This is a genomic window from Synergistetes bacterium HGW-Synergistetes-1, assembly GCA_002839185.1.
GTDB lineage: Bacteria > Synergistota > Synergistia > Synergistales > Synergistaceae > Caenicola.
In genome coordinates this window covers 173,014-230,684 of record PGXO01000004.1, presented here as the reverse complement: position 1 = coordinate 230,684, position 57,671 = coordinate 173,014, and the positions used below count along the sequence as shown (strand labels likewise).

Genomic DNA, 57,671 nt, shown 5'->3' with positions numbered 1-57,671 from the left:
ATATCAAGGACGAAAAGTTCTCCCCCGCTTCCCATTGTTCCGGCCTGGAGCACAAGGCTTACTGCCTCAGGGATAAGCATGAAGTAGCGCTTCATATCTTTGTGCGTTACGGTGACAGGGCCTCCCCTTTCGATTTGCTGCTCAAACTTTGGGATGACACTGCCCCGGCTTCCTAGGACGTTGCCAAAGCGTACTGCCATATAGGATGTATCAGGATATCTCTTCTGGACATAGAAGAGCATCCGCTCGGCTATCCTTTTTGTTGCTCCCATTATACTAGAGGGGTGGACCGCCTTGTCCGTTGATATCATTACCATTCTCTCCACCTGGTATTTGCCTGCCATTTCCGCAAGTGTCCTTGTCCCGAAAGAATTGACGCGAAGGGCCTCCCTTGGGTTATCTTCCATCAGCGGTACATGCTTGTGGGCAGCGGCGTGGAAGACAAGGTGCGGCATGTGTTTTTTGAATATCGATTCAAGGGTGACCTTATCCGCTATGTCAGCGATTATCGGTACAATAGGCACTTTGTTGCCGGACTGGCTGAATGATTCAAGCAGGTTATAGATGGACTGCTCTCCGTGACCAAGAACAAGCAGTTCGGAAGGCCCTTTTGCAGCTACCTGCCTGCAAATCTCGGATCCGATCGAGCCGCCGGCGCCTGTAACAAGGACGCGTTTGCCCCTGATAAGGTTTTCTATCTCCGGGTTGTCCAGTTTGACTGGCTCCCTGCGCAGGAGGTCTTCAAGTTTAACAGAACGGAGTAGTTTGACGCTTACGTTTCCGTCTGCAATATCCAGAAGGCTGGGCAGTATCCTGACTTCAATATTTAGGCCATCCATTGTTCCGATAAATTCCTTTATCTTATGGCCCGGCGCGGAGGGAATAGCTATTAATGCTACCGTAACATTCTCGGCTATTACTATCTTGCGGATATCTTCTGTAGTTCCAAGCACCTTAAGTGATGCCAGCAACATGTTATTCAATTCGGGTTTATCGTCGACAAAGCCGATCGGTTTAAGATCCGTGTCGTTTCTGATAAGGTCCCTTGCAAGCATCGTGGCCGCCTCTCCTGCACCGATAATAAGTGCCCGCTTTTGTTCGCATGTTCTTAAGGAGCGTGTCACGAATGCAAGCTTCCAGAAAGCTCGAGTCGTTGTAAGAAAGAAGAGACCGAGGATAATAAGTATAGAGAGGGAAGATCTGGGGATCCTCAATTCATCGCTTATCTTGAAGAGGACCAGGAAGATGGCTGTGCCTACAACATACCATCTTAGCAGGATCGTATATTCTTCTACGCTCGCTCTGGGCCACACGACTTTGTAAACCCCACCCCAAATGAGGGGGATAAGAATACAGGCGGAGAAGATGAAAATAGTCTGAACAAGTTCTCCGGCGTAGCCCATTTCAATAAAGAAAGTAAGCCTGAGGGCGTATCCGAAGTAGACCGCGAGGGCAAGTGAAATAAAGTCAAGGAAGAGCACATATCTCCTCCTTGACGCAACTTTAAGATAAATAGACAAAAGACTTTTCAGAAAACAATGTTCTTTTATCAAAATAAAGCCAGTCCTTTGCAATAAACATATAATAGAGAACTATTTAAAAATAACTTTGTGAAATATCTGAATAAAGTCATAATACTACTAGTTTTAAGAATACCTTAGAGTAGGGTAATTCTAGCACAAAATTATACTTTAGTCTTTATGTCAAATGCAACATTTGATATCAGCTTTGTAAGTCAGCTTTGTAAGCATAAACAATTAAGACAAGATGTATTATATTCTCGAATAAGAAATATGGTGTTAAATTCTAGAAATTTTTACGCGCGATTAAATTTCTTGCATCATCCGGGATCTCACTCATGCTGTTTGAGTAAATAGGATATCACAGACATGCACATCCGGTCTTTCTTCCCGGACAATTTTTGATATCTTTAAATTTGGCTCTTACATAGTATAATTATCAAGCTGATTTGACGGTCAAATCGGTAAGCAAAAATCTATAATGATAATTAAGATTTTATTACTCATGGAGGATATCATGGAAAACAATCAAAAAGACCCTTGCCAACCCGATCAGGAAAAAAGACTTTATATGAACTATAACGAAGAGTATGACGGAGCTGAGATAGACATTGTCGACATACTTATGATCTTTTGGTCAAAGAAGTTTTTGATCGCCGCCTTCGTTATCATATTTGCGCTGTGCGGTTTTGGCTACACAACACTTATGAAACCATACTATGAAAGCAGGACGACATTGCTTTTCATGCCCCCTGTTCCGGCTGAGATGAGCGCTGAGATGAGAAAGGACAAAGACTCCTCACAAGGAAATTCAAGCCCTCTCTTTCCTCCTGATGTATATTTGTCTCTCGCGACAGCAGATGACCTGCTCTATGACACGATAAAAGCCGTTTATAACCCAAAGAACGAAGAGAACGTTTCAGTCCCTACTCCCGAAAGTCTTCGGCTCAATATGAAAGTCGAGCTGAACAAGTCATCTGAAAACACCGGGGCAAATTCCGAAAAACTGACATTGACTGTGAAGATGAAAGACGTAGAACCCGAAAGATCTGTTGAGTTGCTGAATGTGTGGGGCAAACTCTTTATCGACAGAAACTCCGCTCTGTTTATGGACAGGGCCGGAACTTCTTTCACATACATTAAAGACTCTATGCTCTCTGTAAAAAATGACCTCGATAAAACACAAAGTACATTGCTTGAATACCAAAAAAAGAATCCACTAAAAATACTTTCTTCGAAACTTGAGACTACAAGTGTAATATACGGTAAAGCAATGGAACAGTACAACGAAGAGATGTTAAAAATCGCTCCTTTGGAGTCAAGGATAAAAGCGACCAGAAAACTCCTCTCCCTTGAACCTGAGAAATTATCCCTTAGTAAGGGAATGAGCACTGAAGCTGTCTGGAATTTCCTCGCAAGAGAACTTACCCCCGAAGAACTAAAACAACTTAAAAACATGAACATCGATGACGAGATATTGAACGCACAAAACTCAACGTTAAAAGCAAAACTATATTCTGATGAACTTGAACTTGCAACGTTAAAAGCCTCTACTGCAGAATTAAGAAAACGCATTGATTCCTTGAGAAAAGACAGTGAAATGACAGAAGCAAGGATAGCTGAGATATCAAATCAGATCCACAAAATGGCAACAGAGAGGGACATATTAACAAAATCATATCTTCTCCTTGCTGACGAATATCAGGTCTCTAAGGTTGCAAACGTAGAGGCTAACGACACTGTAAGGATAATCGAAAAACCCGTGCTCGCGACTGAGCCGGCTTCGCAGGGCAAGCTAAAGATATTGCTGCTTGCATCCCTGCTCGGTCTTTTCATGGGCGTGACTGTCGCATTTTTGGTCCATGCCGTTCAGAGCAAAAAAGAAAAAACAGCTGCCGAATAGAAGTATTTTCAGTTTATACATTAGCAACAGTAAAAAATTACCCTGATCTGCCAATTGCCCGCGTCTGTTGACAAGGTGTTGCAACGTGATAAAATTACCTGCGTGCGTTACGAGTGGGGCTGTAGCTCAGCGGGAGAGCACTTCCCTCGCACGGAAGGGGTCGGGCGTTCAAATCGCCTCAGCTCCACCATTCATATCGCCGAATCATCGGGCCTCCAAACGGAGGCCCGATTTTTTTTAGGGCATGCGGCGATTAAGCCAGGCAAGCGATGGCAATCGGTTGGCAAGCATCGGCATGCGGTTGTAAGTGCAGGAAGAGAGAGGATCCGCCGGAAGTCAATCGCAAATCTATTGGTAATCAGTTGCAAATCAGTTGGTTAAAACCTAAGAACATATTCATTTCGTCTTCCCGGTATGCACCCGAGCAGGGATGATGTAAGGAGGCAATTGGGATTTAGAGCAATCGACGACGAAGTTAATTCAATAGATGCTTTTCGCAATTGGGGCATATAACGGATGATAACGACGCAGGAATCTGCCGGAAAAACATCCGGCGGGAGTCAGTAGGGAATCGATTGGAAATCAGTTGGTCCTTGGCTCTTCACAACCGCTTCCCAACCGCTTCGCGGCGATAAAATCGCCACTCGCGCGGCATCAACATGCCGCACTTCGCCAAAGTATTAAACATACGTCGAAGCGAGGGTTCGCAAGCCTTGCTAAGTTAGCGCCGCGAGTGTTTTCCATACTTTTCGCAATTGGGGCAGATCGCGGATGATGACGAAGCAACACGAAAAATTCAAGCTAAGGCGTATTGGGCATACGTCGAAGCGAAGGATTTTGAGTGTTGTAAAGTCAGCGCCGCGAGATGCCCCAATTGCTAGCCGCATATCTTGCGGCATTCTACGTAGAATCGCTTCTCATCGGCATGCCCTATTGAGAAGGTCTTTCTGGGCAGTACTCCGCCGGCGGCTATGCCGGGAAAGAGGCTGCTTTTGTCTATCGACTTGAGCAGGATGCCTGTCGCTTTTTTCTTTTTTAAGAGGTCCATTACATGGTTCTCGCCGTGGATGTAATCAAGCTTATCCGGGTCGTTCTTCGTAAGTTCATCGAGGAAGCGCTGGAGGACATCGACAGGAAGTCTTCCGTTTAGTCCATCAAGAGCAAAACCTACTTTATTTTCACTGGGATCAACGAAGGTTATTTCATCACCCTCGCGTCCAGTCAGCCCGTTGTCTTCGATATATTTATTGAAATGTTTAAGAATCGTCGCACAGTCATAGTCGTCGACGACACGGTGGATGGGTTCAAAGTTAAGTGAATCGTCATGAAGGTTGATGACCTCCACCATGGAGAATCTGGCGGGATGGTTGGCCCTTTCTTCTTCGCTCAGGTTTACTTTTATTTTCTCCCAGCATGTCTTTGCCGTTGCAAGTGAATGGTTGCCGTCGCCGGCCGCCAGGAAAAAGTTGTTGCTCTCTGCCTGCATCTGGGAAATAAGCTTAGTCAGAGACTCTGCCCTCTCCCCTTCGACCGCATAGCCCCTTACGTTGCCACCGTCAAGCATGAGGTCAAAGTCGTAGAGTTTTCTCAGGTTTTCTTTTTTAGCCGCCAGGGGTTCGATAAGCTGCCTCTCAGGATCATCGATCAAGAGCATGACATGGGGGCATTCGAGTACGGCGTTCTCCCTTATCCTTACCCTCGGGGGGATCCTGGAGAGGACTGTTCCCTCTGTTGCCCTTATAAGCTTTTCCGAGCCCGGGGTGAAGTCATACTCTTCAAGGTCTATGACTCCGATGAGGCCCGTCCTTGTTCCGTGACCGACCTGGCGTTCGACGAGGATATAGCCGTTGGATACAGCCTGGGTCACGGTACCGTTTTTAAGATATTCCTTCATGGAGGCGCATATATTCTCGATCCTGCCGTCTTCTTTTCCAAGATAGACTTCAGGAAACACGAGGTTAAGCGCGGATTCGGATGACCCAACAAATTCCCTGACCTTCTCCCAGTATTCAGGCTGACTAGTGTACTGGTCACAGGCGATAACGGCCCACTTTTCCATTTCTATTTTTTCATTCGGCAGCAGTATGTCCGCAGGCATAAAACATGGCTTCATATGAATTTCCCCTTTGCTGTGATGTTTATTTGGCACAGAGTATTATACTACAGCGGCATGGGCCCGTGCCGCGGGAGTCGGTTGGGAATCTGTTGCAAATCAGTTGGAAAAGGCTGCGGCGTGGATCGTGCCGCGGGAATCGATTGCTGATTGGTCGGGAATCTATTGCAAATCAGTTTTTAAGAACGGTGAACCTGCTCTTCTTCGTCATCCCGCTATGCACCCTCCACGTCATCCCAGTATGCACCTGAGCCGGCTTTACAACACAATTATTATTTAATTTCCCTTCTTTTCTCAATTACTTCCGGCAATTCCTTTATTTTTTCTGCTTCCATTAACACTTGAAGCTGATATTGTGCGATTTTGTATAGAGTATCAAAACGATCAGCCTTATCCATTCCTTCTTTTAGCAGCTCAGCATTGTGGGTTTCCAAGTTTGATAATACCGTCAGTTCAAGAATAGAAGCGTAGTCTCTGATATTATAATTCTTTGGAATATCCGGTTCGCATCACGCCACGCTTTGGCTGTGCATCCGAACAGCGCTACATTCAGCAGATCAGCTTCGTCAGCATACGCAAGCCATTCCATACTTTTTGCAAAATTCTTTTGCGGTAAAACATAATTCTTTACTGCATCTGTATGGATCAGGTAATTGTTCTTAGACAAAAAACGCTTTGCGGTCCACTCAAGCTTTAAACGGTCATTTTCGTCGTCTTTAAGTCGTTGGTATTCTTTGAGCAGGTACAGTTTAAAGATGGGACTGATCGCTGACCCGAATTCAAACGCAATATCTTTATGTGCATATGTACCACCATACCTCCCGACCTGAACATACATTCCAATTGCGTTTGTTTTTTCTATCCATTCTTTTGCGCTCAGCGTGAAAGTATGGAGACCGGCTCCGCTTTTAAAGTGGTCGAATTCGACCACTTTAAAAGCGGGGTTATATAAAATTTCCCAAGTACCCAAAAACTCCAGAGTAGATCGGGTGCGCAGCCAATTTTTGATAATATCCGCTGCTCGTGGTGCGTCCGCCCGAGCTTTCACCATATCTGTCAGGCAGATGTAGTCATTTTGATTGACATTCATGATCGTTACAGGAATATTCTGTACAGTAATTAAGGAAGTTTTTTTCAAATTACTCATGACTCTGTCCCTCCAAGCAATAAGAAATTGGTATTCCAAGTCGAGAAACCGATATTGTCAATATTTTTACAACCACTCAACAATATCAAGGGCCAATTCCCCGGCGGATGAAGCCTCCGCCAAATTCTCCAGCGACAAGTGTCGCGAATTCTCCGAAGCCGGAGGCCACAAACTCACCGCGGCATGATCCTCGCCGCCTTCTCTCACAACCGTTTGACTACTGTTTGACGATCGTCCGTTTGACCGCCCCTACAACTGCTTCCCGACTGCTTCACGGCGATGAAATCGCCACTTATCGCGGCATCTTCACGCCGCACTTTGCCATTGTGCCTGCATACGTTGAAGGCGAAGGAGCACAAATGTTGCTAAGCTAGCGCTTCAAGATGCTTTAATTCCCCGGCAGCAATGCTTTTAAAATTCCTATACGTCACATTGGCCTCTCCGCCCTTGATAGGGATAACGTACTTTCTGAGGGTATAATCTACCCTCTGTCCGGGGTTATCGCCGTTCCTGCTGTATTTAGCGGCAAGGGAGGCACAGAACTTGATGGCCTTATCCTTTTCTTCTTCGGTTGGGGCTGAAGTGAATCGCAATATGACATGGGCTCCGGGTACGCCCTGCGCATGAAACCAAATATCATCAGCATTGGCAAGCTTGAATGTAACGTATCTGTTGCCCTTGGAAGAGAATCCGACAAAAACAAGTGCATATTCAAGATCGAATCTCTTATGCGGAGGCAGGGGGGCGGCGGTCTTCTTTTTAACGTTTCGCTGCTTCACATTTTTGATGCCAAGTTCCTCTTCAACAAGAGCAAGCGACTCTGTGTCATCCATTGATTGTATGATCGCCATCTGCTCCCTGAGATCCTCCAGCTCTTCTTTAACTTTTATCAGAACTTTGGCTGCCCTTTCCTGTGCCGAAATTATCTTCTTGTATTTCGCAAAATAACGTGCTGAATTTTTTGCCGCGGAGAGCCTGGGATCAAGAGGCACCGTTTCCCTGACCTCATTGCCCTCACTGTCCCAGTAGGTCACACAGGCCTTTTCGGCTCCGGGAGTTATCTGCCATGAATTCGCAACAAGAGCATCACCATATTTTTTATATTTTTCCGCATCCTCTTCGTGAAGAAGCTTTTCAATGTCTCCTATCTGCCTTTCTCGCCTCACTGTTTCGCGTTCTATATGATCAGTGATAACCCTACGTCTTCTGTTCAGGGATACATCAGCGATCGGACTTAAAACAACTGTCCGTCCTGTATCGGCAACTGTTGTATCCTGTACGGCCGACGCTCCTTCCAACAACCCGGGTAATGCGGTGAGATATTTTTTTACAAGCTGCGGAATATAGGAGGAAATGTCAGTTTCATTTTTGTAAAATCCATTCAGGTATCGGGCTGCTCTTTCGACTTCCATTTCGGCAAATCTCTCAAGAAGTTTTTTTCCAAATCCTGCAACAGATCTTAGAGTTTCGGATGAGGGGTGTTCGAGCCATTCCTCCAACGCAATGCCCTTAAATTCCGGGGGCATGGAGTAAGGCTGGCCGGGCAGAACGGAGCGGAACCTGTTGTCTGCAGGATGTATATGCTTGGCTGTTTCAAGGACCATGTCGTTTTCATCTAAGAGAATGAGGTTGCTGTAGCGCTCCATCGTCTCAAGGATCAGATGCCTTGTATTAGAGAATCCGGCGCCTATAGTCTTTGTAAAGGTAAGTCTGATGATCCTGTCCCTGTTAAGCTGGCAGACATCAGTAAGCTCCGCTCCGGAAATGTTGCTTTTGAGGGCGTTTACTATCGGCGGAGTCTGCTTGGCACTTGAAATGAGATCTTTTTTTTCTTTATCTGAGATAACTGCTATTCCGCAGTTCTGTGCCCCCCATGAAAGCAACAGCACAGTGCTCCCCGAAATAGAAACTGCCACCCAGCTGTCCCCGCCCTCAAGCTTCTGTACTCTTTTGCCAATATGTTTTTTTAGCTCCCTGTTCCAGATCCAGACAAGTTCAGGCCCGAAAGAGATGGATAGGACCCCCTTCACAATTATTTGGAATTAATGCATCTTGGAGCGCTGGCTTAACAGCATTCTTGGTCCTTCGCTTCAGAGTATTATTATACGCTTTAGCTCGAACCACTTCATACTGCGTCGCTATCATCTCCAATCTGCAATAATTCCGGGATGTGACACAAAATAATACATTTAATTATTCTCATCCCCGTATGACGGGGGGAAGGTCATATGGGGATGACGAGAAGAAAGAGCAAACCTGGATTCCTGATCTCGGAACGCACTCGAAATAGTTCGAATGCTGTGGATTATTTAATTGTTTCCATAGTAGAAAACGGCATTCTCCTGATCAAGTGCATACGGGAATGACCGAGGTGTGGCATAAGGGAACGACGGGGCGGGAGAACCATATGGAAAAGAGGAGAGCTTTATGCAAAAATCACAAAAAGAGAACTTGCGCTGCAATCAAATGGAATGATCAGATCGAAATCATGTAGAACAGTAAGGCCAACATCGTTATATATCCAGGTCTTCCCAATTAGGATTTACTTTTTCGATCATGTCGATTTTCCATTGCCTTTCCCATCTTTTGATCTTTTTCTCTGTTTCAATTGCTGAGATCATAGTCTCATGATATTCGTACCAGACAAGGATATAGGTGTGATATTTATTTGAAAAACCGGGAACCTGATCTTCCCTGTGTTGAGTTATTCTCTGTGAAAGATTTGAAGTTACTCCTACATATAGTGTTCCGTTTGGTTTGCTTGCAAGGATATAAACAGTCGGTTGAAACATGCCTTTGTTCCTTCTTTCGTGGTTTATCATATATTTTTCGTATTTCAATATTTTATTAGTAATCCAGAATGCTGCCCGTATCCATCCTTGCCCTATGTCTAATTCTCCGTCATCCACGTATGACCTTCCCCTACGTCATCCCCGTATGACACTGAGCGGGGATCCAGGTCTAACGATTTTGAATTTGTATATAATTTCAGATTCAACATTCTTGTTTATTGTCAAACCTTAAATTTACAAAGGAATGTGATCACTCCAAAAAAGTCAAAAACCAAGTGCAGACCTGGGTTCCCGCTCAGAGGCATACGGGAACGACGGGAGGGTGGGACATACGGGAACGACGGAGGGTTGGGCATATGGAGACGACGGTTCTTTTGAACCTCCGCGGCCTATGGCCGCAATTCTCCGCGATGCGTAGCGAGCAAATTCTCCAGCGACGAATGTCGCGAATTCACCGCGGTATGACCCACGCCGCAATTCCCCGACCCTGCCCATTGACTCGCCACCGATTCCCCATCGATTACCAATAGATTCGCGCGGCATATTATCGCCGCACTTCGCCTATTTCTGCCAGCAGTGCAGACAGCTCTGGCGCCAACGGCGCGCGAAAAGCCATTTTCTGCTTCGAGCGGGGATGTTCGAAACTTAGCTTCCATGAATGCAGAAAGACCCTGTCCTCTTCGAAGGGCGATGGCCTTGAGGGGGCGTAGGTCCTGTCGCCAACCAGGGGGCATTTTATAGCGGCCAGGTGGACTCTTATCTGGTGGGTCCGGCCGGTGTGGAGGCGGCATTTTATCAGGGTGTATCCGTTTCTGCTCCAGATGGTCCCGTAGTCCGTCCAGGCGTCCCTGCCGTCTTCCGTTACGGCCATTCTCAGCTTGTTGTATGGGTCGCGGCCTATGGGATAGCGGATCTCGCCTTTTGGTGAGGCTGGCGTTCCCCAACAAAGCGCGAGGTATTCCTTTTCTACCCTTCTGGCTTTGAAGTCCCTGAAGAGCCCTTCCTGTGCAAGGCCGTTCCTTGCTACAACCATAAGGCCGGATGTTGTGGCGTCGAGCCTGTGGACTATGCCGGGGCGCTTTACTCCGTTGAGGCAGCCGATGTCCGGGTATCTGTAAAGAAGTCCGTGGACCAGGGTCCCTGTCCAGTGGCCGGGAGCGGGATGGACTACCAGGCCTGCGGGCTTGTTTATCACTATTATGTCGGTGTCTGAGTATACTTCTTCGAACGGCACGTCCTCAGGTTCGAGGTCGAGGGTCACTTCCGGGGGGACCGAGACCGATATTTCATCACCCGTATCAACTTTTATAGAGGACTTGATGCGCCTTTCGGGGAGGAGCGATGTCCTTCCCTCTTTTATGAGCTTTTGCGAAAAACCCCTGCTGAGGCCAAGCTGCCTTGAGATGACAAAGTCAAGCCTGTGACCGGACATCTCTTCTGATACTGTGAATGTTTCAGTTACAGCGATACTCTCCTGAGAATCTTCACCCTCATAGAAAAAGAGGGAAGAGGCTTCCCTCTCCCCCGCTTTTATATTTATATCTTCTCTTTTAGTCTCCGATGACATCTTTGCAGCGGCTGCAGAGGCCTTTTTCTGCAACTTCGGGCCTTCTCTTCCAGCAGCGCGGACATTTTTCGTCTTTGGACTTGTCAACACCTATCACTAGTCCCGTGGTTTCGTCTTCGTATACGACTTCTGAGCCCCTGACCTCATCAACTATCTCACATGAAGATACGATTAGGACAAACTCCCATGTCTCGTCGCTGACCTTGCCCGCAAGTCCTTTGTAGTAGTCGCTGAGCTTTATCTGGACATGTGCGTCGAGTGAGTGACCGATGACTCCTTTGCTTCTTGCTGCTTCGAGTCCTCGGAGGACTCCCTGTCTGGCATTCATGATGCTGTCCCAAAGTGCCTCAACAGAGGTATCTAATCCTTCACCAAGCGGTTCCGGCCAGTCTGTGAGGAATACGCTCTTCGGCAGTGAGGGATCCATCTCGCGCATTTTCTGCCATATCTCTTCCGCTGTGTAGGAGAGGACCGGGGACATCATCTGCGTTATGGTCCTGAGCACTTTCCACATTACGGTGCGGATCGAGCGGCGGCTGTCATCATGTTCGCCGTCTGCGTAGAGCTTGTCCTTGCTCACGTCTATGTAGAATGAACTGAGCTCGTTGTCACAGAACTGGTGTATAAGCGTCATGGGCTGATGGAACTCATACTCGTCAAATCCGTTCGTGCATCTTGAACGAAGCTTTTCGAGCTTGATCAGTATGTACTGGTCTATCTGCGAAAGCTTATCATTGGGCATGCTGTCTTTTTCCGGATCAAATCCCTTGAGGTTGGCCAGCAGGAACCGCGCCGTGTTCCTGATGCGGCGGTATGATTCTATAAGGTTCTCGAATATCTCCTGCGAAATGCGGACATCGCCGCGGTAATCGGAGGAGGCTACCCAGATGCGGAGGATGTCCGCGCCGTTTTTGTCTATTATGTTTTCAGGAGTCATGGCGTTTCCAAGGGACTTGGACATCTTGCGTCCGTCTCCGGCCATGATAAATCCATGGGTCAGCACTATCTTGTATGGAGCAGTTCCGCGGGTCGCAACGCTGTTGAGGAGCGATGTCTGGAACCATCCGCGATGCTGGTCGCTTCCCTCAAGGTATAAGTCTGCCGGCCAGCGGAGGTCTTCCCAGTTGTCAAGAACTGCCGAATGGCTGGAGCCTGAATCGAACCATACGTCCATGATGTCTTCGTCCTTGCGGAGGTGTTTGCTGCCGCATTTGGGACATACGGCCAGATCGCCGATCAGCTCTTCCGGGCTTAGGCTCCACCAGCAGTTGCTGCCGAGTTCCCTGACCTTGTCGGCTACCCTGAGTACCCTGTCTCCTGTAAGGATGACCTCTCCGCAGTCTTCGCAGTAGAAGGCCGGGATAGGAACTCCCCATGTCCTCTGTCTGCTTATGCACCAGTCTGAACGGTCCCTGACCATGTTCGTGATGCGTTCCTTGCCCCAGTCGGGTATCCATCTGACTTCGTCTATGGATTTAAGCGCTTCGTCCCTGAAGTCTGCAACTGAGACGAACCACTGCTCGGTCGCCCTGAATATTACGGGTTTCTTGCAGCGCCAGCAGTGCGGGTAAGAGTGGGAGAGCTTCTCACGTCCGAGGAGTTTTTTTGATTCCGTCAGTATTTCGAAGATCTTCTTCTCAGCTTCTGAGAGCGACATTCCTGCGAAAAGCGGCGTGTCGGAGTAGTAATGTCCTGTCTCATCAACTGGATTGTATATTTCAATGCCATAGCGCACGCCGGTCTCGTAGTCATCGTTGCCATGTCCGGGTGCTGTGTGAACGCAGCCTGTTCCTGTCTCAAGATCTACATACTCAGCAAGTACTACCAGGACTTCCTTATCGTAGAAGGGATGCAGCGCCTTTGAATTTTCAAGTTCAGCGCCCTTGCATGAGATGATCGGCTCTTTTAGGTCAAGGCCTGTGGCCTTTATTACTTTGTCCTTCAGTCCCTGCGCGATGAGGTATACCTTGTCCCCGACTTCATAGAATCCATAGTCGAACCTGGGGTGGACAGCGACGGCCATTGAAGCCGGAAGTGTCCACGGAGTGGTCGTCCAGATGATTATGTCAACATCTTTTCCTTCAAGCTGCGGGAAAACTTTTGCAGCGTCTTTGTATGTGTAGGCTACGAATATCGAGGGCGATACTTCGTCTGAGTACTCTATTTCCGCAGCCGCAAGGGCAGTTTCGCAGTCGATGCACCAATGGATCGCCTTGCGTCCCTTATATACAAGGTTTTTATCGACCATCTTGGCAAATCCTTCAAGCTGTGTGGCCTCGTATGCTGGAACAAGCGTCATGTAGGGGTGATCCCAGTCTCCGATCACACCAAGGCGCTTGAACTGTTCCGTCTGGACTCCTGCAAACTTTTTGGCATATTCCGTACATCTTTCACGAAGTTCTACCGGGCTGATGTTATCACGGTTAATGCCCATTTCCTTGAGGACCTTAAGTTCTATAGGAAGGCCATGTGTGTCGTATCCCGGCACGTATGGCGCAAAATAGCCGCGCAGCCATTTGTACTTGACTATGAAGTCCTTGAGGATCTTGTTGGTCGCTGTACCGATGTGTATGCTCGCATTGGCGTATGGAGGCCCATCGTGGAGAATGAATGAGGGTTTGCCCTTGTTCTTTTTTTTCAGTTCTTCGTAGAGGTCGATGTCGTACCAGAATTTGAGATACTCCGGTTCCCTCTGTGAAAGGTTGGCCCGCATCGGAAAATCCGTCTGCGGGAGAAACAGTGTGTCTTTATAATCATTTGCCATTGATGTTACCTCCTATAAGCTCGGTCCGCCATGTCGTCCGGCATAGGCAGAATATATCGCCGTATTGTACAACCTGTACATTATAAATGTGATGTGGGTATGATACAAGAGGACTTTACAATTGTGAAGCTGCCGGGAAACCACCGGCGTGAAGCTGCGACAAGTGCGGTCGCGTGAAGCCGTGGTGAAGCAATTGTAATAAATCTGGGCGAGTAATTGGCAAGCATCGGCAAGCAGTTGGTAGAGGCGGAGGGGCAAGTCCGGGGAATTTGCGGTGATGCCACCGCGGCGAATTCGCGAGTGCATTCCTCGCAAATTCTCCGGCGGGCGAATTCGCCGCCAGCCTTCCTAAGTCAGGGCCGCAAGGCGACAGACACTACTGCTGCAATTGGGGCAGATCGGAGATGATAGCGACGCAACATGCTGTGGTTCAAGCAAAGGCGTATATCAATACGTCGATGCGAAGGACCGCAAATGTTGCTAAGCTAGCGCTCCGAGATGCCCCAATTGCTTTGCGGAGTATCTCAGTCGCAAAGATATCCTTTTCTGCGCAGCTCACTTTCTATAATATTCAGATCTTCTTCGGTCTCAGCCTCAACCAGGTGGCAGTGTCTGTTCTGCGTCAGGTTTTTGAGAGGGCGGCTCCTGCCCGATGAAATGCTTTCCATGAGTTTTTCCGCATCTTTGCGGGATCTCACATTGAGCATTGCAGCAAAATTTCCGTATGCCGGATGTTGGATCTGGACGTCAATTATGTGACCGCCCAGATCTACTATTGTGAAAAGTTCGTCCAGGATGCTCTCGTCATCGTGAACTACGTAAAAAAGTCTCTGGGGTCTTGAAGGTATTTTCAGAATGTAGCCGGAGTTTGTTGAGAGGATATCATGTTTCTGTGCCCTGAGAAGGGCGATATCCTGGACTATTACCTGTCGGCTCACGCCGTAGGCATCAGCCAGTAATGACCCCGAAAGGGGAATGCTGGTCTGTTTGAGATTTTCCAGAATATTATATCTTCTCTTTTCTCCGTCCATTATTTCATTTTATCCTTTCCAGTTCTTTCAGCGACAGGTCCAGTATTGAAGAATTGTATGTAATGGCACCTGATGATATGTAATCTATACCTGTCTCCCTTATCATGGGGATGTTTTCTATTGTGACATTTCCTGAACATTCTGTCTCAGCCCTGCCAGCTATAAATTCCACAGCTTTTTTCATTTCTTCAACATTCATGTTATCAAGCATTATTATATCCGCTTTAGCCTCCACTGCCTCTTTGACCATTTCCAGATCTTCAACTTCTACCTCAATTTTATGGACAAAGGGGGCATATTCCCTTGCTGAAGCAACGGCCTGCTTCACTCCCCCAGCTGCGGCTATATGATTGTCTTTGAGCATTATGCCGCCGGAAAGGTTAAACCGATGGTTGTGTCCCCCGCCTACCCTGACCGCATATTTTTCAAATATCCTGTTGTTAGGGGTTGTTTTTCTGGTATCCAACAGTTTTATACCACTGCCTTCGAGCAGTTTCACTATCTTTCTTGTGTGTGTAGCAATTCCGCTCATCCTCTGTATGAAATTCAGCGCGGTACGTTCGCCTGAGAGTATTGCCCGGATGTCTCCCTCAACGAGAGCTGCAGTGTCATTTTCCTTAACGGTATCTCCATCATGGAAATAATGATCAATCTTAATTTTATTGTCGAGAAGCAGGAAGACGCGCTCGAAGACTTTGAGTCCTGCTATGACCCCATCTTCTTTGCAAATGAGTTTAGCCCTGCCTTTTGAGTACTCCTTTATCACCGCATTTGTCGTTATGTCTTCGTGTGATATATCCTCTTGCAAGGCCGAAATGATCAGCCTGTCAATGTTTTCCTGCATTACTCTCTCCCTTTCTTATCTCACTCATGATCAAGTCTTTATCTTCAAGGATACGCTCTTCACAGGAAAACTCAGACGGTTCAGGGAAGGTAGGATGCTCTACCGAATGCCGGTTCCTGTTTATGTCCTGCGCTGCCCTCTTGCTGAACACCAGGCTCTCCAGCAGGGAGTTGCTTGCGAGGCGGTTTTTGCCGTGGACTCCGTTGCAGCTCGTTTCTCCTACCGCATAGAGGGAGTCCATGTCCGTCCTGCCGTTGAGATCTGTCTCAATGCCGCCCATGAAGTAGTGCTGGGCGGGCGTGACCGGAATGGGCTCTTTTGTTATGTCGTATCCCTGCTTCAGACAATGCTCATAGATCATGGGGAACCTTTTCGCAATATCGCCCTTCACATATCCTTTGAGACAGAGGCGTACATAGGGCATTTGATCCTTCTCCATCTGTTGATATATCTTTTGAGTCACAATATCGCGGGGCTGAAGTTCATCCGTGAAGCGCTTTCCATCTTTGTCTATGAGTACGGCACCTTCTCCGCGAACTGATTCAGATATGAGAAAGGCCCTGCCCGGTTCCTCCGTATAGAGCGAGGTAGGATGGATCTGGATATAGCTGATATCACGGATCCTGATCTTGTTTTTCAAAGCTATTGCAAGGGCGTCTCCTGTAAGATGGGAGTAGTTTGTGGACCGCTTAAAAAGTCCCCCTATTCCGCCTGTCGCCAATATAGTTGCCTGGGCGCAGTAATTTTCATATTTTCCGCTGATGTCCCTTACTGTCACACCGTGACAGCGGCCATTCTCTGAAAGTATGTCTGTAACAGTGATCTTTTCCATTACAGTAACGTTGCTGAGCTCCTGCACCTTTTTAAGCAATCTGCTGTTTATCTCTCTGCCAGTGCTGTCTTTACAATGCAGTATCCTCGGCCTTGAGTGTGCAGCCTCTTTGGTGTACGAAAAGCCTGAATTGTCTCTGTCGAACTCGACACCCGCCTGAAGAAGGTCCTCTATTATCTCCCTGGACTGGTTTATCATCACAGCGACAGCTTCCCTGTTGTTTTCATAGTGGCCCGCACTCAGCGTATCCTCCATGAAACTTTCGAAATCTTCATCATCAGCCTGCACACATATACCGCCCTGCGCCAGAAAAGAGTCTGTTTCATTCAGGGCTGCTTTGGTCAGCACTGCTATCTGTCTGTCGTTATGCAGATTAAGCGCGGCGAAGAGTCCCGAGACTCCGGTACCTACTATGATCACATCGAACTTTTTCATTCTATCTATTCGCTTTTTGCATACTTGAGCATGTTTTGAAGAGGTTGAAGGGCTTTTGCTGCCATTTCCTCATCGACATGGATCTCATGGCCAGGTTCCTCCAGAGCTCTTAGGACATTTTCGAGCGTGTTCTTTTTCATATCCATACAGACAGTACATTTGGAGGGGGTATAAAAGCATTTCCCTGATGTCCTCTTATTGAGCTCATGGAAGATGCCTCTCTCCGTGCAGACAATAAATTCTTCAGAGTAGCATTTTTCAACATAATCGATAATACTAGAGGTGCTGCCAATGTGATCCGAAAGCCCGGTTATCTCTTCCCTGCATTCGGGGTGAGTGACGACCTTTGCCTCAGGATGTTCCTTTTTCAGGTCAAGGACATCTTTTGCCCTGATCCCTGCGTGCACGCAGCAGAAACCATCGTTGAAAATAAAGTTTTTTTCGGGTATTGTCAGAGATATGTATCTTCCAAGGTTTTTGTCCGGAATGAAAAAGATGTTTTTTTGAGGCAGGGATCTGATAACTTTGAGTGCATTCGAGGAAGTGACACATACATCAGAGTGGGCTTTTGTCTCTGCAGTGGAATTTATATAGCAGACAACGGCAAGGTCTTCGTATTTGTCCCGCATACTTTCGATCTCATACGTTGCAGCCATGTGAGCCATCGGACAATCCGCTCCCGGGTCCGGCATCAAAACAGTTTTGTCCGGGTTCATAATCTTCACACTCTCAGCCATGAAGTAAACTCCGCAGAATAGGATCACCTTCTCCTTTATCTGAGAAGCTATCACGCTCAAATAGTACGAATCGCCCATATGATCAGCGATCTCCTGCACTTCGTCCGGGACATAGTAATGTGCAAGGATCGCAGCATTCCTTTTCTTTTTAAGCTCGATTATTCTTTCTTTGACATTTGTCATCCGTGCCACCCTCAACTTTTGAAAAAATCAACGGCACGAACGATAGCACCTGACAAGACAGGTGTCAAGACTAACCAAAAGAGAATGAATTAACGAACTGAGGAAGAAAATAAAAAAGCACAGCGGATCTTTGCGCGGTCCGCTGTGCTCTGTTTGTTTGAGATAATTCCAACAGGATCTAGAAGAGCCCTACTATGCGTCCTTCGTTGTCTACGTCGATCTTTTCGGCGGCAGGGACCTTCGGGAGTCCCGGCATTGTCATCATAGCGCCGCAAATAGCAACGATGAATCCTGCTCCTGCGGACAGACGGACTTCACGCACTGTGACTTTGAAGTTTTTAGGTCTGCCTTTTACAGACGCGTCATCGGAAAGGGACATCTGGGTCTTTGCCATGCAGACAGGCAGGTTTCCGTATCCAAGATCTTCGAGCTCCCGGAGCATCTTGGAAGCCTTGTCTTCGTACACCACGTCATCGGCTCCGTAGACCTTTGTAGCTACGGTATGGATCTTGTTCCGTAGGGGCATTTTAAGCTCATAGAGCGGCTGGTAGTCGTTCTTTTCGTTTTCTATCATGTCCAGTACCTGTTCGGCCAGGTCAAGCGCACCTTCTCCACCTTTTGCCCAGACTTCAGTCAGGGATATCCTTGCGCCAAGGTTATGAGCTGCATCCTGGACAAGCTTGAGTTCGGCATCTGTGTCATCAACGAAACGGTTAAGGGCTACAACAACAGGAACGCCAAACTGCTTCATATTCTGGATGTGGGCTTCGAGGTTGGGGATGCCCTTTTTCAGCGCCTCGATATTCTCGAATTTCAGCTGGTCCTTCGCTGCGCCTCCGTGAAGCTTAAGGGCACGGACGGTTGTAACTATGACAACTGCGTCCGGATGGAAACCGGCGTAACGCGAAACTATGTCCATAAATTTTTCAGCGCCCAGGTCGGAGGCAAATCCGGCTTCTGTAACCACGTAATCTGAAAGCTTGAGGGCCATCCTTGTTGCCGTGACTGAGTTAGTTCCGTGCGCTATGTTCGCAAAGGGTCCGCCGTGTACAAATGCAGGAACCCCCTCTATCGTCTGTACAAGGTTGGGGTTGATGGCATCACGAAGCAGTGCGGTCATTGCACCCTCTGCCTTGATGTCACGAGCAGTTACAGGCTTGCCGTCATAAGTGTACGCTACAACGATCCTGGCAAGGCGTGCCTTGAGATTTTCAAGGCTGTCTGCCAGACAGAAGATCGCCATTACCTCTGATGCTACTGTAATGTCAAATCCTGTTTCACGTGGAACGCCATGTGCCGTACCGCCAAGTCCGATCACGATGTTACGGAGCGCACGGTCATTCATGTCCATTACCCTGCGCCATACTATCCTGCGCGGGTCAATGTTGAGTATGTTGCCCTGCTGGATGTGGTTGTCTATCATTGCAGAGAGGAGGTTATGTGCTGTTCCTATCGCATGGATGTCTCCGGTAAAGTGCAGGTTGATCGATTCCATAGGAAGTACCTGTGAATAACCGCCGCCTGCAGCCCCGCCCTTAACTCCAAAGCAGGGGCCAAGGGAGGGTTCCCTCAGACAGGTCATGGCCTTTTTGCCGAGTTTGACAAGCCCCTGAGTAAGGCCTATCGTGACCGTGGTCTTTCCTTCTCCTGCTGCGGTTGGTGTCGTGGCAGTCACAAGGATAAGTTTGCCGTTGGGTTTTCCTTCAAGTGTTTTTACGAAATCAAGGGATATCTTCGCCTTATCTCTTCCGTATGGGATCACATATTCCTCAGGGATACCCGCCTTATCTGCGATCTCCTGGATCGGTCTGAGCTTTGCCTGCTGTGCTATTTCAATATCTGAGAACATAATATCCTCCTCCTGATATATAATTACTACTGGGGTTGAAGTTACTATATATACCATAAATGGCCCAAAATGTTAATGTTAAATACTAATTTTATTTTCGTGATGTATGGTGATAAAGTATGAAACAGTGGAAGAGCGGCAACCTGATCAACAAGACTATGTTTTCCCTGAATGGCATTTACTCTGCTTTTGTTTCCGAAAACGCAGTAAGACGCGAGTTTGGCGCACTTGCGTTTCTTTTGGTTCTGGCGATATGGATGGACAAGGATATCAAAGCTATCCTAGCTGTCTTTCTGGCAGGGCTCTTTCCGATAGTTATCGAACTTATAAATACTGCCGCTGAAACGATAATAGATCTGCTGCTCGGCTCTATCTACAGGGAAGATGTCAAGCGTGCAAAGGATATGCTGTCCGCAGCTGTCATGCTCAGCCTGCTCCTGGGCTATGGAGCAGCTTTCCTGTTAATATTTGGCAATTGGGATTTATAGCGGCGCTGACTTAGCAACACTCAAAATCCTTCACTTCGACGTATTCATATACGCCTTAGTTTGAATTTTTCGTGTTGCGTCGTCATCACTCGCTCTAAATCCCAATTGCCAAATATTTATTTATCGAAAAACCTAAAAGCGGAGCGCTAACTTAGCAAGGCTCAAGGTCCTTCGCTTCGACGTATGTTTAATACTTTGGCGAAGTGCGGCAAGGAGCGTACCGCGCGAAGTGGCGATTTTATCGCCGCGAAGCAATTGGGAAGCGGTTGTTAAGAGCCAAGTACCAACTGATTTCCAATCGATTCCCTACTGACTCCCGCCGGATGTTTTTCCGGCAGATTCTTGCGTCGTTATCACTCGCTCTAAATCCCAATTGCCTCCACCCCGTCATCCCGGTATGCACTTGATGTAACTACCAGCCGATTCGCACAACTCGCAACTCGTTGGCTCTCTGGCCGTGAGCCGGGATCCAGTGTCTCGTCCCCGTCATCCCCGTATGCCACTGAGCGGGGATCCAGTTTCTTTAGATCTTTGCTATTACAGGCTTTTTAAGATCCAAACCGAAGCCGCTGGATCCCCGATTTAAGCACTCGGGGAAGACGAAGAGGGTCCGGTTCCTAAGGTCCTACAATCGCTCAGCTATTGCTCAGCAACCGCTCAGCGATTGCTCAGCCGCTTTTCACAACCGTTTCACCATTGCTTCACTATTGCTTCACGGCGATTAAATCGCCGCTTCACGGAAATAGATCCTTCCGTTTCCGGAGGAGCTTCTTCGACTTCACCGCCTGCCGCTTCCAGCGCTTCGGCCTGAGCCCTCATTGTGGTTTCTTCTTCAGGAGTAGGGCCTGCTTCTTCTTTGCCGTCTGATCTTTTTATTTTTATCATTTTACGGAGCAGGCCTTCTACATAGTAATTCGTGTCTACTATGACCATTGCGCCCTTTTTGATGCGTTCTGCCCGGATCTCACTCTGCAGGCGGTCGTCAAGGAGGTCTTCAATGCTTGGCTTTTCCTTGCTCTCTTTATCTCTGGCCTCAGGACCGTCTATCTCCGCAACGATCTGATTGTTGGTTTCCTTTATGCTCAGTTCTTTCAGAAGGTCGTCAAGGCTCGATATCGCGCGCAGACCCGTTGCAAGCGATTCCTGCTCCGGTTCCATGATGCCGCCGCCCCTGACAAGGATCTCGCAGAAACCTACAGCATTTTGCGGAACAGTTATCGGGATCCTCTTTATCATCGATCTTTTGCGCCAGGGCCTCAGCGTTATCTCAAGTTCTATCTTCTCACCCGGGGCATAAGAGTCTTTTTTGTCAACGATTTCAAGTTTTTCAATGAAAACAACACGGGCGTCCCTCGTTATTTCAACGTCAAGCTCTACGCCAAACGGCCTGATCTCCTGGAACTGGTTGAGCGAAAAGAGCTCCGCAAGGTTATCGAATTCCGTCAGCAACGAGCCCATAAGGTCCTGTTCTGAAAAGAAGATATTTCTCCTCTCCCATCCTTTTGGAAGGTTCCCTCCGTAGAATTTATATTTGAGAATGGCAGTGCCCTCTCCCCTTCGTGCCCATAGATCGTCAATTATCCCAAGCATTCCCATGCTTCCGATCACCGGACCGGTGAAAGAATCCGCAACAGTCTGGAATCTTTTTACAGTATCTTTTTTGCTGTCAACGTCGTTGAACCTTACCCTGTAACTTATCGCGGGCGCCAGCTGCCCGATGTAGCCGCCAATGGCTTCAGGCCTGTCCTGGGTTATTATTCCGATTATCGGACCCTGATACCCAAGTTTGAATGAGCTCTCCATGCCGGGTATGACCTGAAGTATCGTAGCCTCTGTCAATGGGTATGCGACTGCACCCTGACCGGCCATTGGGTGACCGAAGCCAAGGAAGCGTCCTTCTTTTGAAAGCGCTGTAAGTGTCCCTATCCCGCCGATCTGTATGTCACCCCATGCAAGAGAGGCCCCTATCGCTGATCCGGGTTCCGGTTTTGTGTTGAGTTTGGCGGCAGTGCCTTCTGACGATGCTCCGCCCAGAGGTATCAGAGGCAATCCGAGCCTTTTTTTCAACTCCTCTGTGACCCTGTTGCTGATGCCGTCGACAAGTATCGGCATCCCAAGGGGTACAAGTTCGGCATCATAAAGCTTTGCGATGTCTTCTGATGTTGGTTCGGTCTTGATATCATCGGAAACCGTTTCGTCGTTCGGCTCTTCTGTTTCTTCCGTTCCTTTATCAGTTGCAGGATCTTCTTCAGGACACTGGTCTCCTGATGTTACGTCCGCTGATGTGATCCCTTCTATTGCAAAATCACAGGAGGCCGGTTCTTCTTTGACATCGTCTGAAACCGGCTCTTCTGTTTTTTTCTCTTTAGCATCAGGTTTAATGTCCGCACTGATCGGCTCTTTCGGTATCTTAACCGATACTCCGAAAGGCGGAATTTTGTCCGGCCAGTTGAAGGCTTTGACCATTTCCTCGATCGGTGTGACAAGGCCAAGGTTGTTGTCGCTGAACTGCCATCCGTAACCTATAGCGCCGACGAGTTTCCCTCCGACATATACAGGAGAACCGCTCATTCCTGCTGCGATGCCTCCATTTGCCCTCACATAAGGGTCGTCTACCCTTATAAGGACAAGGTTTTTCGGGCTTGTCTTCCTTGGAACTATGCCAAGCAAAGTAGCAGGAAACCTGGATATCTTAGTTCCACGCAGTACTGTTCTTATTTCAGCCTTCATTCCCGGTTTTATCTGCGACAGAGGCAAGACAGGGTCAGCCGGGACGAATGGCATATTTTCAGCCGCACAGGATGACACCGGCAGCAATACACTCCCAAAAAAGAGTAATATGGCCGCGATTACTGTTAATTTGAGCAAAAAACTGCCCTGTTCCCGGACTTGCGGGGCGATCTGCTCAATTTTTAGCGGTTTCAAGCGATGCAGAGAATTTATATTCATCTTCAATTGTCACTCCCGTTTTGGAGTTTCCCGGTTTTCATATACCTTAAATAACTCATTATAAGCTCATCGAGGTCACCGTCCAGTACTGCCTGGACATTTCCAATTTCACATCCTGAACGGTGGTCCTTGATCAGCTGGAAGGGCTGAAGCGTATAGGACCGTATCTGACTTCCCCACGCAACAGTTCTTTTTTCGCCCTGTATGTTGTCGAGCTGCGCCTGCCTCTCCCTGAGCGTCTTCTCAAAGAGCTTTGAACGAAGTACCTGCATCGCGGTCGCCCTGTTCATGTGCTGAGATCGTTCTGTCTGACAGCTTACGACTATTCCGGACGGCATATGGGTTATCCTTATCGCAGAGTCCGTCATGTTGACATACTGACCGCCGGCTCCGCTTGAACGGAACGTGTCCACTTTCAGATCCTCGGGTCTGATCTCCACCTCGACACTGTCAGGAAGGACAGGCATAACTTCAATTGAGGCGAAACTTGTGTGACGCCGTTTCGCTGAATCGAAGGGAGATATCCTTACAAGTCTGTGTACTCCCTGCTCGCCTTTCAAATATCCATATGCGTAATCTCCGTTAATAGATATAGTTACGCTTTTTATCCCTGCTTCTTGATCGGGCAGTTCATCTATAAGCTTTACGGTGAATTTATTTGATTCTGCCCAGCGCATGTACATACGGTAGAGCATTTCTGCCCAGTCCTGTGAGTCCAGGCCACCGGCCCCGGCATGAATGGTCATTATCGCATCGCCGGAGTCATATTCTCCGTCAAGCAGCACTAGTATCTGGTATGCTTCGATGCTTTTTGCCATTGCGGATGATCTGGCATAGAACTCTGAGTTCAGCTCAGGATCATCAACTTCACTCAGCAGCTCAGCGATAGCTTCGAGCTCAAGAAGCTCATTTTGTGATGATTCGATTTTGTCAAGTCTGGACTGAAGAAGTGATATCTCCCTGTTTACCTCATGGGCATTATCCGAGGACCAGAAGTCGGGTTCAACTGTAAGTTTTTGAAGTTCTTCTATCCTTGTTTTCAGTGTAGACGGGTCAAAGACTTTCACGCAACTCGTCAAAAGACGAGCGCAGATCGGTCATGACAGTAGATATTGGCAATACTACCATGTGTACCTCTCCCTTTTATTACAAATAGTGCTTTGTTGTGCGAGCTTTATTATATCAAAAGTACGCGTACAATTGGGATATATAACAGCGCTGACTTAGCAGGGCTTGCGGACCACCCGTCGGTGAAGATAGACGATCGGGCCACCCATCCTTCAGGCAGCCCGATCGAAGGTCTTTTATTGTTCCCAGCGACTCCGGTCATACTTGATTAAGAGAAGCGGGATGAGAAGCAATGCCAGGAGCGAAGCAAAACCGGTCGAACATCCTCCTGAGCTTGACTCATTCAGGTGCATGACAAATGTTTCGCTAGTTCCTTCCACAGGATCTCCGTGACTGTCGAACGCCGAGAGTTTTACGGTCAGAGGGCTGTCGAAGTCATCGGGAATGGGGATGTCGTGACGGAATTCGTATATTGACGCTTTATCTCCGTTGATTCCGTAGCGAATCAGCTTAACGAGCTTCGCGTCGAAGGAAAGGACTTCTGTCGTTCCGTCAAGCACGGAGTAATGTACTGTCGCGATGCGGTTGTTCACGCTGTAGGTCCCGTCATCATTTGCAACAACATCCTCGGGGTCTGGCTGGATCGGGGTGACCGCACCGAAAATGCTGAGAAGCTGCTTCGGCTTCACGAAGACACCGTTTGATACGTTCCAGTCGACCTGCTTGTCCGCTAAGTCGGGCGAGCATACGTAATCGGCCTCAGGAACTTCTGTCACGCCGTCTCCTCGGATCTCGGCGCGCGTGAGCACCAGACGGTCGTCAGCATCGAACGCGACAATGCTGCCCTTTTTCTCTGCGGTGCTCCCGTTGCCTGTATCGTATTTTACGGTAGTGTCGCCGATGTCGTAGTAATACCAAAGCATCGAATCACTATCGAGCAGAAGGGCACTGGCCATGCCGCCGATCTCTACCGCCTGCGTAGCGCTTGTCTCATGGACACAGTAGATGATACCGCGAACCGTGCCGTTCAGGTATTCGAGTGTATCGCTGACGCGCCAGCGTTTCACGATCTCATAGAAGAGTGTCGAGGGCTCTGTCCCGTGGGGCAGCGTTTTCGCATCCCAGTAGCCGGGAAAAAGGTCCAGGTACATGTGCGAGTCATTTGCTTCAGCAAAGGCCGTAACGTTAGTCATGTGTTCTGCCGGGCTGAAACGGGAGAGGATCTTGTCCGGAACGGATCCGAAGGTAAGGTCAATACTTTCTGTGTCAAGAACCAGGCCGTCATCCTTGCCGACGGCCGTGATGGTGAGCGTGTAACTGCCATCCTCAAGATCCTGGGAATATTTACTGTCATAGTCTGTGTCGAAATCCTTGGTGCAGCCGCCCTGTATAAGCGCCGCAGCGTAGTATTCCATAACGACAGCCTTTTTTTCAGGGTCTAATTTCGAACTCGGTTGGGCAGGATCGAATACAAGGTCCGGAAGCGGCGAAGCAACTATGTCAGCCGAGGTCGCGGGAGTCCAGCCGTTCGCGTAGTCTGTCTCGATCGCGGTTGCCGGGGTCAGGCCGTTGTCATCCACAGCGCTCGTGATGGTTCGGAGAGGCGTTGGATTTCCGTTAAGGGAGAGTTCGAAGCGCACGTTGAAAGGCTTTCCCTCTGGGGTCTGCCCCTCACGGTCAAGCGATGCGATCACGTAAAAGTCGCGCTTCGGGGCAAGTATCCGGCTCCCCTCAGACGGTGCGACTATCTCGATACTGAGGGCCTCGGCGCCCGTGATCCCGATACAGAGACACAGGATCAGGAGCAAGCATGCTGCAACTTTTTTCATAACAGTTACACATCCTTTCACAGTAAAGTGGTGTAATATCAGTTTACAACAAAACTGCTTTATACGGCATTTTTTGCCGCAGCTTCACGCCGGATTGATGTCCGACAGTTTCACCATTGTTACTGCATAAGGATATGACTGATATTTATTTCTTTTTGGGGATTATAGATCTGCCAACGTTTAGTGGTTAACCTGGCTTCTGACATTTCAAGAACGCAAAAGTCAGTTATAATCTAATTTCAGAGACACTGGATCCCCGATTCAAGCATTCGGGGACGACGGTTCTATTAGGATTTTAAAATTGTTCAGCGACCGCTCAGCAATTGCTTAGCTATGTTTTAAAACTACTGCTTCGCGGCGATAAAATCGCCACTTCTCACAAACTGAATTTTCCTTAGATTTTTTTACGATAATTTTATTGTCTTAATTGGGGCAGATCGGATATGATAACGACACAGGAATTTGCCGGAAAACATCCGGCGGAAGTCAGTAGGGAATCGATTGGAAATCAGTTGGTACTTGGCTCTTAACAACCGCTTCCCAACTGCTTCGCGGCGATAAAATCGCCACTTCGCGCGGCATCACCATGCCGCACTTCGCCAAAGCATTAAACATACGTCGAAGTGAGGGGCCGCAAGCCTTGCTAAGTCAGCGCCGCTAGATGCCCCAATTGCGTTAAACCAGTTTAATCAAATTATCCCCCTCAACAAACTTACCTATCCTTACCGACCAATTAAATCCACCGGCATGGAGCTGCTTGATCAGCTCCTCTTCGAGCTCCGATGGAATGGCTATAAGAAGACCTCCTGAGGTCTGGGGGTCAAATATTAGATCTTCTGCAAAGATGCCCATTCTTGACTCGTTTATGACTTTTGATCCTGAATGTTCCTTATTCCTGTATGCTCCGGCAGGAATGAGTCCCATGTCCGCCATTTCTCCTATGCCTGGAAGGAGCGGGAGGCTTTCCATTTCGATCTCCAGGGAGGCGCCGTCAGAGAGCAGGTCGAGCGCATGGCCCGCCAGCCCGAATCCCGTTACATCGGTACAGGCTGTAACTGCTCTGCAAATGTCCTCTGAAAGGACCTTAGGGATTGAATTAAGCTTCGCCATGCTTTGCACGGCTGCATCTATGTTTTCATCTGAAAATAGTCCGGCCTTGATCGCCGTCACAGCTATCCCGGTCCCTATCGGTTTTGTCAGGATCAGGACGTCGCCCGGTTTTGCCGTCCCGACTGTCCACATCCTGTCTTTTTTGACTTCGCCGAAGACAACTAGCCCGTATTTTGGTTCTTCATCCTGGACGCTGTGTCCGCCCGCAAGCATAGCGCCTGCCTCAATGGCCTTCTGTGCACCGCCGTTCAGTATTTCTTTAAGGACATCGAGGGGCTCGCAGTCGGTTGGAAAGCATACGACATTAAGAGCTATGAGGGGTTTGCCGCCCATGGCATAGACGTCACTCAGGGAATTTGCTGCAGCTATTTTGCCGAAATACTCGGGGGAATCTACAACGGGGGTTATAAAATCCACCGTCAGGATCCCTACCCTTTCTTCGTCTATCTTCCACAGCGCAGCGTCCTCGCCCCTGTTCCACGAGGCAATAAGGCTTTCATCCCTAAATACAGGAAGGTCTTTCAGTAAACTGTCCAGCTCCGCCGGACCGATTTTTGCCGCTCAGCCACTTGTACGGGCACGTTCTGAAAGCCTCATACAGATCCCTTCCTTTCTATTTCATGCGAAGATGCGTGACATCTGCCGCGGCAAAAATTTTTTCTTTATCTCCGACCTTTACGACAAGGGCTCCCTGCTCCGTTATCCCCTGAGCAGTGCCTGTAAACTTCTCTTCGTCCTGCATAACGCTGATCTCTCTGCCTATAGTATCGCACTCTTTTCTGTAGGAGAAAAGGAGTTTTTCTTTTCCGTCAGATTTTTTCAGTTCCAGGACGTATGACGACAGGCTGTGAAGGATGCGCGAAAGGAGAAGGGGCCTGGGAACTGTGTGACCTTTCTCAATATTGATCGAGGTTGCTATATTTTTGACCTCTTCACTCATATCTTCCTCTGTGAAATTCACGTTGAGGCCTATGCCTGTAACTGCATAGTATATCCGGTCCGGTTCACCCGCTGCCTCGCTGAGGATGCCGCATATCTTGCGTCCGTTCACCAGGATATCGTTGGGCCATTTGAGTTTTGCATCGACCTGGTATTGGTCTTTGAGTACTGATCTGACCGCGATCCCTGCAGCAAGGTTAAGAAGCTGTACATCGCCAGGCCTGAGCTCAGGCCTGAGCAAGACGGAAAAGAGCAGGTTTTTCGAAGAGGGAGCATGCCAGGAGCGTCCCCTTCTCCCTCTTCCTTCTGTCTGTTCATCAGCCATAGCAACTATACCCTCAGGTGCATCCTGCTGGGCAAGCTTTTTTATGGCATGTTGTGTAGAAGTTATGGTTGGAAAATAAATTGATTTGCTGAACAAAGGATCATCCCTTAAAAGGAAATCCATCAGTGTCTGGCTCATGGAATCTGTTTCGCTGATGTTTTTTATCATATATCCCTTTTGAGGCACAGATTTTATATCAAGACCCTCTTCACGAAGCGCACAGATATGCTTGAACAGAGCCTGCCTTGAAAAGTCCAACCTTTCCGCGAGGACAGAACCTGGAACAAACTCTCCCTCGGATGCTGCAAGATATTCCAAAAGCCTGTAGCGGCTGGTAGATCTATCAATGCTGTCAGGCAAAAGATCACCCAAGCCTGTTCGCTCTAAGCGTCAGCCCGCCACCTATGATGAGGAAGACTATATTGGCTATCCATGCGGCAAATACCGGATGCAGATAACCGGCATCTCCTAAAGACTGTGTGAAAGATAGGATGACATAATAGACAAAAACTATGATAACGCTCAAGCCAAGCCCCATACCGGAACTTGACCTTTGAGGCCGGCTCCCCACTGCCGCTCCAACTATAGCCAGCACCAGACATGCCCAGGGGACTGAAAAACGTAGGTTGAGTATCATCAATATCTTAGATACATCCATGCCTTTCTGCTTCATCATTTTGATCTCACGTAAGAGTTCATTTAATGTCATTTCGTCCGGAGTCCTGGCTGTTCTTGCTGCCTCTTCAGGGTTGAGGTCAAGCTGGAGTGCCTGTTTGTCGAACGTGAAGAGGAGCGATACATCGCTATCTTTAGTTATCTCGAAGACTTTGCCCTCTTCAAGCCACCAGCTTCCGTCTATCCATTCGCCTTTTTTAGCGGAGACCAGCCTGCTGAGAAGCCCTTTTTCAAATTCCTGGACTACTACATCACTCATCTTGCCATCTTTAACATCTATCCTGTTTACGTATATAACACGCTTAAGTTCCCCACCTGATTCCTCTTTAAGGAATACTTTATCCCTGAATACAGGCGGAGATTGTTTGAAAACTTCGTAAGCCATCACGTTTGCTGCAGCCCTTTCACTTATAGGGACAAGCGTTTCATTTATAAAGAAAGCTCCCATCGAGACAAAAAAGGCCATGATAATTACAGGTTTGATTATCCGGGTAAAGGATATACCGGATGACTTGAGCGCTACCAGCTCAGAATTAGTCGATAGCTTGTTGAAACCAAGCAACGCAGCAAGCAGACAGCTCATGGGTATAGCTGTTGCCGCCATCTTAGGCAGATAATAGAGGAAAAGCCGAACTACTATGCCTAATGGAACTCCATTCTTTATGATGAGATCTGCTATCCTGAAAAGGAGTCCTCCGGCGACCATGATTATAGTGAAAGCCATCAGTCCGAAGAAAAAAGGACCAATAAGCTCACCGAAGATAAACCTGTCAAGCGCTTTGAATTTTAGATATTTATCAAAAAGATTATTATTCACTTTCGCCCTCGTTGATTTCAATTATTTTCTCAGCGCACTCACGGATCGCTCCATTGCCGCCGGGGCTCTCTGTCTTCCAGTCAGCTGCCTTGACAGCCTCCGGGACAGCGTTTGCCACAGCTATCCCCAAGCCTGCCCATTTAATGCATTCTACATCAGGAATGTCGTCGCCCGCAAAAGCAATCTCTGCACGTGTTATACGGTTATTTTCTGCAAGCGCTTTAAGTACACCGAGCTTGTCTCTTGTTCCATTTATGCATCCTGTGATACCTAAGTCATCAGCTCTCTGCTGAGTAGCAGCTGAGTAACGCCCACTGACAAAGAATACTTTTACACCCAGGTCGATGAGCTTTCTTATTCCGTAACCATCCTGGATGTCGAAGCGTTTGAATTCCCCGCCTTTTCCATCCATGTAGACTCCCCCGTCTGTCAGGGTCCCATCGACGTCAAAGGCAAAAAGCTTAATCAATGTCCTTTTCTCCGGGATCCCTGCGGTCCCAGTCATGATTTATCCTGGGAGAAAGTCCTCTTGTCGACTCAGATGCGAAGTCAAGTATTATCCTGCCTTCCGCAGTCGAGCCATATTTTATCTCAAGCTCGTTAAGTCCTTCACGGATAGTGCGTGCAGGATCATAGAGGATCCTGAACATATCCCTTATGCGCCTTCTGGTTTCGGAGTCGAACCCCCTGCGTTTGAGTCCTACCCTGTTTATGTCATAGACTCTGATAGGAGCTCCGTCTGCCAGGCAAAAGGGAGGAACATCCCGAACTATCTTCGATAATCCTCCGATCATGCAGTATGATCCGACATGAACGAACTGATGAAACCCTGCCATTCCGCCGACCACTACAAAATCGCCTATATGTGTGTGTCCGGAAAAGCCGCATTTGTTGGCTATGGTGCAGTCATGTCCTATTTTAACGTTATGGGCAAGATGGACATTTTCCATAATAAAACAGTTGTCGCCCACAGTGGTAGACTGGCCTTCGCCGACAGCCCTGTTCATAGTGACATACTCACGGCACATGAGGTTATTGCCTATCCTAACCCAGGTCTCTTCATTCCTGAAGGTGATATCCTGGGGTTCTCCTCCTATGACGGTGTGATCGAAGATTGTGCAGCCTGAGCCCATTTCTGTGTAGTTATATATGTGGACATAGGCCCTAAGTTCAGTCGCATCTCCCAATATCACTTTGTCATCCACCATACAGAATGGACCTATCCTGACGTTTTCTCCAAGCTGTGCTTTCGGAGATACTATCGCGGTTGGATGGATATATACGCTCATTCCGGTCTATGCCTCGGGTTTGAGGGTAAGGCCTGAAGAGACTACACAGCCCATCATACCTTCGGCAGCCAGATCTCCGTCAATTGTTGCCCTGAACTTGAATTTGAAGTTGTTTCCCCTGCGTTTTACGAGAGTAGCTACTGTTTTTAGCTGATCACCGGGCTTCACCGGCCTGCGAAATTTCACTTTGTCGATAGATGTGACATATACCAGGCGGCGCTCGTTTTCTTTGATCTCGGTATAAAGCTTCAGCAGCACAGCCGCTACCTGACCCATGGATTCGATGACAAGGACTCCAGGCATTACTGGTTCGTCGGGAAAGTGCCCCTGAAAAAACGGTTCGTTTATCGTTACATTTTTAATTCCTGTCACCTCTACCAGATCGTCTGTCAGCACCAGATCCTCGATCCTGTCTACCAGGAGAAACGGATAACGGTGCGGCAGAAGTTCCAATATTTTATTGATGTCATATTTCATCCTATATGCCTCCAGTTAAAAGATTCGGTCAAATAATTATATGACCCTTTTTATTCTATTTACAAGCCTTCCATGAAGATCATGTCCGGCACATATGCCAATGTAATGGGCGGTCGGGATAGATCCTAAGAGAGCCAGGTCCCCGAGAAGATCGTTTATCTTATGCGTTACACACTCCAGAGGGAAACGAAGTCCATCTTCATTCAAAAGGCCATTTTCATCGAACATGAGAGCATTTTCCAGAGATCCGCCCTTAGCAAGACCACTCTTTTTCAAGTAGTCCAGCTCTGAGGTCAGTCCGAATGTTCGGGCCTTTGATATCCTGTCAAGAAAGACGTCCGGCGATATTATATATGATGCTCTTTGAGTCCCCACCGGAGTACCGGGATAGTCTATCACATAGGTGACTTTAAGTCTCTCCGAAGGAAGAGCCATTATCGCCCGGTCTTTATAAGGGTCATCTATGACGATCGGAACTGAGAGGGCTTTTTTTCTCGGCTTTTCCCCATATTCTGTTATCCCCGCCTTTAAGAATGCCATGGCGAATGGGTGCGGACTTCCATCCAGGATAGGTATTTCCTCCCCGGTCAGCGAGATGACCGCGCTGTCGATCTCAAGCCCGGTCAGAGCAGCCAGAAGATGCTCCGCTGTCCTTACTATGGTCCCGTCAGGAAGACTGAATCCTGTAAGCCTGCTGTCCTCTTCTACATGGGCCGAGGTAAGAGGAAAAAGTCCGTTCTCGGTGGAAAAATAAATACCCTCTTTTTGAGAGGGGTGGACCAAGACTGTTGAGATATCTCCTGAATGCAGTCCTACTCCTGTAAATTCTATTTGTGCAGATATTGTAAATGACATTACTTGTTCTCAGACTCCAGCTCATCAAGTCTTTTTTCAATATTTTTGATATTTTTGATCGTATCAGGGAGCTGTCTGATTGCAGCAATCTGACGGAGATCTTTTTTATGGTCTATTGCCGGAAAACCCGACACAACTGATCCGGGAGGAATATCCTCTGTTATGCCAGCCCTTCCTGCAGCAATGACTCCATCCCCGACCCTGGCGTGATTAGCCACTCCTGACTGCGCTGCCATTGTGACGCCATTCCCGAGCGTGCTGCTTCCCGCTATCCCCGCCTGTGCAACAATGATGCAGTATTCCCCGACCGTACAGTTATGGGCGATCTTCACATGACTGTCTATCTTTGTTCCCCTGGATATTTTTGTCTCTCCGAACGTAGCTCTGTCAATGCTTGAACATACGCCTATCTCTACATCATCCTCTATCACCGTAGTACCTATCTGAGGTATACGAAGCAGTCCTTTTTCTGAGTCAGGCATAAAGCCAAATCCTTCACACCCGATCACGGCGTTTGCATGAACTATGCAGTTTCTGCCCAGGTAAGATCTGTCATATATTACTACGCCAGGTTCTATCGATGTATTATCACCTATAGAAACGTGTTTTCCCACCCAGACATTCCCTGCAAGAGTACAGCCGTCACCTATGCTGCAGTGGTCAGAAACCACACATCCCGGGCCTATTATCACATTCTTTCCTATAGCAGCGTTTTCTGATATCACTGCGGTTTCGTGTACAGAGGAATAATAGTTCTTTTTTTCTGTGTCAAAATATTCAAGAAGAGTAACCAAAGCTCTTCTGGGATCTTCAACTTCCACACCCCGTCCATTTTCTGGGATCCAGCCGTATTTAGTCAGCAAAACAGCCTCATTGCTTGCAAGTGAAACCAGTTTTTTTTCCCACAGCGGAGAAATCGAGCCGTAACATGGGGTTTCCGGTGACGATATTGAGGTCACAACGTAACCGCCTTCTCCCTTCAACGTACCATTAACCATATTTGCAATATTTGCCAAAGTAAGTCCTTCTATACTCATAACGATCAGTTCCTTTCAAAAATGCTACAGATTTCCAAGCATCCTTAGTCCGATTGAATCTTCGTCACGCGAGTCATAGTGAAGCTCAAAAGAAATATATTCAGTCGCCTTGTAACCTATAGCGGCGTTGTATTCTCCGTCTTCCCTCCAGCGCAACCAGGCATAAGGCTTGTGCATCCTTGGTTCGATATTGATGCGCCCCCACCACATGCTGTCTTTTGTTGACCATTCTCCGCCTATCCATACATCACCCCAGGGAGACCATCTAAGTCCCAATCTGCCTTCGGGATCCCAATCCTGCAGCTCTATTATGCCCTCTCCGTAGATTTCCATGTTCCATCTTGAAAAAGTTTTCAGTTTTCGGCCAAGGTGTACGCCGATCTCTCCTGTTTTGTCCTGTGTACCGGCGTAGAGAGCTGCCCAGGCAGCTATCGTGTAATGTCTGCTCTCAACATTGACTTTCATCTGTGATACCTGCCCTGCAGAGAAAGAGGATTTTGGTTCAGCTGATGTCCTTTCAACTATTCCTCTTGTCAGGAGAAAGCTCTCTGTCCATACATTTATCTCTTTTTCATGTCGCTTAGCCCAGATTACCGGGAGTCCAATGAAAGGGGAGGACCTTTCCATGAGGTCTTCCCTCAGGTCTTCGTGCAGCAACGTTGGCAGGGAATTTGATGTGAGCGTCGGGTTGACTGCAAGCACAAGAGGAAGTTCAGGAGAAAGAGAGATCTTCATAATATATTCTTCTTTTTCAGAATGGACCATAAGTGTCGGTTTCCAGCCCGGTAGGACAGGGGACAGTATCTTTATTACTTCTTCTTTAAGTCCGGCATCACACCAGTTCAAGGCTTCGACAGGAAGACCCTGGATAAGTTCGTTGAGCAGCTTTTCTGTTGCTGCAATATCTGCTTTGATCCATTGCAGCGGCGGGTCCTGGATCTGAGGCGTCTGGACTTCGACTCTCCATTTATCCGAAGTTTTTTCAGGGGACAGGCTTATTTTTATCACACCTGAGCTAATAGAGACTGAATCAACTTTGTACCCGTCGAAGAGCTTCCCTGATATGACTTCTATAACTTTTTCTGCGTTTTCGTCCGACTGTGACTCAGGCATCCGTTCTGCAACCGCAGATATGCTTCTTTCGATTATCAGAGAAAGCCATTCCGGCACACCATCTGCATCAACAGAATATGCAAAGGCTCTGCCTGTAAACATAAGAAGGGTCGCGGCTATAAAGATGGCCGCAACCCATGATTTAAACAGATATTTGTCTTGCTTAGAAAAGCTCTCCGAAACCAAAGTGGAATCTGCCCTCATCGCCTGTGGCATAGTCAAGCCTGAGGTTGCCTAGTGGAGTGTTTATCCTGACACCAAATCCAGGAGATGATCCCATATCGTTTCCGAAGCTTGCAGTGTCGCCCTCTTTTCTCCATGAACGTCCAATATCATAAAAAGCTACCAGGGAGAAATTCTTATCCATAGGAACCCTGAGTTCAAAGTTGCCTAAAAGCATCTCTTCTCCGTGGTAACGATCATCGTCGTAACCGCGCAATGTTGTGTCTCCGCCCACCGTATACATTTCTTCGTAGGGGACATCGCCTGAAGATGATCCGGCAATTATTCTTGCTGCGAACATTACCGGCCTGTCAGAATTTCCTCCGAAAGAGGTCTCAAAGAAATCTTTGAATAGCTTTTCAACCGGGAAGTAAAATTTGGCTTCTAGCCAGTACTTGAAAAAGTTGTAGTTAACACCTTCTACAGTAGCTTGTCCATACTGGATGTTCAATGTCTCAACATCGCCCTTTGAGTAGGGCAGGTACTCATCAATGTTAAGACGGCGGACCGATCCTGTTGCAGAATAGTATGTTCCGTCTCCGAGGTCATCCAAAATTGTTGTCGGGGGAACTTTTTTATCTATTGGGATATTGCCCCAATTGCTTTTTTCATAGCCTGCGGGCGGATTTTTAGGATCATTTTTAACTTCATGCCAGTCAAACAAGAGATACCAGTTGTAGATCGAATCTTCTTTAAACTTGCGTCCAAAACCAAAGAAAGCGCCTACCTTGTCCCTGTCATACCTGAATTGCTCTTTATTATCAACATAGTATCTTAGATCAGTCCAGGCTCTCTTGTATGCGCCCACCTTCCAGGCAGTGACTTTTCCACCCATGTAAGGCTGTTCATAACTCGCCCAGTACTCTTCTCTGTTGCCAAGGTCAAAACCAACACTAAGCTTCATACCGCGACCGCCAATGTTGGTGTTTTCGTAGCTCAGTCCTCCGCCAAACCCGCTCTGTGTGCCATAAGCAATGTTAAATCCTAACTTTCCTGTGCGTGCCTCTTCAACAGTCAGTATAATAATAACATCCTTCGGGTCATCGCCAGGTTCAAAGTTGACGTTGACATCGCTGAAAAAGCCTACGCCCTGGAGCCTGCTGAGAGATAAGCGGAGTTTGTTGGAATTGAAAAGTTCACCCTCTTTTATTTTGAGGTATCTTCTGACAACATGCGTTTTAGTTATCTTGTTGCCCTGGATGACTATCTGGCTTATCTTTGGTTCTACAATAACGACTGTTATCTCTGTACCTTCGATCCTTACGTCAGCCACGTTTGCCATCACATATCCGTCTGCCTGATATTTCTCCTTTATCCTCTGAAGGTCATTCCTAAAGAACGTCCTGTTGAAGATCATTCCAGGTTTTGTGAATATCATCTCTTCAAGTTTTTCGTTGGAATATACTGTGTTGCCTTCAAAATTTATTTTGCTGACGACCGGGTTTTCCTGCACAGTGAAGAGTACGTCCACCCCATCTGGCTTGTCCGTTACCTTGTAATCTGTAGCGACAAAGAACCCCAGCTCAAAGATGGCCTCTGCATCCTTTCGCAGTTTCTCCTCGTCGACTGGTTCTCCGACTTTTGAGGTTATTATGCTCAACATGTGCTCCGTTACGACTTCGACATTCCCTTGAACCTTTATATCAAGAATAACAGGTCCTGTAAGGGCCAGTATCTTTTGTTCCTCCTGCAGCTTTTCCGTTCCTTTATCTGCTGTTGTTTCCTGAATATCAGGGGAGGTCAGGCTTTCTTCTGCTGCATATGCAGGTGTGAGTATCAAAAGGAAAACAAGAATTATTGCTGAAAAAAACCTGGCATGGAAAGACACAAAAAACCACTCCTCTGAAATGGATAAAAATATCAGCGCATGTATCAGCGCAATGTTGCTATTTTATTACTTTGATCGCAGGGGTGTCTCCTCTCAGAGCCTTTTCCCCTATCTGCAAAAGAGCCATTAGATCCTCTGCACTTATTCCGGCTTCAGATCTCACAGGTATATTCCGGACAGCAGGTATTTCAGAAACCACAACTATTTCCCTTTTAGCCTGTGCAGAAGTTCTCTTTTTTACAGGTGCCGAGAAAACGCTCTCTGTTTGAATCGCTCCTGCATTTTGGCCGCTGAGGTCTGATCTCAGGGTCCTGAGAAGTTCATCCTCCTCACGTGTCACCCACGCAAGGATCTCATCTCCGGGGCCTTGGGCCGCTTTCGTATCAGTCTGAGCTGTCCATGGCCTTTCAGATTCAACTGCAAGAGGTATGGTCGAAACCAAGACAATAAAGAGCGCTATCCCAACGCTTTTGATACTCATGGTGACTGCGGATCTGCTGAATATGTTTACTGCCGCAGCATGATCGTTTTCAAGTTTCTGAGTCAGGTCTTCTCTTATCTCACGTACCTCTGCTGAAAGGCAGTCTGCTTCCACAAGAGCAGAATCCCACCTTCCGGTCTCGCAGGCGGTGGAAAGTCTGTCCAGCCATCTTTGTATCCTTGAGATCTTCTTTTTCATCCGGTGCCTCCTCCATGCCCATGGGGATGTTTAATTATTATCCCGTATTACATGGCGGAAGTGGCTTCATCTGCATTTAGCCACTTACGTAATTTGGCCATAGCTTTCCTGCGGATCCGGTAAATGTGGCTTATGTCAAGATTTGCCTCTTCAGCAACCTCTTTGGCCATTCTGCCTTCGATCACAAGAGCCTTTACGATATCTGCCTCTCTCTGGGACAAGCTGTTCAGGGCCTGCTCAAGATCAAGAGTCCATTCGGACTTGTCTGCATGTTCAGACAGAGATCCGGTCAGTGGAGCTTCATGGATAAAAACCGTCTCATCATCGACCGGGATCGGAGCCTTTGCTTCTACACGCTGAATGAAATTTATCATCCCGCCCTTTATCTTGTAATAGGCATACGTAGAAAAACAGTTGTTTCTTTCTACGTCAAAACGGTCGACAGCTTTGATAAGAGAGACCATACCTTCCTGAATCAGGTCGGGATAAGTACCGTATGGAACTTTAAGTTTTTTCGCAAGCCAATAGACCATAGGCCTGTATGCAAGGATAAGTTCCTCCCGTGCTTCCTCATCTCCGTTGGAACACCTTAACCACAGTTTTTTTTCTGCTTCTGGTCTATTCTCGTCATTCCCTGTCGTAACTTTCTCGGGATCGCTTTTCAAAGGCATATCCTCGTTTCGCGTTTTTTATACAATCTATGCAACTACACCTACATTGGTGATTCTACCATTAATCTATGAAATCTACCACGGCAGAGGAATATCTTTGATGCAATCGATCTTTGTCCTCAGGTGGATTGTGTCGTTGAAAAAAACTATGAAAGCTCTATTTTTCCTGTCTACACCGATACCTGAAAGAGAACAGTTGTCCATTTTCATCTTCCAGAACACATTCCCTCTCGGTATCTTTATCAGAGGGAGCAAAAGAGCTCTGAAAAGTGCTCCATGTCCAACTACTACGACATGTTCATCTTTTAGTGCCAATATCTTCGCAGCACAGCCTTCAGCCCTTTTATACACCAGATCCGCATCTTCTCCGTTTGTTGCAGTAACGTCGATTTGTGAAGCTTTCCACTTCTCGAAGAGATCTTCTCCGTATTTTTCCTTTATCTGGGGTACTGTAAGCCCCTCCCACGCACCAAAGTCGACCTCTCTAAGTTCATCCCACGCTTCCACGCTCTTGATTCCTATAGTTTCTGCAATGATGACAGCCGTCTTCATCGAACGTTCGAGCGGACTCGATATGACCCTGTCAACAGATTCGCATGAAAGACGCAGCGCAGCCTTTTTTGCCTGTTCTTCTCCCTCAGGTGAAAGAGGTACGTCTGTTATGCCCTGATAACGGAACATCTTGTTCCACTCTGTGATTCCATGTCTTACAAACGTTATTTTTCTTTTGATGACCAAAGAAAGTCCCGGTGTTTCAAGGACACCCTCCTTGTTGTTTGAAGCTGAGCTATGACTTTTTAACACTATCATGATCCCCTTTGTACGGTCTTAAGATTTGTGAAGCGGCGATTTCAAATGCGGCTGAGCAATGGCTGAGCCGTCGCTGAGCAATTGCTTAGCCATCGCTTAACTGTAATTCATAAACAACTGCTTGCCGATTGCTTGCCCGTCCCTGCCGCAGTTTCACCATTGTTCTCCAACACCAGAAATTCTAACAGATAGCGGAGTTGTTTCACAGGAACGATGGATCATTTTAAGTGAGCTGAACTACAAAAAAACCCCGGTCACATTGACCGGGGTTTGTATTTTTTCGAGTGGAGCCAGCGTCCGGATTCGGACCGGAGACCTGCGCATTACGAGTGCGCTGCTCTACCAACTGAGCTACGCTGGCCTCTAAAATAATGGCGGTCCCAACGAGATTCGAACTCGTGTCGCCGCCTTGAAAGGGCGGTGTCCTAGGCCTCTGGACGATGGGACCGCAAAAAAATGGTGAGCCGTCCGGGACTCGGACCCGGGACACCCGGATTAAAAGTCCGGTGCTCTGCCAGCTGAGCTAACGGCTCAAAAATGTACATCACGATGGGTAATTTTACAGGTTTTTACGAGAAAGTCAATAAGGACTTGCTAAATTATATATTATGATCAGGATTTTTTATTTATTATCATCTGTTTTTCCGCAAATCCCGCAGGCACATTCTGTAACTTCCAACTGTTCTTTGAGCCAGTCCTCTGCAGGGTGATACCTCCAGCCAAGCCATGTAGCAACCTGAAGATGAAGACATTTTACAGCATGAGGGACATCCCGCCAATTTATTCCTCCGACCCCGGTAGGGATATCTGTCTCTTTAGCAGATATGCTCTTCCTCAAAAGAGCGTATCTTTCATGCCATATGGAAACTTCTGTATGTCTGGTCATGAACAGTCCTTCCAGTTCGCCTATCTTCTGGAGCGATTCCAGTTCACCGCATTTACGGTCTAAAAACGGACATGTCAGCCAGAACATTGTTGGGAAAGGAGTTCCTCCCCTTCGGTGAGGCCTGCATACCAGTACCTGTGGAAATTCATAAGAACATCTTGCCGCCACAGCATAGATAATCGAGAGATCGAAACGCCGACGGCTGTTCCTTTTTCTTAGAATGGCAATATCACCGCCACTCAAAGGTGTCCAAAAAGCCGGCGGATGATCTGCCGCCGGCTCCTTAAAGGAATCTTTTTTTATCATTTCCCCGACACTATTTTTTGCCGGTTTGTCCGGTTCCGGTTCCGGTTTTTCTTTTAGTGCTGCGGACTTCTTTTGATTTACTGAGGTCGGCAATTTTTTCATCGCTGAATTTGAGAAATGTAGTAAGTTTCTTCTCAAAGTCATCTTCACGGTAGACCGGTCTGGCGGGAGGCTCTTTGATTTGAAGCGCCTTTATAGAAAGGTCTATCCTGCCCTTTTCATCGATCTTAATAACCTTTGCGGTTATTTTCTGTCCGACTTCCAGAACGTCCTCAACCTTTTTTACATAGTTGTGAGACAGTTCTGATATGTGGACCATCGCCTTCTGTCCCGATTCGAGCCTGATAAACGCGCCGTAGGCGGCAACGTGCTCTACAGTTCCGTTAAGCACATCCCCCACGCTTACTCCTGATGCTGCGGGTACCTTATCTACCATATGCGGTTCTGACCTCCAAGAAAAATATGTCTCCGTTCTGCACGGAGTCTTTAAAAAAATATCATGGAGCGCATTTTACCATAATAAATAAAAATAGCTACTCCATTTGTTGTATAAAACAGCCTACCTGTGCTGCAGCGCTTTGTCTATCGCTTCGACAACTCTCTCTGCCTGGACAGGCTTTATAAAAAAGTCGGCCGCACCTGCTCTTATGGCTTCAACAACTAAATGCTGCTGACCCATCGCCGCGGACATGACCACCCTGGCCTCCGGATAATTTTCTTTGATTTCCTTGAGAGCTTGTATACCACTCATCTCAGGCATCATGATATCCATCGCTACGACATCAGGCTTGAGTTTCCGGTATAGACCAAGAACCTCTTTACCGTTCTCTGCCTCGCCGATGACATCATAACCGTTCCGAAGGAGCAGGTCTTTTAGTATCGAACGCATATAGGCCGAATCATCGGCGATGAGGATTTTTGCCTTCAAGATATCACCCTCCCTAAATTTTTAACGAGAGACTGCTATGCCAAGCTCCTCTAAAAACAGCGGGCTGAGGACCTTGATGTATGTTCCTTTCATCCCAAGGCTCCTGCTCTCTATGATACCAGCGCTTCCGAGTTTTCTCAATGCGTTTACTATAACGCTTCTCGTTACACCGACTCTGTCTGCAACTTTGCTTGCTACAACAACACCCTCTGACCCGCCCAGATCTTCGATTATGTGTCTGACTGATTCAACTTCAGAGTATGATAGGGCTCTCATGGCCATCTGGACCACAAGACGCTCACGTCCGCGTTCTTCTATCGATTTTCCTCTGTCGTTAAGTATTTCCAGTCCTACCACTGTACCAAGGTACTCGGCAAGGACAAGGTCCCTTGTGTCGAACTGACAGCCAAAACGGGCAAGTATAAGTGTTCCCAGCCTTTCCCCGGAACCATTGATCGGGACAAGAAGCACATGCTTGTTTGAGTATGTGCATGGCTGATCTGCATAGGCGCAGAGGCCGTGGTCCGTGTGATTCAGTATTGACTCGTGGAACGAGTTTACCTTTTCAACGTAAGCGGCCGGCATTGCACCGTCCAGAAGCTGGTCTGCCATTATTGGGCAGTCATATTCGCTTATCCAGGCGTAGCCCAGTATCTTTCCGTCTTCGTTGATAACGTAGACGTTAGCTGCTGAGAGGTCTGACATAAGTCTTGCAAGTTTGGGATAGTCGGGAGTTCCTCGATCCTTGCGCGACTGGAGAGCACGGCTGACTATCCGCGTTTTCTCAAGAAGATCCTGCATTGCGGCAGGATTCATGATTTTGGGTCTTGCTTCAATAAGTTCTTTCGGTGTGTCCATTGCAACAACTTCCTTCCCTGTTTTTTCTATTTTTTAAGTATTACTCGTGTGCTCTCGGGTGGTGCTCCATATAACTTCTCTTCATCTGTTCCGCTGTAATAGAGAGGTATCTTTGAGTCGCGGCTATGCTTTCGTGGCCTAGGAGTTCCTGGACGACCCTCAGCGGAGCTCCGCGTTCAAGCAGATGTGTCGCAAAACAATGCCTCAATGTATGCGGTGATACTCCGTAGATCCCTACCCGCAAAGCAGCTCTTTGTACCAGTCTGTGCACTGTTCTGACTGTAAGCCTTTCTGCTCCCTTTTCTGATATGAACAGAGGTCCTTTGGTTCCTTCTTTTGAAAGGAGGCTCCAGTCCTCAAGGAGTTCTTTGACGCTCGGACCAAATGGTACAAGCCGTTCCTTTGAACCTTTGCCTAACACTCTGATCATCCTTTGATCTGTCTCTATGTTTTCCCAATTAAGGTCTATCAATTCAGATACACGGAGACCTGAACCATAAAGCAGCTCAAGTATCAGCCTGTCCCTCTGATAGTGTTTACCATTTTCAGGCCCTTCTACAAGAAGCTTTTCTGTCTCCTCATATGACAGAGCTCTTGGAAGGGACGACGGCAACTTGGGTCCCTTAAGTCCTGCTGCAACACCATACTCAAGTATTTCCCTCGAAGAAAGCCAGCTTATGAAGCCTCTTACAGCGGAAAGCTTTCTTGCAGCGGACGATTTTGCTATGCCGAAACCTATGATATTTGAGAGGTAGACTCGGACTGACTGAGAATCTATCCCAGAAACATCTGAGATGTCCTGTCTCAGCAAATACTCCCTGAACTGCTCTAAATCGACCCTGTAGTTAATAACAGTGTTTTTTGAGCGGCCTCTGGATTCCATAAATGCTAAAAACTGATCGACATTTTCTGATATGTTTTCTGCCATGAATGGTATTCTAGCATGTAGAGTTGAAATTTCAAGCGAATTTTAAGAAAATTCACAAGATACAAGCATTTGTTTACTATTCAGTCTAAAAAGCTGTAGGAGACAGGGTTCTCTGTCTCCTACAGGGAATCAATAGCAAATCGGTGGCAAGTCAATTGGTTGGTTCAAAAAATTAGTTATTTAGTTATAGGGAAGGTTCAAAGTGCCTGAATCCCGGATCTCAGTGAGAGGCCAGGTTCTCAGATCCAAACAACTGATTCACAATTGACTCCCCCATCGATTTGCAATTGATCATCAATTGATTCCCGCAGCACGATTTTTGCCACAGTCTCTAACAATCGATTCCCAATTGATTTCCAATTGATTTGCTATCGACTCCCAAGGCGTAATCTCCATCCTGGCTACTTATCGCTGTTAAATAACTCTGCGTGCGATTTGATAAAGTCGCGCATCGCGCCTATCGCCCTTTCATGATAAGCCTCGCAGCGTTCAGTGCGTCTTTTGATCTTCTTTCCCTCAAGTTTTGGGAATATTCCAAGATTTACATTCATTGGCTGGAAAGTTTTTGGAACGGCAGTCCTAAGGTAATTCAGAAGTGATCCTATTGCAGTCTCAAACGGGAAATCCGGCATTGAAACCTCTCTGAGCTGTGCAGTCATGAATAGTGCAGAGGCCAGCCCCATTGCTGTGCTTTCAAGATATCCCTCGACACCGGTCATCTGCCCGGCCAGGAATGTATCCATTTTGCCGACCGGCCTGAGGTATCCGTCAAGAACAGTAGGCGCACATACAAACAGGTTCCTGTGCATTACTCCTTTACGGATAAATTCAGCATTCCTGAGCGCGGGTATCATTCGAAAGATTCTCTCCTGTTCGCCCCACTTCAGGTTGGTCTGGAAGCCGACCATGTTGTAAAGAGTTCCATCTTCGTTGTCCTGCCTCAGCTGCACAACAGCAGTGTATATCCTCCCGTTTTTTTCATCAGTGAAACCTACAGGCCTGAGCGGACCGAAAAGAAGGGTCTTTTCTCCCCTCTTTGCGATCACTTCCACAGGCAGACAGCCTTCGAAGTGTCTCATCTCTTCGTTTTCGAAACTGTGTTTTGGAGCAGTCTCGGCGGCCACCAATGCCTCCCAGAAAGCATGGTATACATCCTCGTCCATTGGGCAGTTTATATAGTCTCCGCTCTCGCCATATCTGTTTCCTCTGAATGAATGTTCGGGATCTACGCTTTCAAGCGTCACTATCGGGGCGACAGCATCGTAAAAATAGAGGAGGTCTTCGCCAACCAGTTTTTTAAGGCTTTCCGCGAATGCATCGCTTGTCAGCGGTCCTGTCGCAATAATGGAAGGGCCTTCCGGAAGTTCGGTCATCTCTTCTCTTATGACCTCTATGTTTGGATGAGACGAGATCGCTGAATCGATAAGGCGTGAAAAGACATCTCTGTCAACAGCAAGCGCGTTCCCTGCAGGAACTCTGCTTTTCTGGGCACAATCCATTATGAGACTGCCTAAGAGGCTTAGTTCTGATTTAAGTATACCTGCAGGGGTGGTCGGTTTTTCCCCTCCAAAAGAGTTGCTGCATACCAGCTCACCAAGAAAAGCCGTTTCATGTGCTGGAGTCTTTTTTTCAGGCCTCATTTCATAAAGCCTGACATGAAATCCTCGCTGCGCAAGCTGCCATGCTGCCTCTGAACCGGAGAGTCCTCCTCCTGTTATTGTTATCTTTTTACATCTCTGTATCTGCATTTTCAATTTCTGCGGGATCTGTAACTGCAGCTTCCTGGTCTGCCGTTCCGGGTTTTTTCCACGAAATGAAGTCACATTCAGGATATCTCGTACAGCCGTAGAACATCCTTCCCTTGACCTTTCCTTTTGCAGCGCGTCTTCTGACAAGTTCGCCCTCTCCGCATTTGGGACATTTGATCCCGGTCGTCCTGACGATGTTCCTTGTATATTTACATTCGGGATATCCGGAACAGGCAATGAATTCTCCGAATCTTCCGCTTTTGACAACAAGATCTTTGCCGCATTCCGGGCACGGTTCACCTACCATCTCAGGTTCCGGCTTCATACTCTCAGCATGGGCTGATACGTCGTCAAGAACAGGCTTAAAGCCGTTCCAGAATTCTCCGACTACTTTCCTCCACCGGAGTTCCCCCGCCTCGATCTGATCAAGCTCATCTTCCATCATCGCAGTAAAGTCTACGTTTATAAGGCTTGAGAAGTACTTTACAAGAAAGGTGTTTACAAGCCTCCCCAGTTTTGTGGGGATGAGTTTTTTGTCTTCTTCGCCTCGGTCGACATAATTTCTCACCGTGAGCGTGTTGATTATCGCGGCGTAGGTCGAAGGCCTTCCGATACCTTTTTCTTCAAGCGCTTTGACAAGACCGGCCTCTGTATACCTCGATGGCGGCTGGGTGAAGCGCTGGTCCTTTATTATCTTGTCAATAAGAAGAGTCTCCCCTTCAACAGCCGGCTTCATGTCTGCATCTTTGACTCCCAGCGGGAACACCTTTCCCCATCCGTCAAATACGACTACCGCACCGGACTGTTTGAGCAAGTAATCTCCGCTGACACATGTCAGGGTTGTCCTTGCAATTATTGCAGGCGCCATCTGACTTGCTATGAAACGGCTCCATATAAGTTCATAAAGCCTGTATTGCTCAGGCGTCAGGCAGCCTTTTACAGATTCCGGAGTGATAAACGGGTCTGTTGCCCTGATAGCTTCATGGGCATCCTGAGATCTCGCCTTTGAAGCATAGATATTTGTGCTTTTGGGTAAATATTTTTTACCGTAGTTATCGAGAATGAATTGTTTAGATGATGCAACTGCCTCAGGAGATATTCTCAGACTGTCGGTACGCATGTATGTTATGAGCCCGACCGGTCCTTTTCCCGGGATGTCAATGCCCTCGTAAAGGGACTGAGCTATCCGCATCGTCCGGCCCGGTGCAAAACCGCATCTTCTGGATGCTTCCTGTTGGAGGGTGCTGGTCTTGAATGGCGGCAGGGCAGACTTGGGACTCTCTTTTGTTCTGAATTCCTCTACCTTAAGCTCTGATTTGTTTATCTCGTTTTCGACACCCGCAGCCTCTTTTTCATTATGGACGGAGAGCGGCTTGCCTTGATATTTATCAGCTCTGAGCCTGTATTTTCTCTTTCCGTCCGTACTGCTGCTTTCAACATCTATCAGCCAGTACTCTTCGGGAATAAATTTGTCGATCTCGTCTTCGCGCTCACAGATTATCCTTAGCGCTACTGACTGGACCCTTCCCGCAGAGAGGCCTCGTTTTACCTTGTTCCACAGAAGGGGGCTCAGCTGATAGCCCACAAGCCTGTCAAGAACACGGCGAGCCTGCTGAGCATCAACTTTATCTATGTCTATTGAGTCAGGATCTTTTACAGCGTCGGTGACCCCATGCTCCGTTATCTCCTGCATCCTTATCCTGCATTCCGACTTCGGGTCTATGTCAAGGAGAGAAGCAAGATGCCATGCTATCGCCTCTCCCTCTCGGTCAGGGTCTGATGCCAGAAGAGTTCTGCTGCTGACCTGCGACGCTCCTTTGAGTCCGCGTATCAGTTCCGCTTTGCCCCTGACCTGGATGTAGTCAGGTTCAAAGTCATTATCGATGTCTATGGCGATACGGCCCTTCGGAAGGTCTCTTACATGTCCTACGCTTGCAAGGACCTTGTATCCATTGCCCAGTATCTTTTCCAGAGTTTTGGCTTTTGCCGGGGATTCGACAACTACAAGGATCTTCCCCTCATACTGCTTGAAATTCTGTTTGCCGTTCTCTTTTGAAGAAGACTTTTTGGATGCTGTTTTTTTTGCAGTTTTAGTTGATGCTTTCTTTTTGACAGGTTTAGTGCTGGTTTTAGTCTTTTCTTCCACAGTTTTATTGGTCTTCTTTTTGGCAGCTGGTTTTGTGGTTTTGGCTTTTACTTCAGCAGCTTCATCGATCATCTTTTTTTCTTTAGTCCCATGAACAGTCGCCATTTATTACACCTCTCTCAAACATTTGCGCTATACCGGCCTGAGCCCGAAGAATATATTATTCCTTTTGCAGACAAAATTGCAATTATTTTTAAAATGCCGGCGGCGCTCATTTTAACCTCAAGAGCGATGTTGTCAACTGTCTGCCCTCCGCCAAACCTTAAAACCTTCAATATTTCCTCTTCTTCATGTGAAAGGTCAATGTCAGACACCGGATCCGCCTTAAGATCATTATTGGAAAATACTGCAGATGCCCTTGTATTTGTCTCGAAGAAATCCTTCAGATCTATGAGGGGATAAGCTCCGTCAAAAATAAGCTTATTGCTTCCGAATGCCGATTCTTCGTCTATCCTTCCAGGAACTGCCCATACTTCCCTTCCAAGCTCTGCTGCAAATCCGGCAGTTATCATAGCTCCGCTTTTGAGAGGCGCTTCGACGACTATCAGCTTTGAAGAAAGGGCTGCTACTATTCTGTTCCTCCTTGGAAAGTGCCATTGTTCCCCCTGGCTGCCGATCGGGAATTCTGATATAAGTGCCCCGCAGTCTCTTATTTCTCTGAATAGGTTTGCATTTGACTGGGGGAAATATACATCCGCTCCTGTACCGAATACTGCAAATGTTTTTCCTCCTGACGTACAGGCTCCCATGTGTGCGTTCCCGTCTATGCCAGAAGCTCCTCCGCTTATGAGGGGGATCCCTGCATGTGCGCAGTATTCACCTATCCTTAAAGCTGTTCTTCTTCCGTATGTACTTGCCCTTCTTGTTCCTACGGCTCCGATACACTTATGAGGTATCCGTTTTTCGCTTCCGTGCCAGTAAAGTATCAGTGGCGGATCGTTAAGATCATTTAGCTTCGCAGGGTAATCTTCGTCTTCTATTCCGACAGCCCGTATGTCCAGCTTCAAACATTTCTCCATTTCAATTTCGGCCCATCTCATGTCAATTTTTGTCTTGATCGCGACAATTGTCCTCTCTGTGATGCCAAGCTCTGTAAAAAGTTTTGCGTTGCATTTCCAAAGCTCGTCGTGGGATATCAGTCCTCTTTTTAGGGCAAACCATAATTTTCTTCCCTGGCCTTCAAGGCTGTTAAGGAGAAGAAGCGTCTTTAAATTTTCATCCAAGAGAGAGCTTCCCCTTCCCTGTAACTCAGAGCCTCTGCAACATGTTCAAGTTTTATTTCTTCTGAAGCGGAGAGGTCGGCTATTGTCCTCGATACCTTGAGGACTCTGGAAAGCCCCCTTCCCGAGAGCCTTACGCGGTTCAGTGCCTGGAGCAGAAAGCTTTTTACTTCCGGGGTCAGCGCTATGTTTCTTCGAAGCAGTTTTTCAGGTATCTCTGAATTTGATCCGATCCCATACTTGGACCACCGTTTTATCTGGATCTCCCGTGCCGCTCTCACCCTTTCAGCAACTTCTGCACTGCTCTCGCCGCATTTTCCCTCCAGTGAAACGAGCTCTTCCGGCAAAAGCCTGGGTATAGAAATGTGAAGATCTATCCTGTCCAGAATGGGGCCTGAAAGACGCCTTCTGTATCTGTCAAGGGCTGAAGGTGAACATGTACAGTGTTCAACTGGATCTCCCGCGAAACCGCAGGGACATGGATTGCAGGCAGCGACCATGAGCACCTTTGCCGGATAGACAACACTGCCCGAGGCGCGGCTTACAGTTATCTGGCCATCCTCCAGCGGCTGTCTGAGCGCCTCAAGGACATCCCTGGTGAACTCAGGAAACTCGTCCAGGAAGAGCACTCCTCTCGAGGCCAGGCTTATCTCGCCCGGTCTTAGTGTGGTCCCTCCGCCGCAGAGAGCAACAGCGCTTGCAGTATGGTGCACAGATCTAAAGGGTCTCTCCCTGACAGATGAGATCGAATTCCCGACAGTACTTCTGAGAAGAAGCACCTCCATAAGCTCCGGATCGGAAAGGGGAGGAAGTATCCCTTTAAGTGCCCTTGCCAGAAGCGTTTTACCCGAACCCGGAGATCCGACCAACAGAAGGTTATGATGGCCCGCCGCCGCGATCTCAAGCGCCCGCTTGGCAGCAGACTGCCCTTTGATGTCGGAAAAGTCCGGATCTGCCTGGGGGGGAGTAAAATCAGCCTCGCAGTAACCGACACAGGCGAGTTCGATCTCCCCTCTCAAATGCGCAAAGAGATCTCCAAGCGATTTCACCCTCCATGCAGATACCCCTTCGACCAGACTGACCTCTTCAGCGTTTTCTTCCGGCAGGTAGATATCCCATCCCTTTTCCCGGGCAAGAAAAGCCGCGGGTACAGCTCCCCTGACTTTTCTGAGCCTTCCGTCGAGCGCAAGTTCGCCTATGAAGAGGGATGGCTTTTTGACCTTCACTCCGCCCTGCACACAAGCTATTGCGACTGCGATAGCAAGATCAAGCAGTGCTCCCTCCTTTGGCACGTCAGCAGGAGCAAGGTTGATCGCCACTCTCCCCCGGAGCGTTATCCCTACGCTCCGGAGAGCGGCCCTGACTCTTTCTCTGGCCTCTCTGACGGCAGCGTCAGGAAGACCTACCACTGATATGTTGAAAAGTCCACCGGTTATCTCCACTTCCACCTCTACCGGAACCGCCTTGACTCCCCGAAGCGTTATACCTGAGACAGAGTTCATAGTATTCCCTCCGTGATATCTTTGATATGTTCTATAGAGGGTCCACTGCCCTCTTTAAGCGTGATAGCAACTAGATCTATACGCCAAAAACCAGTGTAATTTCTGTTTTCTGTCCATATCCTGGCGGCTTTTTTAAGTTTTTTTATTTTTTCAGGTCCTACTGTACATTCAGGCGGCATGAGCCAGCCAAAGCTCCTGGTCCTGACCTCAACAAAGACGATCTCATTGCCGTCATCGGCAATGATGTCTATCTCACCATGCCTGCAGCTTACATTTTTCGCTATGATCCTGTATCCGATGTGGGTGAGGTACTCTGCCGCCTTTTCTTCACCATATTTTCCTGTCTGCAGGTGAAGCGGGAGCTTTTTGGAAGGGTCAGACTGATCTTTCCCGGAAGATTTTTGAGTGGAGACTTTATTTCTTTCTTGTAATGAGCGTTTTAGAGCCCTTTCAAGGCTCATACCGCTGTTTCCCTCGAGACTCCTTTGAAAGAGACTCTGTGGATCGGTGAAGGGCCAATTTCCATCAGTATCCTTCTGTGTTCGGCTGATGGGTATCCCTTGTGGGCGCTGAAACCGTACTCCGGGTAGAGTTTGTCCATGGTGCGCATTATCCTGTCCCTCAAAACCTTTGCTACGACAGATGCGGCAGCTATGGCAGGCACCCTGTCGTCTCCTTTGACCACACATCTCTGATATATTCCAAGTCCGGGAATATACGTACAGCCGTCGACCAATACTATGTCCGGTTCGGAATCCAGGCGCTCTACAGATCTCTTCATGCACCATAGAGAGGCCTGGAGTATGTTTATCCTGTCTATCCTATGCGGTGACGCGGCCTGCGCCCTCCACTTTATCCCGCACTCACACATCCTGCAGAAAAGATCTTCTCGCCTTGACGGTGAAAGTTTTTTTGAATCTTTCAGACCTTTTGAAAGAAGATATTGTCTCTGTTCTTTAGTAAGGATGACCGCAGCTGCAACAACAGGCCCGGCAAGCGGACCTCTGCCTGCTTCATCTGTTCCTGCGGCAACTATCCCAGCTTTTCCAAACATTACTTGAGGCTCTCCCACAGCGGCGGATCTCCCGGTCTTTCAAGGCTCATCCTGCCAAGTCTTCCTGTGGCAAAAGCGTCTATAAAAACCCTGCCTGCGCTTTCAATGTCCACAAGACCTCCCGGCAGCAGTTTGCCGAGCCTTTTGCCTACAGATTCAAGAATATCCGCCGGAGTCCCCTCAGGCTTGATTCCCCAGGCTGATTCAACGCCCTGCCAAAGATTTTTTGTGATCAGGAATGATATGCATTCTTTTGCATGATCTTCCCAATTGCCTATTACCTGACCTCTTGTAGCGCCTATCCATGAAATGATCCGGTGTGCCCTTGCGTCGCTGTGAGGATCAAGTATCCCGGGTGAGTCGACCAGAAGGAACCCTTCTCCCTTGAACCAGGAGACTCCCTTGGTTATTCCGGGTATCCCGCCAACAGGGGCAGCTTTTCTTCCTACCAGCTGATTGATGAGCATAGATTTTCCAACGTTTGGGATGCCGACCACCGCCATCCTGAGATCCCGGAAGGCCGGTTTCTTTTCCGTCAGCTCTTTCCGTATCTGGCTGAGCCCTCCTTTGCGGAGATCCAGCGGCCATGTTGGAAGATTTTTTGATTTCAGATGATCTGTCCATATTTTAGTGATATTGGGATCAGCAAGATCCGCTTTTGAGAGGATGGTCCATATTTTTATTTTAGGGGCAAAGATGTGAAGGAAGGGCGACGAAGAGAGGTTCGGCGCTCTCGCGTCCCGAACCTCTAAAATAAGGTCAATATTGGCTGCAAGCGCCTCAAGCTGGCGCTTGCCCTTTGCCATATGCCCGGGGAACCATACAGTCCTGCCCATTTATTCGATCAGCCCTATCCGGTTGAGCGGCCAGTATCTGAAAACAGCGGGTCCCCGGAAGAAATTTCTCGGGACAAACCCCCAGAACCTGCCATCCTGCGAGTTCGGCCTGTTGTCTCCCAGGCAAAAATAGCTTTTCTCAGGAACTGTTTCCGGCAGCATGTCAAAAGTGTCTTTGTTTTTCACGTATGGCTCAAATACTTCTTTGTCGTTGACATACACTGTGCCGTTCCTTATCTCTACCTTGTCACCGGGAAGACCGATGATCCGCTTTACGAAATCCCTTCTAGGGTCCACCGGGTACTTGAAGACGGCTATCTGTCCCCTCTTTGGCTCAACTTTGGGCATCGCGTACCAGAATTTGAGCACGAGCACACGATCTCCCACTTCAAGAGTGGGTATCATCGATCCGCTTGGGATCCAGAAAGCCTGAATAACAAAGGTCCTTAGGATAAGGGCAAGCACAAGCGCCCAGAAAACTGTCTCTATCGTTTCACGCCACCATGGTTTAGGCATAACATTGATTCCTCCAATATAAATTAGAAAAAGGACAAGCAGCGCAACTAGACTGATGGCTCTTTTCCCGGTCAACATTTTAATTATACTGCTCTAACGCTTCCTCCAACGCCTCGATCTCCGCTATATATGACGCTCCGCCCTCAAGCTCAGGCAGGATCTTGCCCGAGGGTCCGAACTCAAGGGATACTCTGTTCAGCCCTCCCGGATTATAAACATCCACCACAGGGCCGGTCAGTCCGGCAGTAAAGGCAGCTATTGCACTTGCCGTGGAACCTGTACCGCATGAAAGGGTAAGGTCTTCAACCCCTCTCTCATATGTAATGACGTCAAGACCTGCTTCATAAGTTGACTTTGGTGAGACAAAATTAATATTTGCCCCTTCCGGGAAAAGGTCTGTCCGTAAACGTATCGCCCTGCCGATCTTCCTGTATTGATCTTCAGAGTCAAGGCGCGTCTTTTCAAATATTACTGCATGAGGAACGCCGACTGTCAAAAAAGTATAGTTGAAATCATATCCTTCGACAGAGGCGGGAACATCGTGAACAAGGCTTGAAATATTTACAGGAGAAAGTTTGAGGGTCGTTCTTGCATCCCTTACACTGGCATCCACTCTGCCGCCAATGGTTTCAAAGGTCATCTCAGGTTTTTTTACTATGCCTTTAAGAAATGCATATCTGGCAATGCACCTTGCCCCGTTGCCGCACATCTCGCCCTCTGTGCCGTCGCGGTTGAACAGTCTCATTTTGAAATCATGGGCTTCCGATGGTTCCGCTGCAAGGATACCGTCTGCGCCCAGTGACTCTCTCCTTCTGCAAAGAGCCTTTGCATACATGGAAAGCGTTTCCCCGCTGTACTTAAGCTCCATATTGTTTATGACGAGGAAATCGTTTCCGTTGCCGTTCATTTTTGTGCACAGGATCATCCGGCATTCGACCCTTCGTTTGTATTTTGCCAACGGGAACTATTTTACACCAAATGCACTGACTTGTGGGAGCGGCATCCAGTCTGATATCCCATCATGGCTCCTCCTGCTTTGCCGATATCAGGAACAAACGTACCATCATCGGCAATTTTGCTGACAATATCTGGCACGAATTCTGGCACGAAACTTGAAATATTGCCACTAAGCAAGTATAATTCCATCCGATGCACAAAGCGGGCGATTAACTCAGCGGTAGAGTGTCACCTTCACACGGTGGAAGTCGTTGGTTCGAACCCAATATCGCCCACCAAGCCAATAATCCACACGTTTCCATATACCCAAGAAACCCTGCCCACAGCAGGGTTTCTTGCTTTTTCAAGTAACCACAGATAACTATAAATAACCGCTGTTATCCATTCAATACTGTATAATTATTTGTATAAATACGTAATACGGTCACAGTATTTTATACGGTGGAGGGGATATTATGGCTCTGACTGAGATCATCATAAAGAACGCAAAACCCAAAGAAAAACCATACAGCCTTTCAGATGGACGGGGATTGATCCTCGACATCAGGCCTAACGGAAGCAAATATTGGATCGCGCGTCTTTGGATCGACGGAAAAGAGAAACGCAAAAGTCTCGGAACCTACCCTGGAGTCAGCTTAAAAGCTGCAAGGGATAAGAACTATGAAATAAGAAAAGAGGATAAAAGGGGCCCTTCCGGAGAGTATTCTTTTAAGGAGCTTGCAGTTGAATGGTTTAACTCCGTCATCCTTCCTGATAAAAGCAAAAACTATGTTAGGACCGTAGAATTGAGGCTGAATAAATATCTGCTCCCCGAGTTTGGCAATAGAAACCTGAATGAAATTACTCCTAACTCAATCCTGCTTTTTTGCAGACAAATTGAAAAAGAAGGACTTATAGACACTTCCCACAGATTACGCCAATTTATGAAACAGATCTTTGATTATGCCATTACAACTGACAGAACTCTGGTCAATCCCGCATCTGCCATATCAAAAGCACTGCAGCCGCACCGCCAGGAACACTATGCAACAGTCGTTGACAATGAAGATATTGGAGCTCTGATGCGCAGCGTCTATGCCTATCCTCAAAGATTAGTACGGTATTTGATGATAATGTCGGCTCTGACGTTTGTCCGTCCCGGCGAAATTCGGCAGGCCGAGTGGAAAGAATTTGATCTCAACAAAAAAGAATGGCGCATACCAGCCGAAAAGATGAAAGAGAAAAACGAACATGTTGTTACACTATCAACTGAGGCGATAAGGGTATTGAAAGAACTCCAGGCAATATCGGGAAACAAGACCTGGCTCTTCCCTTCTCCGCGCGGAGGCGGCCGACATTTAAGCGATGGGGCCGTCCGCATGGCCTTAAGATCAATGGGGTATGAGAAAGAAGATATGACAGCTCATGGGTTCAGATCGATGGCCAGTACCATCTTGAATGAATATGAATGGCCGGCGGATGTCATCGAGCACCAGCTGTCACACGTTGACAGAAACACTATAAGAAGAACATATAACCGCGCTCAGTACATGCCTCAAAGAACTGCCATGATGGAGTGGTGGGGAGACTTTCTAATCGCAGTACGGGATAAGAAAGATATCCCGTTAAAACCTAATATTAATATATAAGTAAACAGTTGTTCAAATCTTTTAAGGACCACACCAAGAACCCAGTTATTCTAGATACGGCAATATCTTTAACACTAATTGTATTAAAATTATTAGCTCCTATGTAAATTAAAACAAATTGTATTTTAAACTTAAAACTAAACCTCTATTATTGCTAATGTGATTTTAATACCCTATAATTATAATATTTATTTTAATATTGCTTAATGGGCGGTGAATCTTTATGGTAACCAGTAAGCCAAATTACAACATTAGCACTCTGATTAATAATATTGATAAATTTTATAAAACCATAAATGACGATATACATAATAGCAACATTTCATGGGAACACTGTTATAATATTTTTCAAAAAACACACTGGAACATGCTAAAAAATGGTCACAAAATTAGTGACTTATCAGATGATGATATTGATCTTCTCTGTTTAAATTTAGCTTTCTACCTTGCAAGCTGGGGAATGCTTAGAGGGAGTAGTTTTTTATATTTCAAGGATTATAAAATTCACAAATTTGCTGTGGAAACTATACTCAAGCCTGAATACGATGAATTATGGTTAATTGATTATAATAATGAAAAAACTGATAATCATATTATTAATCTTATTTTTAATGCAAGTCAAGAAATAAAAGCTTGCTATAGACCTAATAATCCAACAGAGACATTATTAACTAAAATAATGATGGGGACTTTTGGATGTATTCTTGGATATGACACACGAATAAAGAAGAAACTCGAAAAACTTGGTTTAACAAAATCATTTAATAAAGAATCTATCAAAGAACTATTTACGCTATATAGATATAACAAACTACTATTAAACACAAAAAAAAATCGAAACAATTCATCCGTAATCGAGTATCCACCAATGAAATTGATTGATATGTGTTTTTGGCAAGATGATTAATATGCTAAATTTAAAAAAATGATGCCCCGATCACAAAATATCGGGGCATCATTTTTTAAAATCTAATAATATCGTATGTAATCCCAATACCTATAACAACATCGCCGGTGTGAACAAGCCCTCCGAAGATGCCTATTCCCCATCGTTTCCTCTTTTCTTTTGCAATCTTTATACCTAAAACAGTATTATTATCAGCAAGAGTTACTACCTGCTCCTGCCATTCAGATCGTTCCTGCAGGCGATTCTCATTGAGTTCTTTAACGGCAGTGATGAGCCTGTCTATCTGAATATCTTTTGACGCTACGATGCCCTGTAAGACCGTTATCTCAGCGGATTGGGTGTCTATAAGCTCCAGGGTGTCTCTGCCGTCTTTAAGGGGCACCAAATAGGCACCCTCAGTTAAGATCGTTCCCGGCGTTGCCGTTTTGATTTTGCCTGGATTCCCTGTATTCGCCGATGCGGGCATTCCATGCAGCGGCAACAGCATCATTATCAAGATCAGTAATAGCTTTAACAGCTTTGCGTTTCGCATTGCGAACAACCTCCTCTTCCTGGGATCTTTCACGATTGATGTCCTGGATAAGCTCATCTATGCGTGCTGCGGATATATCTGCTGATATAGCTGCTGCTGGAAACTGGACCATGTGTTCGGGCTTCACTGTCCTGTGAGTGACATAGAAGAATGCAGCACCGACGGCTAAAGCTGCGATCAGGATCAGCAGTGCCCATTTATTCCCGCGGATCCAGCTCTTGATTTCCATTATTCGTATTTCCATCAGGATTATCTCCCTGGAGATTATTTATGTTATTTTGTTGGCCAAATGGATCGCTGCCGTAAAAGCTGCCTTGTCCATACCGTTGCCACAGGATCTTGTCTATCAAGTCATCTGCCCATTTACGCCCCCTGGAGAGGCCCACAAACAGGACGAACATTGCGCAGATATGATTATTGCGGCTGAGCCAGAGGGCCCCCAGAACAAGGGTCATACCGTAAATCAAATCGCTGACCAGTCCGGTGATCAGCTTGGCCAGCGAGAACGGTTCTTTCTTCCAGTGTCTTTCTATGTAGCCACATAGGGAGATAATGACCGAAGCTATCATGTATGGCACATAGATAATTAATATCTTTTGGAGTGACTCCCATGCGTTATTCCATTCACTCTGGCTCATCATTTACCCCCTCACCGCAAATTTTTGCTCCAATTCTCAATGCCTCTGCCGAGCGCTGCGGCGATACCCGGATAATTAGCCGGATCACCAAGCCACGCTTCTTCCTGTTGGTTACTTAAGAAGGCCAGTTCAAACAATACTTTGGGCAACCTTGGGGGAGCTGCTTTTAAGACTAGAAGATCCGCCTCTTTGTCCAAGTCTCCGTCACGAAGATCAGCCCGAAGTCTTATCTGGGGAAATGAAGTTCGATAGCTCCTCAGAAGTTCGTCTGCCAACAGGTCAGAAGTGTCTTGCCCAGGCAGAGTAAAACACTCACAGCCGTTTGCCCTCGAATCAGCGACTGAATTGCAATGGATCGACAGCATCAAGTGAACCTGCAAACGGCCTGCCATAACTCCCCTTGCTCTTAAGTCTGATGACCGATCAGATTTGATAATGCACTGGTCGGTTGTCCTGGTAAGGTATGCCGTATGTCCATGAGCTTCCAGCCAGCTCTTTAATACATGGCCCACACGGAGGGTGGTAATTCGCTCTTCTATTCCTAACATGCGTCCTTTGGCCCCGGTGTGAGGAATTCCATGTCCGGGATCGATAAGGATCTTCATTTTGCATCAACTTCTTTCATAAAAATTCATTTGTTTATTTCAGGGAATAAAAAAAGCAGCCCCATAAACGGCTGCTTTTTAGAATATGAGTAGAGGCAAATTACCTTCAGTGTCACTTATGCTTGTTAGACAACTTCCTCCGCAGTCCAGGACAGAACACCGTCAGTGAAAGACGGAACAGCCTTGTATGTCTTCCCATCATTTGTGTCCTGCTTGGTCAAAAGACCATCGACATAGATCTTGTCGGCTTTAAGTATCAGAGCGTCATATACTGCATTTTGTGTTGGGGCAAGCCCTGTCTCTCCGTCTGCAATTGCATCTGATAACGTGATCGGATTTAGCATCACCCAGTTCGTTCCGTCATAGATGAAAAGATAGACTCCGTTCGTCGCAATGACATTTGTGGAGATCGCGGAACCGTTATAGTAAATCGCCTTTGCTCCCGTGCTGTTCACGTTTAAAGTTGCTCCGCTCGCGCTGTTTCCGTTGGTAAATTTGACGGCGATAAGACACCCGGCTTCAAGCGCGAAATTCGTAAAAGACGCAACCTTCGCCGCTGTTCCCGCTGCTGTTGAACA

The 57,671-nt window shown here is 47.3% G+C and carries 50 protein-coding genes, 5 tRNA genes and 1 pseudogene (2 of these 56 only partly in view); 6 read left to right on the top strand and 50 right to left on the bottom strand.

Annotation, left to right across the window (positions count from 1 at the left end; genetic code table 11):
* Positions 1–1,550, bottom strand: the 5' portion of a protein-coding gene (locus tag CVV54_04695) for a polysaccharide biosynthesis protein (protein ID PKL04885.1). 340 nt of this gene lie to the left of the window's left edge; only the first 1,550 of its 1,890 coding nucleotides appear in the window; its start codon is at positions 1,548–1,550; its stop codon lies beyond the left edge, outside the window.
* 451 nt (positions 1,551–2,001) lie between these two features.
* On the opposite strand from CVV54_04695, the gene CVV54_04690 reads away from it, so the two are divergent.
* Positions 2,002–3,423 carry a hypothetical protein gene (locus CVV54_04690; protein PKL04773.1) on the top strand — a complete coding sequence of 474 codons (1,422 nt, stop codon included), beginning with the start codon at positions 2,002–2,004 and terminating at the stop codon, positions 3,421–3,423.
* Between the two features lie 115 nt (positions 3,424–3,538).
* Positions 3,539–3,613 (top strand) — tRNA-Ala (locus CVV54_04685).
* 687 nt (positions 3,614–4,300) lie between these two features.
* On the opposite strand, the gene CVV54_04680 is transcribed toward CVV54_04685, so the two are convergent.
* The 11 genes and pseudogenes from CVV54_04680 to CVV54_04630 form a co-directional block, all read right to left on the bottom strand.
* Positions 4,301–5,536 (bottom strand): DUF1015 domain-containing protein, encoded by a 1,236-nt coding sequence (locus CVV54_04680; GenBank protein PKL04772.1) that lies wholly within the window; start codon positions 5,534–5,536, stop codon positions 4,301–4,303.
* A gap of 272 nt (positions 5,537–5,808) precedes the next feature.
* Positions 5,809–6,683: pseudogene (locus CVV54_04675) on the bottom strand (DNA-binding protein).
* A 365-nt stretch (positions 6,684–7,048) separates the two neighbouring features.
* Entirely contained in the window at positions 7,049–8,713 is a 1,665-nt protein-coding gene (locus CVV54_04670; protein PKL04771.1) for a hypothetical protein, read from the bottom strand.
* Positions 8,714–9,196: 483 nt separating this feature from the next.
* Positions 9,197–9,475 carry a GIY-YIG nuclease gene (locus tag CVV54_04665; protein PKL04884.1) on the bottom strand — a complete coding sequence of 93 codons (279 nt, stop codon included), beginning with the start codon at positions 9,473–9,475 and terminating at the stop codon, positions 9,197–9,199.
* Between the two features lie 544 nt (positions 9,476–10,019).
* Positions 10,020–11,042: an RluA family pseudouridine synthase gene (locus CVV54_04660; protein ID PKL04883.1), complete on the bottom strand. Its 1,023-nt coding sequence runs from the start codon at positions 11,040–11,042 to the stop codon at positions 10,020–10,022.
* Entirely contained in the window at positions 11,026–13,806 is a 2,781-nt protein-coding gene (locus tag CVV54_04655; protein PKL04770.1) for an isoleucine--tRNA ligase, read from the bottom strand. Before CVV54_04655 ends, CVV54_04660 begins: the two co-directional genes overlap by 17 nt.
* A 524-nt stretch (positions 13,807–14,330) precedes the next feature.
* Complete coding sequence (locus CVV54_04650; protein ID PKL04769.1) at positions 14,331–14,840, bottom strand: DNA-binding transcriptional regulator; 510 nt, start codon at positions 14,838–14,840, stop codon at positions 14,331–14,333.
* 1 nt (position 14,841) lies between these two features.
* Positions 14,842–15,681, bottom strand: a complete 840-nt coding sequence (nadC, locus tag CVV54_04645) for a nicotinate-nucleotide diphosphorylase (carboxylating) (protein ID PKL04768.1) — start codon at positions 15,679–15,681, stop codon at positions 14,842–14,844.
* A complete protein-coding gene (locus CVV54_04640) occupies positions 15,665–16,948 on the bottom strand; it encodes an L-aspartate oxidase (protein ID PKL04767.1) in 1,284 nt (427 codons plus the stop codon). The genes nadC and CVV54_04640 overlap by 17 nt, the downstream gene beginning before the upstream one ends.
* Positions 16,949–16,953: 5 nt before the next feature.
* The gene (locus CVV54_04635) at positions 16,954–17,868 is read right to left on the bottom strand and encodes a quinolinate synthase (GenBank protein PKL04766.1); all 915 of its coding nucleotides are present in this window, start codon (positions 17,866–17,868) and stop codon (positions 16,954–16,956) included.
* 178 nt (positions 17,869–18,046) lie between these two features.
* Entirely contained in the window at positions 18,047–19,717 is a 1,671-nt protein-coding gene (locus CVV54_04630) for a formate--tetrahydrofolate ligase (protein PKL04765.1), read from the bottom strand.
* Positions 19,718–19,836: 119 nt separating this feature from the next.
* On the opposite strand from CVV54_04630, the gene CVV54_04625 reads away from it, so the two are divergent.
* Positions 19,837–20,205 carry a diacylglycerol kinase gene (locus CVV54_04625; protein ID PKL04764.1) on the top strand — a complete coding sequence of 123 codons (369 nt, stop codon included), beginning with the start codon at positions 19,837–19,839 and terminating at the stop codon, positions 20,203–20,205.
* Positions 20,206–20,895: 690 nt separating this feature from the next.
* On the opposite strand, the gene CVV54_04620 is transcribed toward CVV54_04625, so the two are convergent.
* The 33 genes from CVV54_04620 to CVV54_04460 form a co-directional block, all read right to left on the bottom strand.
* Complete coding sequence (locus tag CVV54_04620; protein ID PKL04882.1) at positions 20,896–22,989, bottom strand: hypothetical protein; 2,094 nt, start codon at positions 22,987–22,989, stop codon at positions 20,896–20,898.
* 167 nt (positions 22,990–23,156) lie between these two features.
* Entirely contained in the window at positions 23,157–24,248 is a 1,092-nt protein-coding gene (locus CVV54_04615; protein PKL04763.1) for a peptide chain release factor 2, read from the bottom strand.
* 210 nt (positions 24,249–24,458) lie between these two features.
* A complete protein-coding gene (locus CVV54_04610; GenBank protein ID PKL04762.1) occupies positions 24,459–26,051 on the bottom strand; it encodes a hypothetical protein in 1,593 nt (530 codons plus the stop codon).
* A 675-nt stretch (positions 26,052–26,726) separates the two neighbouring features.
* The gene (gene selD, locus CVV54_04605; GenBank protein PKL04761.1) at positions 26,727–27,758 is read right to left on the bottom strand and encodes a selenide, water dikinase SelD; all 1,032 of its coding nucleotides are present in this window, start codon (positions 27,756–27,758) and stop codon (positions 26,727–26,729) included.
* A 16-nt stretch (positions 27,759–27,774) separates the two neighbouring features.
* Positions 27,775–28,797: a biotin--[acetyl-CoA-carboxylase] ligase gene (locus CVV54_04600; GenBank protein ID PKL04760.1), complete on the bottom strand. Its 1,023-nt coding sequence runs from the start codon at positions 28,795–28,797 to the stop codon at positions 27,775–27,777.
* A complete protein-coding gene (locus tag CVV54_04595) occupies positions 28,790–29,824 on the bottom strand; it encodes an LPS export ABC transporter permease LptG (GenBank protein ID PKL04881.1) in 1,035 nt (344 codons plus the stop codon). Before CVV54_04595 ends, CVV54_04600 begins: the two co-directional genes overlap by 8 nt.
* 85 nt (positions 29,825–29,909) lie before the next feature.
* On the bottom strand, positions 29,910–30,386 hold the full coding sequence (locus CVV54_04590; GenBank protein ID PKL04759.1) for an HAD family hydrolase: 477 nt from the start codon (positions 30,384–30,386) through the stop codon (positions 29,910–29,912).
* Positions 30,379–31,206 (bottom strand): acyl-[acyl-carrier-protein]--UDP-N-acetylglucosamine O-acyltransferase, encoded by an 828-nt coding sequence (locus CVV54_04585; GenBank protein ID PKL04758.1) that lies wholly within the window; start codon positions 31,204–31,206, stop codon positions 30,379–30,381. The genes CVV54_04590 and CVV54_04585 overlap by 8 nt, the downstream gene beginning before the upstream one ends.
* 6 nt (positions 31,207–31,212) lie before the next feature.
* Positions 31,213–31,683 (bottom strand): 3-hydroxyacyl-[acyl-carrier-protein] dehydratase FabZ, encoded by a 471-nt coding sequence (fabZ, locus tag CVV54_04580; GenBank protein PKL04757.1) that lies wholly within the window; start codon positions 31,681–31,683, stop codon positions 31,213–31,215.
* A gap of 36 nt (positions 31,684–31,719) precedes the next feature.
* Positions 31,720–32,538, bottom strand: coding sequence for a UDP-3-O-[3-hydroxymyristoyl] N-acetylglucosamine deacetylase (lpxC, locus tag CVV54_04575; protein PKL04756.1), 819 nt, complete (start codon positions 32,536–32,538; stop codon positions 31,720–31,722).
* On the bottom strand, positions 32,538–33,575 hold the full coding sequence (lpxD, locus tag CVV54_04570) for a UDP-3-O-(3-hydroxymyristoyl)glucosamine N-acyltransferase (GenBank protein ID PKL04755.1): 1,038 nt from the start codon (positions 33,573–33,575) through the stop codon (positions 32,538–32,540). The genes lpxC and lpxD overlap by 1 nt, the downstream gene beginning before the upstream one ends.
* A 24-nt stretch (positions 33,576–33,599) precedes the next feature.
* Positions 33,600–34,874, bottom strand: a complete 1,275-nt coding sequence (locus tag CVV54_04565; GenBank protein PKL04754.1) for a hypothetical protein — start codon at positions 34,872–34,874, stop codon at positions 33,600–33,602.
* Positions 34,852–36,561 (bottom strand): outer membrane protein assembly factor, encoded by a 1,710-nt coding sequence (locus CVV54_04560; protein PKL04880.1) that lies wholly within the window; start codon positions 36,559–36,561, stop codon positions 34,852–34,854. The genes CVV54_04565 and CVV54_04560 overlap by 23 nt, the downstream gene beginning before the upstream one ends.
* Positions 36,562–36,796: 235 nt before the next feature.
* Positions 36,797–37,417: a hypothetical protein gene (locus CVV54_04555; protein PKL04753.1), complete on the bottom strand. Its 621-nt coding sequence runs from the start codon at positions 37,415–37,417 to the stop codon at positions 36,797–36,799.
* A 47-nt stretch (positions 37,418–37,464) separates the two neighbouring features.
* Positions 37,465–38,088, bottom strand: a complete 624-nt coding sequence (locus tag CVV54_04550; protein ID PKL04752.1) for a flagellar biosynthesis protein FliA — start codon at positions 38,086–38,088, stop codon at positions 37,465–37,467.
* A gap of 75 nt (positions 38,089–38,163) precedes the next feature.
* Positions 38,164–38,898 (bottom strand): recombinase, encoded by a 735-nt coding sequence (locus CVV54_04545; GenBank protein PKL04751.1) that lies wholly within the window; start codon positions 38,896–38,898, stop codon positions 38,164–38,166.
* Positions 38,899–39,183: 285 nt separating this feature from the next.
* Positions 39,184–39,259 (bottom strand) — tRNA-Thr (locus tag CVV54_04540).
* Positions 39,260–39,270: 11 nt separating this feature from the next.
* Positions 39,271–39,346, bottom strand: a tRNA-Glu gene (locus CVV54_04535).
* 9 nt (positions 39,347–39,355) lie between these two features.
* Positions 39,356–39,431, bottom strand: a tRNA-Lys gene (locus tag CVV54_04530).
* Positions 39,432–39,520: 89 nt separating this feature from the next.
* Positions 39,521–40,192, bottom strand: coding sequence for a DUF501 domain-containing protein (locus tag CVV54_04525; protein ID PKL04750.1), 672 nt, complete (start codon positions 40,190–40,192; stop codon positions 39,521–39,523).
* Positions 40,101–40,526, bottom strand: coding sequence for an RNA-binding protein (locus CVV54_04520; GenBank protein PKL04749.1), 426 nt, complete (start codon positions 40,524–40,526; stop codon positions 40,101–40,103). The genes CVV54_04525 and CVV54_04520 overlap by 92 nt, the downstream gene beginning before the upstream one ends.
* Before the next feature lie 123 nt (positions 40,527–40,649).
* A complete protein-coding gene (locus CVV54_04515) occupies positions 40,650–41,018 on the bottom strand; it encodes a two-component system response regulator (protein PKL04748.1) in 369 nt (122 codons plus the stop codon).
* A 21-nt stretch (positions 41,019–41,039) separates the two neighbouring features.
* The gene (locus CVV54_04510; protein PKL04747.1) at positions 41,040–41,876 is read right to left on the bottom strand and encodes a GTP-sensing pleiotropic transcriptional regulator CodY; all 837 of its coding nucleotides are present in this window, start codon (positions 41,874–41,876) and stop codon (positions 41,040–41,042) included.
* A 40-nt stretch (positions 41,877–41,916) separates the two neighbouring features.
* A complete protein-coding gene (locus CVV54_04505; GenBank protein ID PKL04746.1) occupies positions 41,917–42,804 on the bottom strand; it encodes an integrase in 888 nt (295 codons plus the stop codon).
* A gap of 401 nt (positions 42,805–43,205) precedes the next feature.
* The gene (locus tag CVV54_04500; GenBank protein PKL04745.1) at positions 43,206–44,552 is read right to left on the bottom strand and encodes a methylenetetrahydrofolate--tRNA-(uracil(54)-C(5))-methyltransferase (FADH(2)-oxidizing) TrmFO; all 1,347 of its coding nucleotides are present in this window, start codon (positions 44,550–44,552) and stop codon (positions 43,206–43,208) included.
* On the bottom strand, positions 44,533–46,803 hold the full coding sequence (locus CVV54_04495; GenBank protein PKL04744.1) for a type I DNA topoisomerase: 2,271 nt from the start codon (positions 46,801–46,803) through the stop codon (positions 44,533–44,535). The genes CVV54_04500 and CVV54_04495 overlap by 20 nt, the downstream gene beginning before the upstream one ends.
* A gap of 14 nt (positions 46,804–46,817) precedes the next feature.
* Entirely contained in the window at positions 46,818–47,921 is a 1,104-nt protein-coding gene (gene dprA, locus CVV54_04490; GenBank protein ID PKL04743.1) for a DNA-protecting protein DprA, read from the bottom strand.
* Positions 47,906–49,420, bottom strand: a complete 1,515-nt coding sequence (locus CVV54_04485; protein PKL04742.1) for an ATP-dependent protease — start codon at positions 49,418–49,420, stop codon at positions 47,906–47,908. Before CVV54_04485 ends, dprA begins: the two co-directional genes overlap by 16 nt.
* The gene (locus CVV54_04480) at positions 49,417–49,881 is read right to left on the bottom strand and encodes a hypothetical protein (GenBank protein PKL04741.1); all 465 of its coding nucleotides are present in this window, start codon (positions 49,879–49,881) and stop codon (positions 49,417–49,419) included. The genes CVV54_04485 and CVV54_04480 overlap by 4 nt, the downstream gene beginning before the upstream one ends.
* Entirely contained in the window at positions 49,878–50,456 is a 579-nt protein-coding gene (locus tag CVV54_04475) for a ribonuclease HII (protein PKL04879.1), read from the bottom strand. Before CVV54_04475 ends, CVV54_04480 begins: the two co-directional genes overlap by 4 nt.
* A gap of 17 nt (positions 50,457–50,473) precedes the next feature.
* Positions 50,474–51,310: a ribosome biogenesis GTP-binding protein gene (locus CVV54_04470; protein PKL04740.1), complete on the bottom strand. Its 837-nt coding sequence runs from the start codon at positions 51,308–51,310 to the stop codon at positions 50,474–50,476.
* Complete coding sequence (lepB, locus tag CVV54_04465; protein PKL04878.1) at positions 51,311–51,826, bottom strand: signal peptidase I; 516 nt, start codon at positions 51,824–51,826, stop codon at positions 51,311–51,313. It abuts the gene before it with no gap.
* A 79-nt stretch (positions 51,827–51,905) separates the two neighbouring features.
* Complete coding sequence (locus CVV54_04460; protein PKL04739.1) at positions 51,906–52,751, bottom strand: diaminopimelate epimerase; 846 nt, start codon at positions 52,749–52,751, stop codon at positions 51,906–51,908.
* 235 nt (positions 52,752–52,986) lie between these two features.
* Between CVV54_04460 and CVV54_04455 the strand changes: the two genes are divergently transcribed.
* From CVV54_04455 to CVV54_04445, 3 genes are all read left to right on the top strand, one after another.
* Positions 52,987–53,061 (top strand) — tRNA-Val (locus tag CVV54_04455).
* A 177-nt stretch (positions 53,062–53,238) separates the two neighbouring features.
* On the top strand, positions 53,239–54,411 hold the full coding sequence (locus CVV54_04450; GenBank protein ID PKL04738.1) for an integrase: 1,173 nt from the start codon (positions 53,239–53,241) through the stop codon (positions 54,409–54,411).
* Positions 54,412–54,634: 223 nt separating this feature from the next.
* Complete coding sequence (locus tag CVV54_04445) at positions 54,635–55,318, top strand: hypothetical protein (GenBank protein PKL04737.1); 684 nt, start codon at positions 54,635–54,637, stop codon at positions 55,316–55,318.
* Between the two features lie 55 nt (positions 55,319–55,373).
* Here CVV54_04445 and CVV54_04440 read toward each other — a convergent pair whose 3' ends face one another.
* From CVV54_04440 to CVV54_04420, 5 genes are all read right to left on the bottom strand, one after another.
* The gene (locus CVV54_04440; protein PKL04736.1) at positions 55,374–55,703 is read right to left on the bottom strand and encodes a hypothetical protein; all 330 of its coding nucleotides are present in this window, start codon (positions 55,701–55,703) and stop codon (positions 55,374–55,376) included.
* A gap of 10 nt (positions 55,704–55,713) precedes the next feature.
* Entirely contained in the window at positions 55,714–56,094 is a 381-nt protein-coding gene (locus CVV54_04435) for a hypothetical protein (GenBank protein ID PKL04735.1), read from the bottom strand.
* Complete coding sequence (locus CVV54_04430) at positions 56,048–56,488, bottom strand: hypothetical protein (protein ID PKL04734.1); 441 nt, start codon at positions 56,486–56,488, stop codon at positions 56,048–56,050. Before CVV54_04430 ends, CVV54_04435 begins: the two co-directional genes overlap by 47 nt.
* An 11-nt stretch (positions 56,489–56,499) precedes the next feature.
* Positions 56,500–57,093: a hypothetical protein gene (locus CVV54_04425; protein PKL04733.1), complete on the bottom strand. Its 594-nt coding sequence runs from the start codon at positions 57,091–57,093 to the stop codon at positions 56,500–56,502.
* 125 nt (positions 57,094–57,218) lie between these two features.
* Positions 57,219–57,671, bottom strand: partial view of a hypothetical protein gene (locus tag CVV54_04420; protein PKL04732.1) — the 3' portion only. The gene runs 135 nt beyond the window's last position; the window shows 453 of its 588 coding nt (coding positions 136–588); the start codon falls outside the window, past its right edge — the gene reads right to left on this strand; it ends in the stop codon at positions 57,219–57,221.

Bases quoted from the DNA above. Each gene is read 5' to 3' on its own strand.
- CVV54_04690 (PKL04773.1), top strand. From the start codon at position 2,002: ATGATAATTAAGATTTTATTACTCATGGAGGATATCATGGAAAACAAT.
- CVV54_04680 (PKL04772.1), bottom strand. From the start codon at position 5,536: ATGAAGCCATGTTTTATGCCTGCGGACATACTGCTGCCGAATGAAAAA.
- CVV54_04665 (PKL04884.1), bottom strand. From the start codon at position 9,475: ATGTTTCAACCGACTGTTTATATCCTTGCAAGCAAACCAAACGGAACA.
- CVV54_04660 (PKL04883.1), bottom strand. From the start codon at position 11,042: ATGTCATCGGAGACTAAAAGAGAAGATATAAATATAAAAGCGGGGGAG.
- CVV54_04655 (PKL04770.1), bottom strand. From the start codon at position 13,806: ATGGCAAATGATTATAAAGACACACTGTTTCTCCCGCAGACGGATTTT.
- nadC (PKL04768.1), bottom strand. From the start codon at position 15,681: ATGCAGGAAAACATTGACAGGCTGATCATTTCGGCCTTGCAAGAGGAT.
- CVV54_04640 (PKL04767.1), bottom strand. From the start codon at position 16,948: ATGAAAAAGTTCGATGTGATCATAGTAGGTACCGGAGTCTCGGGACTC.
- CVV54_04635 (PKL04766.1), bottom strand. From the start codon at position 17,868: ATGACAAATGTCAAAGAAAGAATAATCGAGCTTAAAAAGAAAAGGAAT.
- CVV54_04630 (PKL04765.1), bottom strand. From the start codon at position 19,717: ATGTTCTCAGATATTGAAATAGCACAGCAGGCAAAGCTCAGACCGATC.
- CVV54_04625 (PKL04764.1), top strand. From the start codon at position 19,837: ATGAAACAGTGGAAGAGCGGCAACCTGATCAACAAGACTATGTTTTCC.
- CVV54_04620 (PKL04882.1), bottom strand. From the start codon at position 22,989: ATGCCATTCGTCCCGGCTGACCCTGTCTTGCCTCTGTCGCAGATAAAA.
- CVV54_04610 (PKL04762.1), bottom strand. From the start codon at position 26,051: ATGAAAAAAGTTGCAGCATGCTTGCTCCTGATCCTGTGTCTCTGTATC.
- CVV54_04595 (PKL04881.1), bottom strand. From the start codon at position 29,824: ATGGCTTTCACTATAATCATGGTCGCCGGAGGACTCCTTTTCAGGATA.
- CVV54_04585 (PKL04758.1), bottom strand. From the start codon at position 31,206: ATGAGCGTATATATCCATCCAACCGCGATAGTATCTCCGAAAGCACAG.
- fabZ (PKL04757.1), bottom strand. From the start codon at position 31,683: ATGAAATATGACATCAATAAAATATTGGAACTTCTGCCGCACCGTTAT.
- lpxC (PKL04756.1), bottom strand. From the start codon at position 32,538: ATGTCATTTACAATATCTGCACAAATAGAATTTACAGGAGTAGGACTG.
- lpxD (PKL04755.1), bottom strand. From the start codon at position 33,575: ATGAGTATAGAAGGACTTACTTTGGCAAATATTGCAAATATGGTTAAT.
- CVV54_04555 (PKL04753.1), bottom strand. From the start codon at position 37,417: ATGAAAAAGAAGATCTCAAGGATACAAAGATGGCTGGACAGACTTTCC.
- CVV54_04550 (PKL04752.1), bottom strand. From the start codon at position 38,088: ATGCCTTTGAAAAGCGATCCCGAGAAAGTTACGACAGGGAATGACGAG.
- CVV54_04545 (PKL04751.1), bottom strand. From the start codon at position 38,898: ATGATAGTGTTAAAAAGTCATAGCTCAGCTTCAAACAACAAGGAGGGT.
- CVV54_04525 (PKL04750.1), bottom strand. From the start codon at position 40,192: ATGAAAAAATTGCCGACCTCAGTAAATCAAAAGAAGTCCGCAGCACTA.
- CVV54_04520 (PKL04749.1), bottom strand. From the start codon at position 40,526: ATGGTAGATAAGGTACCCGCAGCATCAGGAGTAAGCGTGGGGGATGTG.
- CVV54_04510 (PKL04747.1), bottom strand. From the start codon at position 41,876: ATGGACACACCGAAAGAACTTATTGAAGCAAGACCCAAAATCATGAAT.
- CVV54_04505 (PKL04746.1), bottom strand. From the start codon at position 42,804: ATGGCAGAAAACATATCAGAAAATGTCGATCAGTTTTTAGCATTTATG.
- CVV54_04500 (PKL04745.1), bottom strand. From the start codon at position 44,552: ATGCAGATACAGAGATGTAAAAAGATAACAATAACAGGAGGAGGACTC.
- CVV54_04495 (PKL04744.1), bottom strand. From the start codon at position 46,803: ATGGCGACTGTTCATGGGACTAAAGAAAAAAAGATGATCGATGAAGCT.
- CVV54_04485 (PKL04742.1), bottom strand. From the start codon at position 49,420: ATGAACTCTGTCTCAGGTATAACGCTTCGGGGAGTCAAGGCGGTTCCG.
- CVV54_04480 (PKL04741.1), bottom strand. From the start codon at position 49,881: ATGAGCCTTGAAAGGGCTCTAAAACGCTCATTACAAGAAAGAAATAAA.
- CVV54_04470 (PKL04740.1), bottom strand. From the start codon at position 51,310: ATGGGCAGGACTGTATGGTTCCCCGGGCATATGGCAAAGGGCAAGCGC.
- lepB (PKL04878.1), bottom strand. From the start codon at position 51,826: ATGCCTAAACCATGGTGGCGTGAAACGATAGAGACAGTTTTCTGGGCG.
- CVV54_04460 (PKL04739.1), bottom strand. From the start codon at position 52,751: ATGATCCTGTGCACAAAAATGAACGGCAACGGAAACGATTTCCTCGTC.
- CVV54_04450 (PKL04738.1), top strand. From the start codon at position 53,239: ATGGCTCTGACTGAGATCATCATAAAGAACGCAAAACCCAAAGAAAAA.
- CVV54_04445 (PKL04737.1), top strand. From the start codon at position 54,635: ATGGTAACCAGTAAGCCAAATTACAACATTAGCACTCTGATTAATAAT.
- CVV54_04435 (PKL04735.1), bottom strand. From the start codon at position 56,094: ATGGAAATACGAATAATGGAAATCAAGAGCTGGATCCGCGGGAATAAA.
- CVV54_04430 (PKL04734.1), bottom strand. From the start codon at position 56,488: ATGAGCCAGAGTGAATGGAATAACGCATGGGAGTCACTCCAAAAGATA.
- CVV54_04425 (PKL04733.1), bottom strand. From the start codon at position 57,093: ATGAAGATCCTTATCGATCCCGGACATGGAATTCCTCACACCGGGGCC.